This is a genomic window from Ectopseudomonas composti (assembly GCF_900115475.1).
GTDB classification, from domain to species: Bacteria; Pseudomonadota; Gammaproteobacteria; order Pseudomonadales; family Pseudomonadaceae; genus Aquipseudomonas; species Aquipseudomonas composti.
The window spans coordinates 173,015-217,535 of record NZ_FOWP01000008.1; the positions used below are offsets into that span (position 1 = coordinate 173,015).

At 62.9% G+C, this 44,521-nt stretch carries 43 protein-coding genes (1 of these 43 only partly in view); 23 read left to right on the forward strand and 20 right to left on the reverse strand.

Translation table 11 applies throughout. From position 1 onward, the window contains the following. Window positions 1-1,073, forward strand: the 3' portion of a protein-coding gene (locus BM059_RS16115) for a two-component response regulator AauR (RefSeq protein ID WP_074939996.1). It extends 250 nt beyond the left edge of the window; the window shows 1,073 of its 1,323 coding nt (coding positions 251-1,323); its start codon lies off the left edge, out of view; its stop codon occupies window positions 1,071-1,073. A gap of 160 nt (window positions 1,074-1,233) precedes the next feature. Here the strand turns inward: BM059_RS16115 and fdhA are convergent, their stop codons facing one another. From fdhA to BM059_RS16155, 9 genes are all read right to left on the reverse strand, one after another. Then, entirely contained in the window at window positions 1,234-2,433 is a 1,200-nt protein-coding gene (gene fdhA, locus BM059_RS16120) for a formaldehyde dehydrogenase, glutathione-independent (protein ID WP_074939998.1), read from the reverse strand. 262 nt (window positions 2,434-2,695) lie between these two features. Beyond that, window positions 2,696-3,559: a formyltetrahydrofolate deformylase gene (gene purU, locus BM059_RS16125; RefSeq protein WP_074940001.1), complete on the reverse strand. Its 864-nt coding sequence runs from the start codon at window positions 3,557-3,559 to the stop codon at window positions 2,696-2,698. A 134-nt stretch (window positions 3,560-3,693) separates the two neighbouring features. Next, complete coding sequence (locus BM059_RS16130) at window positions 3,694-4,323, reverse strand: sarcosine oxidase subunit gamma (protein WP_074940004.1); 630 nt, start codon at window positions 4,321-4,323, stop codon at window positions 3,694-3,696. Then, window positions 4,316-7,339 (reverse strand): sarcosine oxidase subunit alpha, encoded by a 3,024-nt coding sequence (locus BM059_RS16135; RefSeq protein WP_074940005.1) that lies wholly within the window; start codon window positions 7,337-7,339, stop codon window positions 4,316-4,318. Before BM059_RS16135 ends, BM059_RS16130 begins: the two co-directional genes overlap by 8 nt. Continuing rightward, window positions 7,336-7,662, reverse strand: a complete 327-nt coding sequence (locus tag BM059_RS16140) for a sarcosine oxidase subunit delta (protein ID WP_037003385.1) — start codon at window positions 7,660-7,662, stop codon at window positions 7,336-7,338. Before BM059_RS16140 ends, BM059_RS16135 begins: the two co-directional genes overlap by 4 nt. A gap of 188 nt (window positions 7,663-7,850) precedes the next feature. Beyond that, the gene (locus BM059_RS16145) at window positions 7,851-9,101 is read right to left on the reverse strand and encodes a sarcosine oxidase subunit beta family protein (RefSeq protein WP_037005249.1); all 1,251 of its coding nucleotides are present in this window, start codon (window positions 9,099-9,101) and stop codon (window positions 7,851-7,853) included. Window positions 9,102-9,167: 66 nt separating this feature from the next. After that, window positions 9,168-10,421 carry a serine hydroxymethyltransferase gene (gene glyA / locus BM059_RS16150; protein WP_074940007.1) on the reverse strand — a complete coding sequence of 418 codons (1,254 nt, stop codon included), beginning with the start codon at window positions 10,419-10,421 and terminating at the stop codon, window positions 9,168-9,170. Between the two features lie 91 nt (window positions 10,422-10,512). Next, window positions 10,513-10,686, reverse strand: coding sequence for a hypothetical protein (locus BM059_RS25405; protein WP_167364578.1), 174 nt, complete (start codon window positions 10,684-10,686; stop codon window positions 10,513-10,515). Window positions 10,687-11,115: 429 nt separating this feature from the next. Continuing rightward, window positions 11,116-11,415 carry a hypothetical protein gene (locus BM059_RS16155; RefSeq protein ID WP_074940009.1) on the reverse strand — a complete coding sequence of 100 codons (300 nt, stop codon included), beginning with the start codon at window positions 11,413-11,415 and terminating at the stop codon, window positions 11,116-11,118. A gap of 238 nt (window positions 11,416-11,653) precedes the next feature. Between BM059_RS16155 and BM059_RS16160 the strand changes: the two genes are divergently transcribed. Continuing rightward, a complete protein-coding gene (locus BM059_RS16160; RefSeq protein ID WP_074940010.1) occupies window positions 11,654-12,694 on the forward strand; it encodes a threonine aldolase family protein in 1,041 nt (346 codons plus the stop codon). A 112-nt stretch (window positions 12,695-12,806) separates the two neighbouring features. On the opposite strand, the gene gbcB is transcribed toward BM059_RS16160, so the two are convergent. Continuing rightward, on the reverse strand, window positions 12,807-13,910 hold the full coding sequence (gene gbcB / locus BM059_RS16165; RefSeq protein WP_074940012.1) for a glycine-betaine demethylase subunit GbcB: 1,104 nt from the start codon (window positions 13,908-13,910) through the stop codon (window positions 12,807-12,809). 314 nt (window positions 13,911-14,224) lie between these two features. Here gbcB and gbcA point away from each other — a divergent pair, with 314 nt between their 5' ends. Next, complete coding sequence (gene gbcA, locus BM059_RS16175; protein ID WP_074940014.1) at window positions 14,225-15,517, forward strand: glycine-betaine demethylase subunit GbcA; 1,293 nt, start codon at window positions 14,225-14,227, stop codon at window positions 15,515-15,517. Window positions 15,518-15,683: 166 nt separating this feature from the next. Here gbcA and typA read toward each other — a convergent pair whose 3' ends face one another. Together typA and thiI are read right to left on the reverse strand one after the other, a co-directional pair. After that, a complete protein-coding gene (gene typA / locus BM059_RS16180; RefSeq protein ID WP_037005279.1) occupies window positions 15,684-17,507 on the reverse strand; it encodes a translational GTPase TypA in 1,824 nt (607 codons plus the stop codon). Window positions 17,508-17,636: 129 nt separating this feature from the next. Then, window positions 17,637-19,091, reverse strand: coding sequence for a tRNA uracil 4-sulfurtransferase ThiI (gene thiI, locus BM059_RS16185; RefSeq protein ID WP_074940015.1), 1,455 nt, complete (start codon window positions 19,089-19,091; stop codon window positions 17,637-17,639). 329 nt (window positions 19,092-19,420) lie between these two features. Here thiI and glnA point away from each other — a divergent pair, with 329 nt between their 5' ends. From glnA to ntrC, 5 genes are all read left to right on the forward strand, one after another. Continuing rightward, entirely contained in the window at window positions 19,421-20,827 is a 1,407-nt protein-coding gene (glnA, locus tag BM059_RS16190; RefSeq protein ID WP_037005283.1) for a glutamate--ammonia ligase, read from the forward strand. A gap of 239 nt (window positions 20,828-21,066) precedes the next feature. Next, on the forward strand, window positions 21,067-21,639 hold the full coding sequence (locus BM059_RS16195) for a DUF4124 domain-containing protein (protein WP_074940017.1): 573 nt from the start codon (window positions 21,067-21,069) through the stop codon (window positions 21,637-21,639). A gap of 5 nt (window positions 21,640-21,644) precedes the next feature. Next, window positions 21,645-22,259, forward strand: coding sequence for a DUF4124 domain-containing protein (locus BM059_RS16200; protein WP_037005287.1), 615 nt, complete (start codon window positions 21,645-21,647; stop codon window positions 22,257-22,259). Window positions 22,260-22,447: 188 nt separating this feature from the next. After that, window positions 22,448-23,536: a nitrogen regulation protein NR(II) gene (gene glnL / locus BM059_RS16205; RefSeq protein WP_017675830.1), complete on the forward strand. Its 1,089-nt coding sequence runs from the start codon at window positions 22,448-22,450 to the stop codon at window positions 23,534-23,536. Continuing rightward, on the forward strand, window positions 23,533-24,966 hold the full coding sequence (ntrC, locus tag BM059_RS16210) for a nitrogen regulation protein NR(I) (protein WP_037005290.1): 1,434 nt from the start codon (window positions 23,533-23,535) through the stop codon (window positions 24,964-24,966). Before glnL ends, ntrC begins: the two co-directional genes overlap by 4 nt. 205 nt (window positions 24,967-25,171) lie before the next feature. Here the strand turns inward: ntrC and BM059_RS16215 are convergent, their stop codons facing one another. Beyond that, window positions 25,172-25,570, reverse strand: a complete 399-nt coding sequence (locus BM059_RS16215; RefSeq protein WP_037005293.1) for an NINE protein — start codon at window positions 25,568-25,570, stop codon at window positions 25,172-25,174. Between the two features lie 148 nt (window positions 25,571-25,718). Here BM059_RS16215 and BM059_RS16220 point away from each other — a divergent pair, with 148 nt between their 5' ends. Then, entirely contained in the window at window positions 25,719-26,930 is a 1,212-nt protein-coding gene (locus tag BM059_RS16220; RefSeq protein ID WP_037005297.1) for a putative DNA modification/repair radical SAM protein, read from the forward strand. Further along, a complete protein-coding gene (locus tag BM059_RS16225; RefSeq protein ID WP_074940018.1) occupies window positions 26,930-27,817 on the forward strand; it encodes a TIGR03915 family putative DNA repair protein in 888 nt (295 codons plus the stop codon). The genes BM059_RS16220 and BM059_RS16225 overlap by 1 nt, the downstream gene beginning before the upstream one ends. On the opposite strand, the gene BM059_RS16230 is transcribed toward BM059_RS16225, so the two are convergent. Both BM059_RS16230 and BM059_RS16235 read right to left on the reverse strand, forming a co-directional pair. Further along, entirely contained in the window at window positions 27,783-28,928 is a 1,146-nt protein-coding gene (locus BM059_RS16230; RefSeq protein WP_037005302.1) for a PilT/PilU family type 4a pilus ATPase, read from the reverse strand. The genes BM059_RS16225 and BM059_RS16230 overlap by 35 nt on opposite strands. A 127-nt stretch (window positions 28,929-29,055) precedes the next feature. Next, window positions 29,056-30,090 carry a type IV pilus twitching motility protein PilT gene (locus BM059_RS16235; protein WP_037005305.1) on the reverse strand — a complete coding sequence of 345 codons (1,035 nt, stop codon included), beginning with the start codon at window positions 30,088-30,090 and terminating at the stop codon, window positions 29,056-29,058. Window positions 30,091-30,307: 217 nt separating this feature from the next. Between BM059_RS16235 and BM059_RS16240 the strand changes: the two genes are divergently transcribed. The 11 genes from BM059_RS16240 (at window position 30,308) to BM059_RS16290 (ending at window position 39,343) form a co-directional block, all read left to right on the forward strand. Further along, window positions 30,308-31,000: a YggS family pyridoxal phosphate-dependent enzyme gene (locus BM059_RS16240; protein WP_074940021.1), complete on the forward strand. Its 693-nt coding sequence runs from the start codon at window positions 30,308-30,310 to the stop codon at window positions 30,998-31,000. A 17-nt stretch (window positions 31,001-31,017) separates the two neighbouring features. Then, the gene (gene proC, locus BM059_RS16245; protein ID WP_074940022.1) at window positions 31,018-31,836 is read left to right on the forward strand and encodes a pyrroline-5-carboxylate reductase; all 819 of its coding nucleotides are present in this window, start codon (window positions 31,018-31,020) and stop codon (window positions 31,834-31,836) included. A 10-nt stretch (window positions 31,837-31,846) separates the two neighbouring features. Continuing rightward, window positions 31,847-32,440 (forward strand): YggT family protein, encoded by a 594-nt coding sequence (locus BM059_RS16250; protein WP_074940024.1) that lies wholly within the window; start codon window positions 31,847-31,849, stop codon window positions 32,438-32,440. A gap of 2 nt (window positions 32,441-32,442) precedes the next feature. Next, window positions 32,443-32,733 carry a DUF167 domain-containing protein gene (locus BM059_RS16255; RefSeq protein WP_074940025.1) on the forward strand — a complete coding sequence of 97 codons (291 nt, stop codon included), beginning with the start codon at window positions 32,443-32,445 and terminating at the stop codon, window positions 32,731-32,733. Between the two features lie 180 nt (window positions 32,734-32,913). Then, a complete protein-coding gene (locus BM059_RS16260) occupies window positions 32,914-34,890 on the forward strand; it encodes a dynamin-like GTPase family protein (protein WP_074940028.1) in 1,977 nt (658 codons plus the stop codon). Window positions 34,891-34,990: 100 nt separating this feature from the next. After that, window positions 34,991-36,130, forward strand: a complete 1,140-nt coding sequence (metX, locus tag BM059_RS16265) for a homoserine O-succinyltransferase MetX (protein WP_074940031.1) — start codon at window positions 34,991-34,993, stop codon at window positions 36,128-36,130. Window positions 36,131-36,132: 2 nt separating this feature from the next. Beyond that, window positions 36,133-36,753, forward strand: coding sequence for a methionine biosynthesis protein MetW (gene metW, locus BM059_RS16270; RefSeq protein ID WP_037005320.1), 621 nt, complete (start codon window positions 36,133-36,135; stop codon window positions 36,751-36,753). Window positions 36,754-36,767: 14 nt separating this feature from the next. After that, window positions 36,768-37,184 (forward strand): DUF4426 domain-containing protein, encoded by a 417-nt coding sequence (locus tag BM059_RS16275; RefSeq protein WP_037005322.1) that lies wholly within the window; start codon window positions 36,768-36,770, stop codon window positions 37,182-37,184. Then, complete coding sequence (rdgB, locus tag BM059_RS16280; protein ID WP_037005324.1) at window positions 37,177-37,773, forward strand: RdgB/HAM1 family non-canonical purine NTP pyrophosphatase; 597 nt, start codon at window positions 37,177-37,179, stop codon at window positions 37,771-37,773. The genes BM059_RS16275 and rdgB overlap by 8 nt, the downstream gene beginning before the upstream one ends. Next, window positions 37,770-38,930 carry a radical SAM family heme chaperone HemW gene (gene hemW, locus BM059_RS16285; RefSeq protein WP_074940033.1) on the forward strand — a complete coding sequence of 387 codons (1,161 nt, stop codon included), beginning with the start codon at window positions 37,770-37,772 and terminating at the stop codon, window positions 38,928-38,930. The genes rdgB and hemW overlap by 4 nt, the downstream gene beginning before the upstream one ends. Window positions 38,931-39,019: 89 nt before the next feature. Beyond that, a complete protein-coding gene (locus BM059_RS16290; RefSeq protein WP_037005328.1) occupies window positions 39,020-39,343 on the forward strand; it encodes a DUF3392 domain-containing protein in 324 nt (107 codons plus the stop codon). Between the two features lie 57 nt (window positions 39,344-39,400). Here BM059_RS16290 and BM059_RS16295 read toward each other — a convergent pair whose 3' ends face one another. The 5 genes from BM059_RS16295 to BM059_RS16315 form a co-directional block, all read right to left on the reverse strand. Beyond that, a complete protein-coding gene (locus tag BM059_RS16295; RefSeq protein WP_074940036.1) occupies window positions 39,401-40,744 on the reverse strand; it encodes a DUF1329 domain-containing protein in 1,344 nt (447 codons plus the stop codon). 181 nt (window positions 40,745-40,925) lie between these two features. Continuing rightward, window positions 40,926-41,642: a tRNA (guanosine(46)-N7)-methyltransferase TrmB gene (trmB, locus tag BM059_RS16300; protein ID WP_074940038.1), complete on the reverse strand. Its 717-nt coding sequence runs from the start codon at window positions 41,640-41,642 to the stop codon at window positions 40,926-40,928. Between the two features lie 68 nt (window positions 41,643-41,710). Continuing rightward, complete coding sequence (locus tag BM059_RS16305) at window positions 41,711-42,505, reverse strand: thiazole synthase (RefSeq protein ID WP_037005336.1); 795 nt, start codon at window positions 42,503-42,505, stop codon at window positions 41,711-41,713. 18 nt (window positions 42,506-42,523) lie between these two features. Further along, entirely contained in the window at window positions 42,524-42,724 is a 201-nt protein-coding gene (gene thiS, locus BM059_RS16310; protein ID WP_074940041.1) for a sulfur carrier protein ThiS, read from the reverse strand. Between the two features lie 102 nt (window positions 42,725-42,826). Further along, window positions 42,827-43,198, reverse strand: a complete 372-nt coding sequence (locus BM059_RS16315) for a DUF423 domain-containing protein (RefSeq protein ID WP_074940043.1) — start codon at window positions 43,196-43,198, stop codon at window positions 42,827-42,829. 237 nt (window positions 43,199-43,435) lie between these two features. Between BM059_RS16315 and mtgA the strand changes: the two genes are divergently transcribed. After that, a complete protein-coding gene (gene mtgA, locus BM059_RS16320; RefSeq protein ID WP_074940048.1) occupies window positions 43,436-44,164 on the forward strand; it encodes a monofunctional biosynthetic peptidoglycan transglycosylase in 729 nt (242 codons plus the stop codon). Window positions 44,165-44,289: 125 nt separating this feature from the next. After that, window positions 44,290-44,521: helix-turn-helix domain-containing protein (locus BM059_RS16325; protein WP_394328010.1), on the forward strand; the 232-nt coding region annotated here is incomplete at its 3' end.

Consider the following 44,521-nt stretch of genomic DNA (forward strand, 5'->3'; position numbering starts at 1 on the left):
GTCACGGCGATATTGGCATGGCGGTCAGTGCGATGCGTGACGGTGCCTACGACTTCATGGAAAAACCTTTCTCCCCCGAACGCCTGGTGGACGTCGCCCGCCGCGCTCTGGAACAACGTAGCCTGGCCCGTGAAGTCAGCGCCCTGCGCCGCCAACTGGCCGGCCGTCAGGCGCTGGAACAACGCATCATCGGCCGCTCGCCGGCCATGCAACAGTTGAGGGAGCTGATCGCCAACGTCGCTGACACCAACGCCAACGTGTTGATCGAGGGCGAAACCGGCACCGGCAAGGAATTGATCGCGCGCTGCCTGCATGACTTCAGCCGGCGGCAGAACAAGCAGTTTGTCGCACTCAATTGCGGCGGCCTGCCGGAGAGCCTGTTCGAGAGCGAAATCTTCGGCCACGAGGCGCACGCCTTCACCGGCGCCGGCAAACGGCGCATCGGCAAGATCGAACACGCCGACGGTGGCAGCCTGTTCCTCGACGAGATCGAGAGCATGCCGCTGGGACTGCAGATCAAGCTGCTACGCGTTCTGCAGGAGCACAGCCTGGAGCGCCTGGGTTCGAACCAGTCGATCAGGGTCGACTGCCGGGTAATCGCCGCCACCAAGTCCGACCTCGACGAGTTGGGCAAGCGCGGCGAGTTTCGCAGCGACCTTTACTACCGCCTCAACGTGGTGACCCTGGAACTGCCGCCACTGCGTGAACGCCGCGAGGACATTGCCCTGCTGTTCGAACACTTCCTGCAACTCGCCGCTCTGCGCTTCGACCGCGGCGTGCCGGAACTGGATCGGCACACCCTGGCCGCGTTGATGGCGCACGACTGGCCGGGCAACGTGCGCGAACTGCGCAACGTCGCCGAGCGTTTCGCCCTGGGGCTGCCGGTGTTCAAGAAAAGCGGCCTGGCCGACAGCAACGGCCCCGGCTTCAACGAAGCGGTAGAAGCCTTCGAGCGCAACCTGCTGGCTGGCGCGCTGGAGCGCCACGACGGCAACCTCAGCCAGGCCGCGCAGGCGCTCGGCCTGGCCAAGACCACGTTGTTCGACAAGGTGAAGAAGTACGGGCTGCAATAACCGCCGCCCTGGTAGGAGCGACTTCAGCCGCGAAAAAGGCAAGGCCGCAACGGCTTCATGACAAACAAAAAGGGAGCCCGCAGGCTCCCGAAAGAAGACGCCAACAACTGCGCCTTTGCCGTGAAAGGTAGCGACCTGGGACTAAACCCAGGTCATGCCGTCACGCGGCGCTGAAGCTCTTGTGCGGATCGATGACGAATTTCTTCGGCACGCCGGCATCGAACTCGCCGTAACCACGCGGTGCCTCGTCCAGGCTGATGACCTGCACGCCGACCACTTCGGCGATGTTGATACGGTCCCACATGATCGCCTGCATCAGTGCGCGGTTGTACTTCATCACCGGGGTCTGGCCGGTATGGAAGCTGTGCGACTTGGCCCAGCCGAGGCCGAAGCGAATGCTCAAGCTACCGATCTTCGCCGCCGCATCTACCGCGCCCGGGTCTTCGGTGACGTAGAGGCCGGGAATGCCGATCTTGCCGGCTACGCGCACGACCCCCATCAGCGAGTTGAGCACCGTGGCCGGCGCTTCCTGCTGCGCACCCGCATGGCCGTGGCCACGCGCTTCGAAGCCCACCGCATCGACCGCGCAATCCACCTCCGGCTCACCCAGCAGATCGGCGATCTGCTCATGCAACGGCGTGTCCTTGGACAGGTCGGCGATTTCGAAGCCCTGAGCCTTGGCATGCGCCAGGCGCGTTGGGTTGACGTCACCGACGATTACCACCGCAGCACCGAGCAAACGCGCCGACGCAGCAGCTGCCAGACCGACCGGGCCGGCGCCAGCGACGTAAACGGTGGAGCCTGGGCCAACACCGGCAGTGACCGCACCGTGATAGCCGGTGGGCAGAATGTCGGACAGGCAGGTCAGATCGCGGATCTTCTCCATGGCCTTGTCGCGATCCGGCAGCTTGAGCAGGTTGAAGTCGGCGTAAGGCACCAGCACATACTCGGCCTGGCCGCCGGTCCAGTCGCCCATGTCGACGTAGCCGTAGGCACCGCCGGCACGCGCCGGGTTGACGGTCAGGCAGACGCCGGTGTGCTGTTCCTTACACGAACGGCAGCGGCCGCAGGCGACGTTGAACGGCACGGAAACCAGATCACCGATCTGCAGGCGCTCGACATCACGGCCCTTCTCGATCACCTCGCCGGTGATCTCGTGACCCAGCACCAGGCCGACCTGCGCGGTGGTACGGCCACGCACCATGTGCTGGTCGGAGCCGCAGATATTGGTGGAAACGACTTTGAGGATGACCCCGTGCTCGATCTTCTTGCCGCGCGGGTCCTGCATTTTCGGGTAGTCGATCTTCTGCACTTCGACCTTGCCCGTACCGAGATAAACCACACCACGATTACCAGACATGCGTAACTCTCCTTTCTTGTTGTGGACACAAGACGCGACCGATTGGCCACGCTGCCTTGCACTGGAGCTTGTTGCGTCTGTTGCCGGAAACCGCCGGTAATACCTGGCAGGGCGGGTTCCGTAGGTTGGGCCGGGCGGCGATCCGCTTCAGCCCACCAATAGAGTTCTTCGTTGCGACTGGTGGGCTAAAGCCCGCCCTACGAATAGCGTCGTTACCGTAGGGTGGGCTTTAGCCCACCAAATATTCGGGTTGGCGATGCGTTCAGGCGTTGAGCACCACCGTGCGGTTGGCGTTGAGGAACACGCGGCGCTCGATGTGGTAACCGACCGCGCGGGCCAGGGTCAGGCATTCGATGTCGCGGCCCTTGGCGATCAGGTCTTCGGGGTAGTGGGCGTGATCCACCGCCTCCACGCCCTGGGCGATGATCGGCCCCTCGTCGAGGTCGTTGTTGATGTAGTGCGCCGTGGCGCCGACCAGCTTGACGCCCTTCTGGTAGGCCTGGTGATAGGGCTTGGCGCCCTTGAAGCCGGGCAGCAGCGAGTGATGAATATTGATCGCCCAGCCGTCCAGCTTGCGGCACAGCTCCGGCGACAGCACCTGCATGTAGCGGGCGAGCACCACCAGCTCCGCGCCGGTGTCCTCGATCACCTGCAGCACCTTGCGCTCCTGCGCCGGCTTGTCGGCCGGGTCGAGCGGAAAATGGTGGTAGGGAATGCCGTGCCAGCGCGCCAGCGGCTCGAGATCGGGATGGTTGGACACCACCGCCACCACGTCCATAGCCAGTTGGCCGATGCGCTGGCGATACAGGAGGTCATGCAGGCAGTGGTCGGCCTTGGACACCATCAACACTACCTTGGCGCGATAGCCCGGCGGGGTCAGCTCGACCTGCATGTCGAAGGGCGCCAGACGCTCGGCCACGCCGGCGCGGAAGGCGGCTTCATCGAAGTCCTGCGGTTGGCGGAACTCGACGCGGATGAAGAAGCGCGAGGACAGCCGATCATCGAAGCTGTGATGCTCGGTGACGTAGCAGCGCTGCTCGAAGAGAAAGCGCGTGACCGCGTCCACGGTGCCGAGCACGCTCGGACAATGGGCGGTGAGAATCCAGGTGTCGGGGGTGCGGCTCATAACAAACTCCGATGATTTTCACCCCTCTCCCGCTTGCGGGAGAGGGGCCGGGGGAGAGGGCCGCCGGTACAACGCTATCCGCCCTTCCCCTCTCCCCAGCCCTCTCCCCAGAGGGGAGAGGGAGCCGTTCGATATCAGGCCTCAACGGCGAGACCGTACTCGGCGCTGGCATCCTGCAGCCACAACCAGAAGTAGTCGGAGAAGCTGCGGCGAATCACCAGCTCCCAGGTCTCTTCGCCGGTGTGGCGAATCACCAGCTGCGACTTGGCGAACACGGTGCCTACCGCCTTGCCGACCGGGAAGTTGCTCGGGTGCACGTCGTAGCTGCTGGACTTCATCAGCAGCTCGCGCACCTTCGGCCCGGACAGCTCCAGCAGGGTTTGCCCGCCGCTGACGTTGACCACCGAGAAATGCTGACCGTCCAGCGCTGTACGCAGCTTGCGCTCGACCTCGAACTCGCTGCCGCCAGGCACGATCAGCAGCCACTCGTCCGGGCCCAGCCACTGTAGTGAGGTGTCGCCGTCGGCTACCAGGGTCAGCGCCACCGGCAGCTCCAGGCCCAGGGCCTTGTGCACACCGCCGGAGAAGCCAGCGTCCTTGACATCCCCACGAATGACCAAGTGCCCGCGCAGTTTCTTCTCGCGCAGGGTGATGCCGGCGTTCTTGCGGCCCTTGCCAACCAGCTCATGCAGGCCGGCGTGATGCAGCGGCGACTGCCCGGCGATGTCGGCGGGACGTTGTTGGTAGACGTTGACGTTAGACATTCTGGCGATCCCCTTTCGGGTCATAGAACACGGAGCTGCAGATTTCGGCTTCGATCAGGCTGCCATCGGCCAGCGGCGCGAACACACGCTCGCCCATGCGCTTGAGACCGCCCTTGACCACCGCCATGGCGAAGCTGTAACCCATGGCCGCGCTCATGTAGCTGGAGGTGACGTGGCCGACCATCTGCATCGGGATGGAATGTTTCGGGTCGAACACCAGTTGCGCGCCTTCCGGCAGCACCTGGTTCGGGTTGACCGGTTTCAGCCCGACCAGCTGCTTGCGGTCTTCGCGCAGGCAGTCGTCGCGGTTCATACCGCGCTTGCCGATCCAGGAGAACGGCTTGGTGCGGCCGACGCACCAGCCCATGTTGAGGTCGTCCGGGGTCACCGAGGCGTCGGTGTCCTGACCAACGATGATGAAGCCCTTCTCGGCCCGCAGCACGTGCATGGTCTCGGTGCCGTAAGGGGTCAGGTCGAACTCCTTGCCGGCTTCGATGATCTGCTCCCACACGCCCAGGGCGTAGTCGGCCTGCACGTTCACTTCATAGCTCAGCTCGCCGGTGAAGGAGATGCGGAACACCCGCGCCGGCACGCCGCCGACCAGGCCTTCCTTCCAGCTCATGAAGGGGAAGGCGTCCTTGTCCAGGTCGATGTCGGTGACCTTGGCCAGCAGCTTGCGGCTGTTGGGGCCGGACAGGGTCATGGTCGCCCAGTGGTCGGTGACCGAAGTGAAATACACCTTCAGCTCCGGCCATTCGGTCTGGTGGTAGATCTCCAGCCACTCCATCACGCGGGCAGCGCCGCCGGTGGTGGTGGTCATGACGAAATGGTTGTCGGCCAGACAGGCGGTGACGCCGTCGTCGAAGACCATGCCGTCTTCCTTGCACATCAGGCCGTAGCGCGCCTTGCCCACGTCCAGCTTGGTCCAGGCGTTGGTGTAGACACGGTTGAGGAACTCACGGGCATCCGAGCCCTGGATGTCGATCTTGCCCAGGGTCGAGGCATCGAGAATACCCACGCTGTTGCGCACGGCCAGGCACTCACGGGCCACGGCGGCATGCAGGTCCTCGCCATTTTTCGGGAAGTACCAGGGGCGCTTCCACTGGCCGACGTCCTCGAACTCGGCGCCGTTCTTCACGTGCCAGGCCTGCATCGCGGTGTAGCGCTTGGCATCGAACAGGGCACCACAGTGCCGGCCAGCCACGGCGCCGAAGGTCACCGGGGTGTAGTTCGGACGGAACATGGTGGTGCCCATCTGCACGATGCTGATGCCCATCGAACGCGCGGCGATGGCCAAGCCGTTGATATTGCCCAGCTTGCCCTGGTCAGTGCCGAAACCCAGTGCGGTGTAGCGTTTGACGTGCTCGACCGACTCGAAGCCTTCACGCGTCGCCAGCTCGATACCGGCAGCGGTGACGTCGTTCTGCAGGTCGACGAACTGCTTGGGCGCACGCGCCGTGGACTTGTCGTGCGGCACCTGGAACAGCGCCAGCATCGGCTCTTCCTGGCGCGCCTCGGCCTGCGGCAGGCTGCCGCTGACGGCCTTGTAACCAGCCTCGGCAGCTGCCTTGGCGCCGGCCTCGAAACCGTTGGCGAGTACGTCGCCGAGGGCGAACACGCCATTCACCGCACCGGCGTCGATGCGCTGCTGGATACCGTTACCCGGCCCCGGCACGAAACCGAGGATGTCTTCACGCCACTCCGGGCGACCGCCCAGGTGCGAAGCCAGGTGCACTACCGGGCTATAACCGCCGGAGCTGACGATCAGGTCGCAGTCGACCACTTCGCCGGGGCTGGTGACCTTGTGTGCCTTGGTATCGATGGCGCAGATACGCGCGCCTGTCACGCGCTTGCTGCCGCGCGCCTCGACCACCGCGCTGCCGGTGAGGATGCGCACGCCACGTGCACGTGCTTCCTCGACCCAGGCGCCGCGCGGGTTGCTGCGTGCATCGGCGACAGCCACCACCTTGCGCCCGACATCGAGCCAGTCGAGCACCACGCGGTAGGCATAATCGTTGTTGGTCGACAGCACCAGTTCCTGCCCAGGTGCCACGCCATAACGGCGGACGTAGGTCGACACGGCGCCAGCCAGCATGTTGCCGGGCACATCGTTGTTGGCGTACACCAGCGGCCGCTCGTGGGCGCCACTGGCCAACACCACACGCTTGGCACGCACGCGGTGCATGCGCTGACGGGCCTGCCCCATCGGAGCGACTTCACCGAGGTGATCGGTTAGACGCTGATGGATGGTGAGGAAGTTGTGGTCGTGGTAACCGTTGACTGTGGCGCGTGGCAGCAGGGTGACTTCCGGCAGCGTCTTCAGCTCGGCGATGGCCTGCGCTACCCATTCGGCGGCAGGCTTGCCATCCAGGGTTTCACGGGTGTCGAGCAGGCTGCCACCGAACTCTTCCTGCTCATCGGCGAGGATCACTCTCGCACCGCTGCGGCCGGCCGCCAATGCGGCAGCCAGGCCGGCAGGGCCGGCGCCGACGATCAGCACGTCGCAGTGCTGGTTCATCTGGTCATAGATATCCGGGTCGACCTCGGTGGGCGAACGGCCCAGGCCTGCGGCCTTACGGATGTACTTCTCGTAGGTCATCCACAGGTTCTGCGGATACATGAAAGTCTTGTAGTAGAAACCGGGCGGCATCATGCCGCCGCCAACCTTGCCGAGGATACCCATCAGGTCGGTGTTGACGCTTGGCCAGCCGTTGGTGCTGCTGGCCACCAGACCGCTGTACAGCGCCTGCTGAGTGGCACGCACGTTGGGGATCTGCGCGGCTTCGCTAGAGCCGATCTGCAGCACGGCGTTGGGCTCTTCGGCGCCCGCCGCGACGATGCCGCGTGGCCGCGAATACTTGAAACTGCGACCGACGATGTCGACGCCGTTGGCCAGCAGCGCGGCGGCCAGGCTGTCGCCGGCGAAACCCTGGTAGGTCTGGCCGTTGAAGGTGAAGCTCAGCGGTTGGCTGCGGTCGATGCGACCGCCCTTGGCAAGACGATTGACCTGGCTCATGCCGTTACTCCTTCTGCCACGGCTTGCTTGTCGGTGGCCCCAGCCGCAGTGACCGACGGTTTCTCGCCGACCTTGTAGGTCTCGAGGATCTCGTAGGTCACGGTGTGGCGGGTGACGTTGAAATACTTGCGGCAACCGGCCGCGTGCACCCACAACTCGTGGTGAATGCCGCGCGGGTTGTCACGGAAGAACATGTACTCGCCCCACTCAGCATCGCTGCAGGCGTCAGGGTCAAGCGGGCGGGCGATATGCGCCTGGCCCTTGGCATGGAATTCCTCTTCGGAGCGCAGTTCGCCACAGTAGGGGCAGAAGATGTGCAGCATGGTGGCCTCCTGAAACACTCCCCGCTCGCAGATGCCAACGGGGTTTATCTTGTCTCCCCTCTCCCACTTGTGGGAGAGGGGTCGGGGGAGAAGGCTACGGCGTTGGCCGAACCACCCTCTCCCGCCCTTCGGGCACCCTCTCCCGCAAGCGGGAGAGGGTCATCAGATGTCGCGCTGCACGCGACCTTTTAGTGAGCCACCGCCGCAGCGCCGTGCTCGTCGATCAGTGCGCCGGTGTGGAAACGATCGATGGAGAACGGCTTGGCCAACGGGTGCATTTCGCCCTTGGCCAGGCTGGCAGCGAACACGTGACCCGAACCCGGCGTGGCCTTGAAGCCACCGGTACCCCAACCGCAGTTGAAAAACAGGTTGTCCACCGGGGTCTTGGAAATGATCGGGCAGGCGTCCGGGCAGGTGTCGACGATGCCGCCCCACTGGCGGTTCATGCGCACCCGCGAGAGCACCGGGAACATCTCGACGATGGCCTGCAGGGTGTGCTCGATGGTGTGGTAGGAACCACGCTGGCCGTAGCCGTTGTAACCGTCGATACCGGCACCGATGACCAGGTCGCCTTTGTCCGACTGGCTGATGTAGCCATGCACGGCGTTGGACATGATCACGCTGTCGATGATCGGCTTGATCGGCTCGGACACCAACGCCTGCAACGGGTGCGACTCCAGCGGCAGACGGAAGCCGGCGAGCCCCGCCATGTGCCCCGAGTTCCCGGCAGTGACCACACCGACGCGCTTGGCACCGATGAAGCCCTTGTTAGTTTCCACGCCGATCACCGCGCCGTTCTGCTTGCGGAAACCGATCACCTCGGTGTTCTGGATCAGGTCGACGCCCAACGCATCGGCGGCACGCGCATAACCCCAGGCCACGGCATCGTGACGGGCCACACCACCGCGACGCTGCACGGTGGAACCCATCACCGGGTAGCGAGTGTTCTTGCTGCAGTCGAGGTAGGGAATCTCCGCCTCGACCTGCTTGGCATCGAGCAGTTCGCCATCCACACCATTGAGGCGGTTGGCGCTGACGCGGCGCTCGGCGTCACGCATGTCTTGCAGGGTGTGGCAGAGGTTGTAGACGCCACGCTGGGAGAACATGACGTTGTAGTTGATGTCCTGCGACAGCCCTTCCCACAGTTTCATCGCGTGCTCGTAGAGCTGCGCCGACTCGTCCCACAGGTAGTTGGAACGCACGATGGTGGTGTTGCGCGCGGTGTTGCCGCCACCGAGCCAGCCCTTCTCCACCACGGCGACGTTCTTCACGCCGAATTCCTTGGCCAGGTAGTAGGCCGTGGCCAGGCCGTGACCGCCACCGCCGACGATGACCACGTCGTATACCGGCTTGGGTGTCGGGTTGCGCCACATGCGCTGCCAGTTCTCATGGTGGCTGAACGAGTGCTTGAACAGGCCGAAGCCGGAATAACGTTGCATGGGCATGCTCCAGGGTTCTACTCCCCTCTCCCGCTTGCGGGAGAGGGGCCGGGGGAGAGGGTTGGCTTAGCGATACACCGGATAATCCGCGCACAGCCCGGCCACCAGCTTGGCCACCTGCGCCTCGACATCGGCATCGCCGAGGTGATCGAGGATGTCGCAGATCCAGCCGGCCAGCGCCTGGCATTGGGCAACCTTGAAGCCACGGGTGGTGACGGCTGGCGTACCGATGCGGATGCCCGAGGTCACGAACGGCGATTGCGGGTCATTGGGCACGGCATTCTTGTTCACGGTGATGCCGGCACGGCCAAGGGCGGCGTCAGCCTCCTTGCCGGTCAGGCCTTGCTTGATCAGGCTGAGCAGGAACAGGTGGTTGTCGGTGCCACCGGAGACCACCTCGTAACCACGCTCGATGAACACCCTGGCCATCGCCTGGGCGTTGTCGATGACCTGCTGCTGGTAGGTCTTGAACTCAGGCTCCATGGCTTCCTTGAAGCACACGGCCTTGGCCGCGATCACGTGCATCAGCGGGCCACCCTGGGCACCGGGGAATACGGCGGAGTTGAGCTTCTTCTCGATCTCTTCGTTGGCCTTGGCCAGGATCAGGCCGCCGCGCGGGCCGCGCAGGGTCTTGTGGGTGGTGGTGGTGACCACATCGGCAAAGGGAATCGGGTTCGGGTACAGACCGGCGGCGACCAGACCGGCGACGTGCGCCATGTCGACGAACAGCAGCGCGCCAACCTTGTCGGCGATGGCGCGAAAGCGCGGGAAATCCAGGGTCTTGGAGTAAGCGGAGAAGCCGGCGACGATGATCTTCGGCTTGTGCTCCACGGCCAGGCGCTCGACCTCGTCGTAGTCGATCAGCCCGGTGGCGGTATCCAGCCCGTACTGCACAGCGTTGTACAGCTTGCCCGAAGACGACACCTTGGCACCGTGGGTCAGGTGACCGCCATGGGCCAGGCTCATGCCGAGGATGGTGTCGCCGGCATTGAGCAGAGCCAGGTACACGGCGCTGTTGGCCGAAGAACCGGAGTGCGGCTGGACGTTGGCGTAGTCGGCGCCGAACAGGGCCTTGGCGCGGTCGATGGCGAGCTGCTCGACCTTGTCGACGTACTCGCAGCCACCGTAGTAACGCTTGCCCGGATAGCCTTCGGCGTACTTGTTGGTCAGGCCGCTGCCTTGCGCTTCCATCACCCGCTGGCTGCAGTAGTTCTCCGAAGCGATCAGCTCGATATGCTCTTCCTGGCGGCGCTCCTCCTGATCGATCGCCGTGAGCAACTCGTCGTCGTAACCCTGAATCTGATCCTGCTTGCTGAACATCTCGACTCTCCTGCAGCGCCTGAAGGCGGCGGTCTTGGACGGGCGGGCCGGCAAGGCCCTGTGCAGCGATGGTAGGGCCGCCCCTGCCCCCTCAAATGCCTGCCAACGCCGCGAGAGCATTCGTTTGCGACATGGCCTTGTCGCAATCAGGCGTGTCGAGATCAGTTCGCTGTTTTGCGCACAAATAACGGGGATCAAGCTGTGGATAAACCGTGCACAGTGCTCCTCGCCCCAGCGCCTGCAGGCACTCCAGGGAAAAGATCATTTCCTGATCGATATCAAGCAGTTAATAACGCAGACCATGCACAGAAGCCGTGGACTAGCCTGTGGAAAAGCTGTCAACAGATGGCCAGGGGCTTGGCCAGCCGTGGCCTCGGCAGCGCTGTTCGATATCCATACACCCACGCAGACGCCCTGGCTTATCCACCAGCGACATGAGCGAAAGACGAGGATCGGTTGGGGATATGCACAGAAGATGTGGATGACACTGTGCATAGGCTGTTCGACATGGGCCAGCAGCCAGGGCTGCCGCGGCCTGCCGGGATGCGGCTAAAAATCGAACAGGATCAAAGAGATAGACCAGGCTTGTGCACAAATACTGTGGGCGCCGCTGTGCATGGCCTGTGGAAACATGGCGCCAGGCCAGAGCCCATGGGGCTCCGGCGCCAGCGCCTGCTATTTGCTCAACGACGCCTCACGGCTTGAGCTTGCCAGCACAGCTGCTGGAGGCATTCACCAGACGCTGCTGCATGGCAGGGTCAGGCGGGGATTGGCGGCTGATTTCTTGCAATTCGGCTTCGCTGAATTCCTTGCTGACATTGGTCGCAGCGCAGTCGCAATAAGCGCGCAGTTGTGGCTCCTCGTAGCCTGCCGGTGCGCCAGCGATGCACTGCTGAACGAACTCGTTCTTGGCATTATCCGACCACTCGGCGGCGGAAACGGGCAGCGCCACGGCCAGCGGCAGGGCAAAGGCGAGCAGGTGACGATAAGTCATAGGAAACTCCTTCTCTTGATTGCGGAAGACGGATCGAATGCCGCCCTCTGGTAGGTGTGAACCCCTGTAAACGCCTCAAGTTCCATTTTCGAGCCGAACGGCCGGCCACGCTTCGACTGCTGAGTACGCATCAGCGCAACAACTCGTCGCCGCGACGGACGCCTGGCAGACAGCCGCAGAGTAAAGTGAGCGCTTTGCCGGCAGCCCCGCCGGCAGGCTTTTCAGAAGGAACGCGCCAATGCCCGACAATGCCCAGCAATTCGCCAGCGACAACTACTCCGGCATCTGTCCCGAAGCCTGGGCCGCCATGGCCGAGGCCAACCAGGGCCACCAGCGCGCCTACGGCGATGACGAGTGGACGGCGCGCGCGGCTGATCACTTCCGCCGCCTGTTCGAGACCGACTGCGAAGTGTTCTTCGCCTTCAACGGCACCGCCGCCAACTCCCTGGCCCTGGCCTCGTTGTGCCAGAGCTACCACAGCGTGATCTGCTCGGAAACCGCCCACGTCGAAACCGACGAGTGTGGCGCACCGGAATTCTTCTCCAACGGCTCCAAGCTGCTGCTGGCCAAGACCGAGAACGGCAAGCTGACCCCGCAGGCGATCCGCGACATCGCCATCAAGCGCCAGGACATCCACTACCCGAAACCGCGCGTGGTCACCCTCACCCAGGCCACCGAAGTCGGCACCGTGTACCTCCCGGAAGAAGTCCGTGCCATCAGCCAGGTGTGCGAGGAACTGGGCCTGCACCTGCACATGGACGGCGCACGTTTCTCCAACGCCTGCGCCTTCCTCGACTGCAGCCCGGCCGAGCTGACCTGGAAGGCCGGCGTCGATGTGTTGTGCTTCGGCGGCACCAAGAACGGCATGGCCGTCGGTGAAGCCATCGTCTTCTTCAACAAGGCGCTGGCCGAGGACTTCGACTACCGCTGCAAGCAGGCCGGCCAGTTGGCTTCGAAGATGCGCTACCTGTCGGCGCCCTGGGTCGGCATCCTGCAGAACGATGTCTGGCTCAACTACGCCAACCATGCCAACCGCTGCGCGCAGTTGCTGGCCACCCTGGTCGAGGACATACCCGGTGTCAGCCTGATGTTCCCGGTTCAGGCCAACGGCGTATTCCTGCAACTCTCGGAGCCGGCCATCGCTGCACTCACCGCGCGCGGCTGGCGCTTCTACACCTTCATCGGTGCCGGTGGTGCGCGCTTCATGTGCAGCTGGGATACCGACGAAGCCCGTGTACGCCAACTGGCCGCCGATATCCGTGAAGTGATGAGCGCCTGAGCAGCGCACTCGCGGGAGGGGTTTCAGCCGCGACCGTAGCCCAGATGTAATCCGGGCTACGGACCCGTAGGGTGCGCTGCGCGCACCAGCCCCCTCACAGCCAACATGGCGATCAGAAGTCGATCGCCACATCCCCTTTCGGCACGCTGCAGCACGACAGGATGTAGCCCTCGGCCACGTCCTCGTCGGTGATGCCACCGTTGTGCTCCATTTCCACCTCACCAGCGGTTTTCATCACCTTGCAGGTACCGCAGATACCCATGCCGCAGGCCTTGGGGATATGCAGGCCAAGCTTGGCAGCGGCGGAGTGCACGGTTTCGCCCGGCGCCACGCGAATGCTCTTGCCGGTGCTGGTGAACTCCACCTGATTGAGCTCGCCAACCGGCACTTCTGGCGCATCGGCGGCCTCGGCAGCCAGCTCCTTGACCTCGGCACGAATCTCCGGCGGTGTCGGGCCGAAGGCTTCTTCGTGGTAGCGGCTCATGTCGTAACCGGCGGCGTCGAGCAGACGCTTGACCGCCGCCATGTAGGGCGTCGGCCCGCAGCAGAATATCTCGCGCTCAAGGAAGTCCGGCGCCATCAACTCCAGCATCGGCTTGTTCAGATAACCGCGATAACCGGCCCAGGACTCGCCCAGGCCGTGCTTCTCGCAGATCACGTGCAGGCTGAAGTTGTTGATGCGCGCCGCCATGTGTTCCAGCTCACGCTGGTAGATGATGTCCTTGGGTGAGCGGGCGCTGTGCACGAAGATCATGTCGACATTGGCATTGGTGTCGTAGAACCAGCGCGCCATCGACATCACCGGCGTGATGCCGACCCCACCAGAAAGGTACAGCACCTTGTCGGAAGGAAAGTCGATGGCGTTGAACAGCCCGACCGGCCCATGCACCGGCACCTCGTCGCCCTCCTTGAGGTTGTCGTGCAGCCAGTTCGACACCTTGCCGCCCGGCACCCGCTTGATGGTGATGGAGAAGCTATAGGGCACCGACGGCGAGCTGGAGATGGTGTAGGAACGCATGATCGGCTGGCCGTCGATCTCCAGCTCCAGGGTGACGAACTGCCCCGGTTTGAAGAAGAACAGCACGGGCTGATCAGCCATGAAGCAGAAAGTGCGCACATCCCAGGTTTCCTGGATCACCTTGACGCAACGCACCAGATGGCGGCCGTTGGTCCAGGTCTGCGTCGTAACCGGGTTGAGGAAGGCGTTGGTGCTCATGAACGGCTCTCCACGCGGCCGGATATCGGCCAATATGCGGCGGATTGTGCGAAAGGCCGCCGCTGGTCATTTATCTACTTGCGACATCCGCATGCTTATCGCGACCTGCCCGATAGCACGGGGGTTGGCGCGTCGGAAACGAATCTGGCCATGTCGCCCATGGATAAGGTTTTACCTTTTGCCGGCTCCACACTCCGCCTCACCAAGCATGTGCGCCCACTGCAGGCGGCAGCGATAGATCGAGACCTTGCGGCACATACCGTATCAGCCACTATTTCCGGCGGACGCAAAGCGTTCGTCAATGAGGAGCCACCATGGACTGCACCCAAAACCTGAGCCTGGGCGACCCGCTGGAGCCCGTCCGCAAGGCCACTGCACAGATGCTGCACGAGCGCGACCACACATTCTCCCTGCCGCAGCCGTTCTACAGCGACGAGCGCCTGTTCCAGGTCGACATGCAGGAGATTTTTCACAAGGAATGGCTGATCGCCGGCATGACCTGCGAAATCCCGGCCAAGGGCAACTTCCTCACTCTGCAGATCGGCGATAACCCGATCCTGGTCATCCGCGGCGCCGAAGGCCAGATCCATGCCTTTCACAACGTCTGCCGTCACCGCGGCTCGCGCCTGTGCGTCTCGGACAAGGGCAAGGTCGCCAAGCTGGTCTGTCCCTACCACCAGTGGACCTACGAGCTGGACGGCCGCCTGCTGTTCGCTGGTACCGAAATGGGCGCCGACTTCGACCTCAAGGACTACAGCCTGAAGCCGGTGCAGTGCAAGACTGCCGGCGGCTACATCTTCATCTCCCTGGCGGAAAACCCGCCGGCCATCGACGAGTTCCTCGCCACCCTGGCGCATTACATGGAACCCTACGACATGGAGAACGCCAAGGTGGCCGTGCAGTCCACCCTGATGGAAAAAGCCAACTGGAAGCTGGTACTCGAGAACAACCGCGAGTGCTACCACTGCAATGGTTCGCACCCGGAACTGCTCAACACCCTGCTGGAATGGGATGACGTCACCGATCCGCGCGCCAGCCAGGCATTCAAGGATCAGGTGGCCGAATGCACCACCCGCTGGGACAAGGACAAGATCCCCTACGCCCACGCCAGCTTCGGCCTACGCAACCGCATCGTGCGCATGCCGCTGCTCAAGGGCACCGTGTCGATGACCATGGACGGCAAGCAGGGCTGCAAGAAACTGATGGGCCGCATCACCGACCCGGACCTGGGCTCCATGCGCATCCTGCACCTGCCGCACTCGTGGAACCACTGCATGGGCGATCACCTGATCGTCTTCACCGTGTGGCCGATCAGCGCGCAGCAGACCATGGTCACCACTAAGTGGCTGGTGCACAAGGATGCGGTCGAGGGTGTCGACTACGACGTCGCCCGCCTGCGTCAGGTATGGGACGCCACCAACGACCAGGATCGTCGCCTGGCCGAGGAAAACCAGCGCGGCATCAACTCCAGCGCCTACCAGCCCGGCCCGTACTCGAAAACTTACGAGTTCGGCGTGATCAACTTCCTCGACTGGTACAGCGAGCGCCTGCTCAACAACCTCGGCGACACCCCGGCGCAATCGCTGCGCCAGGTGGCGGGCGAGTGATGACGCTCAGCCTGCTGCTGGTGATCGGGCTGGCAGCTTATGGGTTGCTAGCCTGTCGGCCGCAGCGCGGCTGAAGCCGCTCCTACAGCGAGCACCCACAACAAAAAGCCCCGCCAGATCGCTCTGGCGGGGCTTTTCATTTACAGCCGAGGCTAGACGCTAAGCATCAAGCCTTGTTGGCCTTCTTGGCAGCGCGGGTGCGCTCGCCTTCGTCGAGGATCTTCTTGCGCAGGCGGATCGACTTCGGCGTCACTTCGCACAATTCATCGTCCTGGATGAATTCCAGAGCCTGCTCCAGGGTGAAGCGAACCGGCGGCACCAGGGCGATGGTTTCGTCTTTACCCGAAGCACGCATGTTGTCGAGCTTCTTGCCTTTGGTGGGGTTCACGCCCAGGTCGTTATCGCGGCTGTTCAGGCCGACGATCTGACCGTTGTAGATTTCCTGGCCGTGCTCGACGAACAGCTTGCCGCGCGCCTGCAGGGTTTCCAGGGAGTAGGTCAGGGCCTTGCCGGTGTCGATCGACACCAGTACGCCGTTCTGACGGCCAGACATGGTGCCCGGCTTGACGGTGTCGTAACGGTCGAAGATCGAGGTCAGGATGCCAGCGCCGTTGGTCAGGGTCAGGAACTGGTTACGGAAACCGATCAGACCGCGAGCCGGGATGTTGTATTCCAGGCGCACACGGCCTTTGCCGTCCGGCGACATGTTGGTCAGGTCGCCCTTACGCAGGCCCATCTCTTCCATGACCTTGCCCTGGGATTCTTCAGGGATGTCGATGGTGACGTTCTCGAACGGCTCCTGCTTGACGCCGTTCACTTCACGGATGATCACTTCCGGACGGCCAACGCCCATTTCGAAGCCTTCGCGACGCATGGTTTCGATCAGTACCGAGAGGTGCAGCTCACCACGGCCGGAGACCTTGAACTTGTCGGCGCTGTCGCCTTCTTCAACGCGCAGGGCCACGTTGTACAGCAGCTCTTTGTCCAGACGCTCTTTGATGTTACGGCTGGTGACGAACTTGCCTTCTTTACCGCAGAACGGCGAATCGTTGACCTGGAAGGTCATGGAAACGGTCGGCTCATCAACGGTCAGCGGCTTCATCGCCTCGACGTTGTTGATGTCGCACAGGGTGTCGGAGATGAACAGCTGATCCATACCGCTGACGCAGACGATGTCACCAGCGGTGGCCTCTTCAACGTCGACGCGGTGCAGGCCGTGGTGGCCCATCAGCTTGAGGATACGGCCGTTACGCTTCTTGCCGTCGACGTCGATGGCAGTCACTGGGGTGTTCGGCTTGACCTTGCCACGAGCGATACGGCCAACGCCGATGATGCCGAGGAAGCTGTTGTAGTCCAGCGCGGAAATTTGCATCTGGAACGGGCCGTCGAGGTCGACTTGCGGTGCCGGTACGTGGTCAACGATGGCCTGGTACAGCGGGGTCAGGTCTTCGGCCATGTCGCTGTGGTCGAGACCGGCGATGCCGTTCAGGGCGCTGGCGTAAACGACTTGGAAGTCGAGTTGCTCGTCGGTAGCACCGAGGTTGTCGAACAGATCGAAGATCTGATCCATGACCCAATCAGGACGCGCGCCCGGGCGGTCGATCTTGTTGATCACGACAATCGGACGCAGGCCGGCTTCGAAGGCCTTCTTGGTCACGAAGCGGGTTTGCGGCATCGGGCCGTCCTGGGCGTCAACGACCAGCAGTACGGAGTCGACCATGGACATCACACGCTCTACTTCACCGCCGAAGTCGGCGTGGCCGGGGGTGTCGACGATGTTGATGCGGTAGTCGTTCCACTTGATGGCGGTGTTCTTGGCCAGAATGGTAATGCCGCGCTCTTTTTCCTGGTCGTTGCTGTCCATCACGCGCTCGTCGTTGAGCTCGTTACGCTCGAGGGTGCCGGACTGACGCAGCAGGGCGTCGACGAGGGTGGTCTTGCCATGGTCGACGTGGGCGATGATGGCGATGTTGCGTAGATTTTCGATCACTGTGTGTATCTCGATCAGAGGATGCGGTGTGTCGCCCAGCGTGGACGACGAATATGAAGAAAAGGGGATCAGCGAGCTGAACGGTCGGGAGGGCGATGGCGGATACTTCCGCCATTAAGCCCCGGCGTTCTATGCCGGACGATAAACGCGCACATTGGCATGTCCCTCGCTCAGCAGATGGTGGGCGTGCAGGCGGCTCATGACGCCCTTGTCGCAATACAGCAGGTACTGGCGGCTCTCATCCAGTTCCTTGAATTTGTTGTTCAGTGCATAGAACGGCAGCGCTTGCACCTCGATACCAGGCACGTCCAGCGGCTCGTCTTCGGCGGCGTCGGGATGGCGGATGTCGATGACGATCTGCCCAGCCAGCGCTTCACGCACTTCCTCGATCTGCACGTCCTTGCCTAACTCGTCGATGACGCGGTCGATGGGCAACTGAGTGGCGCGCTCAAGGGCGCGCTCGAGGATGGCCATGTCGAAGCGGGCCTCCTCTTTCTCCACGCGATAACCACGGGCCTTGGTGGTCGGGTTGACCGAGATCACGCCGCAATACTCGGGCATGTTCTTGGCGAACTCGGCGGTGCCGATCTGCGTGGCGGTGTCGATGATGTCCTGCTTGTGGCTGGCGATCAGCGGGCGCATCACCAGCATGTCGGTGGCCGAATCGATCACAGCAAGATTGGTCAGGGTCTGGCTGGAGACCTGGCTGATCGCCTCGCCGGTGACCAGTGCCTCGATCTGAAGCTTTTCAGCGACCCGGGTGGCCGCGCGCAGCATCATGCGCTTGAGGATCACGCCCATCTGGCTGTTGTCGACCTTGCCGAGAATCTCGCCGACCACTTCTTCGAACGGCACGCTGACGAACAGCACGCGCTGCGAGCGGCCGAACTTCTGCCATATATAGTGCGCCACTTCCATCACGCCCAACTCATGGGCACGGCCACCGAGATTGAAGAAGCAGAAGTGGCTGACCAGGCCGCGGCGCATCATCTGATAGGCCGCGACGGTGGAGTCGAAGCCGCCGCTCATCAGCACCAGGGTCTGTTCCAGCGAGCCCAGCGGGTAACCACCGAGGCCTTCGTGGCGGTTATGCACCACAAACAGGCGCTGGTCGCGAATCTCCATGCGCACTTCGACGTCCGGCTTCTTCAGGTCGATGCCGGCAGCACCGCACTCCAGACGCAGGCGCGAACCGACGTGACGCTCGACGTCGATGGAGGAAAACGCGTGCTTGCCACCGCGCTTGCAGCGCACGGCGAAGATCTTGCCCGGCAACTGGTCGGCGTAGTGGCGCTTGCAGTGCTCGGTGATCTCGTCGAGATCGCCCAGCGGGTATTCATTGACCTCGAGGAACAGGCCGATGCCCGGTGTGTTGCGCAGGCGTTCGGTCATCTCGGCGAGCAGCTTGGGATCGTCCAGATCGGTTTCGACCTCAAGGTTGTCCCAGACACCCGTCACCCGCAGTTCGGGGTCAAGATCACGCAGCACGGAGCGAATGTTCTTCCCCAACTGGCGGATGAACTGCTTGCGCACCGGGCGGCTCTTGATGGTGATTTCCGGGAAAACTTTGACGATGAGCTTCATGAATAGAGCGCACGCTCGAGACGGCGAAAAAACAGGGGCGCGGATTATAGCGGAAATTGTTCAAGCTTTGACCAAAAATACTGCACCACCCCATCAACGCACCAAAACAGGTCTTTCTCGTAATTTTAAGCACTTAAATGGTGCAAATATCTATACGAAATTGCCGCGCAGGCGGCGCAGTACCTGAGTTTCGTGGCCTCTGCCCAATAAAGGGCACTGGCATGCAATTTGCTCCCTTGTGAGGCAGGTCGCCCTGGAGGACTATCCCGCCGGGCTTCACCGCATCTTCAAGGCTTATCGATAAGAGCCTTTTCCACCTGGAGGACAACATGTCTAAGGCTGTTCAACTGATCAAAGAACACGACGTGAAGTGGGTAGACCTGCGCTTCACCGACACCAAGGGCAAGCAGCACCACGTGACCATGCCGGCCCGTGACGCCCTGGACGAAGATTTCTTCGAGCACGGCAAAATGTTTGACGGCTCGTCCATCCATGGCTGGAAAGGCATCGAAGCCTCCGACATGATCCTGATGCCGGTCGATGACACCGCTGTTCTGGACCCGTTCACCGAAGAGCCGACCCTGATCCTGGTCTGCGACATCATCGAGCCGAGCACCATGCAAGGCTACGACCGCGACCCGCGCTCCATCGCCAAGCGCGCTGAAGAGTTCCTCAAAGGCACCGGCATCGGTGACACCGTATTCGTTGGCCCGGAGCCCGAGTTCTTCATCTTCGACGAAGTGAAGTTCAAGTCCGACATCTCCGGTTCGATGTTCAAGATCTACTCCGAACAAGGCTCCTGGATGACCGACCAGGACGTGGAAGGCGGCAACAAAGGCCACCGTCCAGCCGTCAAAGGCGGTTACTTCCCGGTTCCGCCGTGCGACCACGACCACGAAATCCGTACTGCCATGTGTAATGCCATGGAAGAAATGGGCCTGGTCATCGAAGTTCACCACCACGAAGTGGCGACTGCCGGTCAGAACGAAATCGGCGTGAAGTTCAACACCCTGGTAGCCAAGGCTGACGAAGTTCAGACCCTGAAGTACTGCGTACACAACGTGGCCGATGCCTACGGCAAAACCGCGACCTTCATGCCGAAGCCACTGTACGGTGACAACGGTTCGGGTATGCACGTGCACATGTCCATCTCCAAAGATGGCAAGAACACCTTCTCCGGCGAAGGCTATGCCGGCCTGTCCGATACCGCTCTGTACTTCATCGGCGGCATCATCAAGCACGGTAAAGCACTGAACGGCTTCACCAACCCGTCGACCAACTCCTACAAGCGTCTGGTCCCAGGTTTCGAAGCCCCGGTGATGCTGGCTTACTCGGCTCGCAACCGCTCCGCCTCGATCCGTATTCCGTACGTGTCCAGCCCGAAAGCTCGCCGTATTGAAGCACGCTTCCCGGACCCGGCTGCCAACCCGTACCTGGCCTTCGCTGCTCTGCTGATGGCCGGTATCGACGGTATCCAGAACAAGATCCACCCGGGCGATGCTGCCGACAAGAACCTGTACGACCTGCCGCCGGAAGAAGGCAAGCTGATCCCGCAAGTGTGCGGCAGCCTGAAAGAAGCCCTGGAAGAGCTGGACAAGGGCCGTGCGTTCCTGACCAAGGGCGGCGTGTTCTCCGACGACTTCATCGATGCCTACATCGAGCTGAAGTCCGAAGAAGAAATCAAGGTACGCACCTTCGTACACCCGCTGGAATACGACCTGTACTACAGCGTCTAAGCCAGTCTGAGCCGCCTCGTGCGGCGCTTTCGAAAGCCCCGCCCGGCACTGCCTGGCGGGGCTTTTTCATGTTCCACCGGTAGGGTGCGCCGTGCGCACCGAGAGCCCGAGGCCCTGCGCAAGCGGCTCCCATGATCCGCGCCGATTTGTGGCCAAACATCACAGCCATAGCGCCCTGCGCTTGCCAGGAACCGATAGCAGTGCAAGGCTTAGCGCATCACCCGCGGAAGGATCGGCCCATGCGCCCGTTACTCGCCTGCCTGCTGCTCGCCCTGGCCCTACCGGCCAGTGCGCAGATCTACAAATACACCGACGCCAACGGCAACACGGTCTTCACCAATCAGCCACCCGATGGCACTGCAGCCGAAAGCGTCAATCTGCCCCCGACCAACACGGTGGAGATGCAGACGCCGAGCATTCCTGCGACCGACAACACCCCGGCGCAGAGCGAAGCGCCCTACTCGGTGCTGAGCCTGACCGGCATCCCGGATGATGAAGCCATGCGCGCCAACAACGGCACCTTCATCGTCGGCGTGAACATTCAGCCGCGCCTGCAGCCCGGCCACCAGCTACGCCTGATTCTCGATGGCAACCCCTATGGCCAGGCCAGCAACGTGCCCAGCCTACAATTGACCAACCTCGACCGCGGCGAACACAGCCTGGCGGTGGCGGTGGTAGCCGGTGAGCGCATCGTCCAGCAGAGCAACAGCGAAACTTTCACCGTGCAGCGCATCAGCGTCAACAGCCCTGCTCGCCCACCGGTCACGCCACCACGACCGACTCCGCGTCCAACCCCGAGACCGACGAACTGATCACGATGCGTGCACTGCTGCTCTGCCTGCTGTTCATCACCCAAGTGGCTTCGGCTCAGGTCTATACCTACATCGACGCCGAAGGTAACCGCGTATTCACCGACAAACCACGCAACAGCAATGCCGAGCGGGTGATGCTGGCGCCGTCCAACAGCGCGGCGCTGAATCAGCCCGCACCCACGGTGCGCGTTGCCCCGCCTGCCGTCACCAAGCCTGCCGTGCACTATCAGGTGCTGCGCATTCTCGTGCCGGAGCCGGACGCCTCGATCCATAACGGTTCCGGCGACATGATCGTCACCCTCACCAGCGAACCGGGCTTGCTGCCCGGCCATAGCTACCGACTGCTGCTCGACGGCGAACCTCAAGGCGAGATCAGCCGCAGCCCGGTGTTCTCCCTGCAGCATGTCGACCGCGGCACGCACCAACTGGTGGCAGAAATTCTCGACGCTGCCGGCCTCATCGTCGAACGCACCCCCGCGCAGCCCTTCCACATGCACCGCATGACCCTGGCGCAGAAACGCAAGGTCAATCCGTGCAAGAAAGAAGAGTACGGTGTGCGCCCCGAATGCCCGCTGAAAGACAAGCCCAAGGAAGAAGTCAGCATCCTTCCTTTCTTCTGAAACAGATTGCACCTTAACGGTGCAATCTGGCGCACCACCTCCTAAGCTCTCCCCGTTTTGGGTCGCTTTTCTCCACTCAGCCGCGCCGCAGCACCACCAAAACCTGGCAGACCGCACAAATAATGCGTCTTTTCGGGGCCTTGGTTTGCTTCTTGCATTTTCCCGCCCATTGCCGGAAAGCACTGCCTATGACCATTAATGACGCGCTGCACCGCCTGCTACTCGATAACCTGACCACCGCCACCCTGCTGCTCAACAGCCAACTGTGCCTTGAGTACATGAACCCAGCGGCGGAAATGCTCCTGGCCGTCAGCGGCCAGCGCAGCCATGGCCAGTTCATCAGTGACCTGTTCACCGAATCGCCCGAGGCACTGTCGTCACTGCGCCAGGCGGTGGAGCAGGCGCATCCGTTCAACAAGCGCGAAGCCGTGCTGACCTCGGTCACCGGCCAGACGCTGACCGTGGACTACGCGGTGACGCCGCTGTTCAGCAAGGGCGAAACCCTGCTGCTGCTGGAGGTACACCCGCGCGACCGCCTGCTGCGCATCACCAAGGAAGAGGCGCAGCTGTCCAAGCAGGAGACCACTAAACTGCTGGTGCGTGGCCTGGCTCACGAGATCAAGAATCCGCTCGGCGGCATTCGTGGCGCGGCACAACTGCTGTCGCGCGAACTGCCCAACGAAGAGCTCAAGGATTACACCAACGTCATCATCGAAGAAGCCGACCGTCTGCGTAACCTGGTCGACCGCATGCTCGGCTCGAACAAGCTGCCTTCGCTGGCGATGACCAACGTGCACGAGGTGCTGGAGCGCGTCGCCAACCTGATCGAGGCGGAAAGCCAGGGCAGCATCACTCTGGTGCGTGACTACGATCCGAGCATCCCGGACCTGCTGATCGACCGTGAGCAGATGATCCAGGCCGTGCTCAATATCGTGCGCAACGCCATGCAGGCCATCGCTGGGCAGAAGCATGACATGGGTCTCGGGCGCATCAGCCTGCGCACCCGCACCCTGCGCCAGTTCACCATCGGCCACACCCGCCATCGCCTGGTGGTCAAGGTCGAGATCATCGACAACGGTCCCGGCATCCCGCCGGAACTGCAGGAAACCATCTTCTATCCCATGGTCAGCGGGCGTGCCGACGGCACCGGCCTGGGCCTGGCCATCACCCAGAACATCATCAGCCAGCACCAGGGGCTGATCGAGTGCGAGAGCTATCCCGGCCACACCGTATTCTCGATCTTCCTGCCGCTGGAACAAGGAGCGCCCACACCATGAGCCGCAGTGAAACCGTCTGGATTGTCGACGACGATCGTTCCATCCGCTGGGTACTGGAAAAGGCCCTGCAACAGGAGGGCATGACCACCCAGAGTTTCGACAGTGCCGACGGTGTACTCGCCCGCCTGACCCGCCAACAGCCAGATGTGATCATCTCCGACATCCGCATGCCCGGTGCCAGCGGCCTCGACCTGCTGGCACGCATCCGCGAGCTGTACCCGCGCCTGCCGGTGATCATCATGACCGCGCACTCGGACCTGGACAGCGCGGTGGCCAGCTACCAGGGCGGCGCCTTCGAGTACCTGCCCAAGCCGTTCGACGTCGACGAAGCCGTATCGCTGGTCAAGCGCGCCTTCCAGCACGCGCAGGAACAACAAAGCCTGGCCGCGCCCGCCGCACAGGCCCGCACCCCGGAAATCATCGGCGAAGCGCCGGCGATGCAGGAGGTGTTCCGCGCCATCGGCCGCCTGAGCCACTCCAATATCACCGTGCTGATCAACGGCGAATCCGGTACCGGCAAGGAGCTGGTGGCGCACGCCTTGCATCGCCACAGCCCACGCGCGGCCGCTCCGTTCATCGCCCTGAACATGGCGGCGATCCCCAAGGACCTGATGGAGTCCGAGCTGTTCGGCCATGAAAAAGGCGCCTTCACCGGCGCCGCCAACCAGCGTCGCGGTCGCTTCGAGCAGGCCGATGGCGGCACCCTGTTCCTCGACGAGATCGGCGACATGCCGGCCGACACCCAGACCCGTCTGCTGCGCGTACTGGCCGATGGCGAGTTCTACCGCGTCGGCGGCCACACCCCGGTCAAGGTGGACGTGCGCATCATCGCCGCCACCCACCAGAATCTGGAAACCCTGGTGACCGCCGGCAAGTTCCGCGAAGACCTGTTCCATCGCCTCAACGTCATTCGCATCCATATCCCGCGCCTGGCCGACCGCCGCGAAGATATTCCGACCCTGGCCAACCACTTCCTCGCCCGTGCGGCGCTGGAGCTGGCGGTCGAGCCGAAGCTGCTCAAGAGCGAAACCGAGGACTATCTCAAGCACCTGCCCTGGCCGGGCAACGTGCGCCAGCTGGAAAACACCTGCCGCTGGATCACTGTCATGGCCTCGGGTCGCGAGGTGCACGTCGATGACCTGCCGCCAGAGCTGCTGACCCAACCGCAGGACGCCGCGCCGGTAACCAACTGGGAGCAGGCGCTGCGCCTGTGGGCCGACCAGGCCCTGGCCCGCGGCCAGTCCAACCTGCTCGACACTGCCGTGCCTGCGTTCGAGCGCATCATGATCGAGACCGCCCTCAAGCACACCGCCGGTCGCCGCCGTGATGCCGCCCTACTGCTCGGCTGGGGCCGCAACACCCTGACGCGCAAGATCAAGGAACTGGGCATGAAAGTCGACGGCGGGGATGACGACGACAACGACGACTGATCCCGCCAGCGTTACGAAAAAGGGCATCCCATGGGATGCCCTTTTCATTTCTCCCGGATTGCTTCCGGGCAACGGCGCTTGCCTCCCCTCTCCCGCTTGCGGGAGAGGGGCCGGGGGAGAGGGTCGATCCGGCAACACCGAACCGCCTGAACCACCCTCTCCCCAGCCCTCTCCCATAAATGGGAGAGGGGGCAGACCGTACAACTCAACCGCGCTGCGCGTTCTTGATCGATATCTGCGTATTGAGGGTCCAGAAGTCATAGAGGACACCGACCAGGAACAGGCCGCCGGTGAACAGGTAGATGATCCCGGTGATCCACTTGCCCTGATACATGCGGTGCACGCCGAACACGCCGAGGAAGGTCAGCAGAATCCACGCCACGTTGTAATCGGTTTCACCTGCGGTAAAACGCAAATCGGCCTCACGGTCCATCGCCGGGATCAGGAACAGGTCGATGATCCAGCCGATAAAGAACAGTCCCAGAGTGAAGAACCAGATGGTGCCGGTTACCGGCTTGCCGTAGTAAAAACGGTGCGAACCGAGGAAACCGAAGATCCACAGCAGGTAACCGATCAGCTTGCTGTGCGTATCCTGTCGTTGCATGGCGAACTCCTTGTGCGAGATACAGCTTCAGACGCTGCGTGCCGAGATAAGGTTTCATGCGCCCTGAGGCGACGCAACACCACGAATGGCTTGATAGCTGTACGACGCCCATATACTGTATAAAAAAACAGTATAGATGTCGCATGCCATGCAACTGATCGAAAAGCTCACTATCCTCGCCGACGCCGCCAAGTACGATGCCTCTTGCGCCAGCAGCGGCGCGCCAAAGCGCAGTTCAAAGGGCAAGGACGGTATCGGCTCGACCAACGGCATGGGCATTTGCCACAGCTACACGCCGGATGGTCGCTGCGTGGCGCTGCTGAAAATTCTGCTGACCAACTTCTGCCTGTACGACTGCCAGTACTGCATCAACCGTCGCTCCAGCGATGTGCCGCGCGCACGCTTCACCCCCGAGGAAGTGGTGACGTTGACCCTGGACTTCTACAAGCGCAACTGCATCAGCGGCCTGTTCCTCAGCTCCGGCATCATCCGCTCGGCCGACTACACCATGGAACAGCTGATCCGCGTCGCCAAGCTGCTGCGCCAGGAGCACCAGTTCCGCGGCTACATTCACCTCAAGACCATCCCCGATGCCGCACCGGAACTGATCGCCGAAGCCGGCCTGTATGCCGATCGCCTCAGCGTCAATATCGAGCTGCCCACCGAGACCAGCCTGGTGCGCCTGGCGCCGGAAAAGAACGTCGGCAGCATTCACCAGGCCATGCATAACATTCATCTCGGCGAGCGCGAGGCCAGGGAGGAACACCGCGCGCCGCGCTTCGCCCCGGCCGGGCAGAGCACGCAGATGATCGTCGGCGCCGATGCCACCGACGACAGCACCATCCTGCACAACGCCCAGAGTCTGTATCACGACTACCGCCTGCGCCGCGTCTACTACTCGGCGTTCAGCCCGATTCCGCAGAGCCCGAAGAGCGTACCCTTCGAGGCGCCGCCGCTGCTGCGCGAGCACCGTCTTTACCAGGCGGATTTTCTCATGCGCGGCTATGGCTTCAGCGCCACGGAGCTGCTGTCCGGCCCCGGCAACCTGGCGCTGGACATCGACCCCAAGCTGGCCTGGGCCCTGGCCAATCGCGAGCAGTTTCCGGTGGATCTGAACCGCGCCGACGAGTCGCTGATCGCTCGTGTGCCCGGTATCGGCGTGCTTAGCGCGCGGCGCCTGGGGGCGCTACGACGCGAACGGCGCATCCGCTACGAGGACCTGACCCGTCTGCGCTGCGTGCTGGAAAAAGCCAAGCCGTTCATCGTCACCCAGGATTACCGGCCGCCACGTGCCGAACATGAGTCCGTGGTACTGCGCCAGCAGCTGCGCGACACCCCGGCACAAATGGCGTTGTGGTGATGCACAGCCTGCGCTTCGACGGCACCTTCGCCACCTGGCGCCAGGCCGCACGCCGTGCCCTGCTGCAGGGCCTGGCACCGCACCAGTTGCAGTGGCTGGATGAAGAGGCAGCGCCCGGCCTGTTCGACCAGCCCGCCGAGCGCGCACCGGAGCCCAATGGTCGCCTGCGCGTATCCCTCGAACTGCTCGATTTGCTGGAAAGCGCCGCGCAATACCGCGGCGATGAACGCTGGAGTCTGCTCTACCGTGTGCTCTGGCGCTTCGTGCAGGGTGAACGCAGCGCCGTGCTGGCCGGCGATCCCGACGGCAGCGAGCTGCATCGTCGGCTCAAGGCGGTACGCCGCGAAGCGCATCATCTGCATGCCTTTGTGCGTTTCCAGCCATGCCAGGCAGCAGGCGCGCCGGATTTCGTCGCCTGGTTCGAACCTGCGCACGACATCCTCGCCTCGGCCAGCGGACACTTCGCCGAACGCCTGGGCAAGCACAGCTGGCTGATCGCAACGTCGCGCGATGGCGTGTTCTGGGATGGCCAGCGCCTGCAGCATGAGCGCCGCTGCCCGGCGCAATGGCAAGCCTGGGCGCAACAACCCGAGGATGACGGCCAGGCCCTGTGGCGGGCCTACTACGGCAGCACCTTCAACCCGGCACGACTCAACCGCACGGTGATGCAGCAGCATCTGCCACTGCGTTTCTGGAAGCACCTGCCGGAAGGACCACTGATTCCGCAACTGATGAGCGAGGCGCGTGCCGGCGCGCAGCGTGATGGCCAGGCATTGGTGCTGGCCGGCAGGAAGGGCAAACGCATCGCCCAGATAAACGAAGGGGACGCATCGCGTCCCCCGTCTGGCAGCGTCAGCGGAAGCGACGCCCCGGATCTTCCTCGCTGACTTCCAGTGCCAGGCCCTGAGCCATGCTGGTCAGATGATCGCCGTCGGTTTCCGAACCGAGCTTGATCATCAGGCGCAGATCGTTGGCCGAGTCGGCATAGAGCAGCGCGTCTTCGTAGGTGATCTCACCCTGGGTGTAAAGGTTGTACAGCGCCTGGTCGAAGGTCTGCATGCCCTGCTCGGTAGAGCGCTTCATCAGGCTCTTGAGCTCATGTACCTCGCCCTTGCGGATCAGGTCGGCGGCCAACGGGGTGTTGATCAGCACCTCGATCACCGCACGGCGGCCCTTGCCATCCGGGGTCGGCACCAGTTGCTGGGCGACGATGGCCTTGAGGTTGAGCGACAGGTCCATCCACACCTGGTTCTGCCGATCAGCGGGGAAGAAGTTGATGATGCGGTCCAGCGCCTGGTTGGCGTTGTTGGCGTGCAGGGTGGCCAGACACAGGTGGCCGGTTTCGGCGAAGGCCACGGCGTGGTCCATGGTTTCGCGGGTACGTACCTCACCGATGAGGATCACGTCCGGCGCCTGACGCAGCGTGTTCTTCAGCGCCACCTCGAACGACTCGGTGTCGATGCCCACCTCGCGCTGGGTGACGATGCAGCTCTGGTGCTGGTGGATGTACTCGATCGGGTCTTCGATGGAGATGATGTGGCCACTGCTGTTCTTGTTGCGGTAGCCGATCATCGCCGCCAGCGAAGTGGATTTACCGGTACCGGTAGCGCCGACGAACAGCACCAGACCGCGCTTGGTCAGCGCCAGCTTCTTGAGGATTTCCGGCAGCTTGAGTTCATCGATGGTCGGGATGGTGGTCTCGATCCGGCGCAGCACCATGCCCACCAGGTTGCGCTGGTAGAAGGCACTGACGCGGAAACGGCCGATGCCACGGGCGCTGATGGCGAAGTTGCACTCGTGGTTCTCGGCGAAGTCGCGGCGTTGCGCCTCGTTCATCACGCCCAGCACGGTCTCGCGGGTCATTTCCGGCGACATGGCGTTCTTGGTCACCGGCATGATCTTGCCATTGACCTTCATCGACGGCGGTACGCCAGCGGTGATGAACAGATCGGAGCCGCCTTTTTCGACCATCAGGCGCAATAGTTTTTCGAATTCCATCGTCGTTCTCGCCGCGTTGTATGCAATGCCGTTCGGCAACTGTCTGCCAAATCATAGGAGTGAGCTGTGCTCGCGAACAGGGTGACGCCAAAAGCTTCGCTCGCGATGCTCGCTCCTACACCAGTTCCTAGAGGCTCTCGGGGCTCTTGGCCTTTTCGCGCGCGCTGTCGCGGCTGACCAGCCCCTTGGATATCAGCGTCTTCAGGCAGGCATCCAGAGTCTGCATACCCAAAGCGCCACCGGTCTGGATCGCCGAATACATCTGCGCCACCTTGTCCTCGCGGATCAGGTTACGGATGGCCGGCGTACCGATCATGATTTCGTGCGCCGCCACGCGGCCGCCACCGATCTTCTTCAGCAGGGTCTGCGAGATTACCGCCTGCAGCGATTCGGAAAGCATCGAACGCACCATGGACTTCTCTTCGGCCGGGAACACGTCGACCACCCGGTCGATGGTCTTGGCCGCGGAGGTGGTGTGCAGGGTGCCGAACACCAGGTGACCGGTTTCCGCGGCGGTCAGCGCTAGGCGGATGGTTTCCAGGTCGCGCATCTCACCCACCAGAATGATGTCCGGGTCTTCACGCAGAGCCGAACGCAGCGCTTCGGAGAAGCCGTGGGTGTCGCGGTGCACCTCACGCTGGTTGACCAGGCACTTCTTCGATTCGTGGACGAATTCGATGGGGTCTTCGATGGTCAGGATATGGTGGTACTTGTTGCTGTTGAGGTAGTCGAGCATCGCCGCCAGGGTGGTCGACTTGCCCGAACCGGTGGGGCCGGTGACCAGTACCAGGCCGCGCGGTACGTCGGTGATCTTGCGGAACACCTCGCCCATACCCAGGTCTTCCATGGTCAGTACCTTCGACGGAATGGTACGGAACACCGCACCGGCGCCACGGTTCTGATTGAAGGCGTTGACCCGGAAGCGCGCCACACCCGGTACTTCGAAGGAGAAGTCGGTCTCGAGGAACTCTTCGAAATCCTTGCGCTGCTTGTCGTTCATGATGTCGTAGATCAGCGCATGGACCTGCTTGTGATCCAGCGGCGGCAGGTTGATGCGGCGTACATCGCCGTCAACGCGGATCATCGGCGGCAAGCCAGCCGAGAGGTGCAAATCCGACGCGCCTTGCTTGGCGCTGAAGGCGAGCAGCTCAGTGATATCCATGGGACTCCCCAATTACAAGCAAGCAGGTAGAATGCCGCGATCCCCTGGAGGCTGTTTACAAAGCGGCGAACGAAGGTCAGGCAAGACGAAGTCAGACAAAAAAGCGCAGTGTACGAGCTGTACATGAGCATTTTCAGGGTGACTTCAACGCAGCATGGCCGAGCGCAGCAATTTGTAGACGCCCTCTCTAAAGGTCGGGCTTTGTAGAGCGCAGGTAATGTCCACGATAGCAGAGAATATTGCAAAGGTCGGAGTGCGCATCCGTGAGGCGGCGCAAGCCTCGCAGCGTAATTTGGCGGATATCGGTCTGCTCGCGGTGAGCAAGACCAAACCGGCAGGCGCCATTCGCGAAGCCCATGCCGCAGGCCTGTGCGATTTCGGCGAAAACTATCTGCAGGAAGCCCTGGAAAAACAGGCAGAACTGAGCGACCTGCCCTTGATCTGGCACTTCATAGGCCCCATTCAATCGAACAAGACCCGGCCCATCGCCGAGCATTTCGACTGGGTACATTCGGTGGATCGCCTGAAAATCGCCCAACGCCTGTCCGACCAGCGCCCAGCGCACCTGCCGCCGCTGAACATCTGCCTGCAGGTCAACGTCAGCGCTGAGGACAGCAAATCCGGTTGCAGCCCCGACGAGCTGCCTGAGCTGGCCAAGGCCGTCGCCGCGCTGCCCAACCTGCGTCTGCGCGGGCTGATGGCGATCCCGGAACCCACCGACAATGTGACGGAACAACACGCAGCCTTCGCCCGCGTGCGCCAACTGCGCGATGAGCTGGCGCTGAACCTCGATACCCTGTCCATGGGCATGAGCCACGACCTGGAAGCCGCCATCGCCGAAGGCGCCACCTGGGTACGCATCGGCACCGCCCTGTTCGGCGCCCGCGATTACGGCCAGCCCACTCACTGAATGAAGGAATTTCTGCAATGAGCAACCCGATCATCGCCTTCGTCGGCGCCGGCAACATGGCTGCCAGCCTGATTGGCGGCCTGCGTGCGCAGGGCGTACCCGCTGGCGCCATCCGAGCCAGCGAGCCCGGTAGCGAACAACGTGCACGCCTGCAGCAGGAGCACGGCATCGTCACCTTCGCGGATAACGCCGAAGCGATCAAAGGCGCCGACCTGATCGTGCTGGCGGTCAAGCCGCAGATCATGAAGGCGGTATGCCTGGATCTGGCCGCGCACCTGGCGCCCAACCAGGTGATCATCTCCATCGCCGCCGGCATCAGCTGCGCCAGCCTGGAAAACTGGCTGGGCCAGCGTCCTGTGGTGCGCTGCATGCCCAACACCCCAGCGTTGCTGCGCCAGGGCGTATCCGGGCTGTTCGCCAACCCGCGCGTCAGCGCCACGCAGAAAGATCAGGCCGAGCAGGTGCTCAGCGCCGTCGGCCTGGCCCTGTGGCTGGACGAAGAAGCCCAGCTCGACGCCGTCACCGCCGTCTCCGGCAGTGGCCCGGCCTATTTCTTTCTGCTGATCGAAGCGATGACCGAGGCTGGCGAGAAACTCGGCCTGCCACGCGAAACCGCTGCGCGTCTGAGCATTCAGACCGCGCTGGGCGCCGCACGCATGGCCAGTGAAAGCGATGTCGACGCGGCCGAACTGCGTCGCCGTGTTACCTCGCCGAACGGAACCACCGAAGCGGCGATCAAAACGTTCCAGGCTGGCGGCTTCGAAGCGCTGGTACAACAAGCACTGAATGCCGCCGCCAATCGCTCGGCCGAACTAGCCGAACAACTGGGTCAATAAGGAAGCACACATGTCCGGATTCATCGAAGCCCTGATCTACATCATTCAGACCCTCGGTAGCCTGTATCTGCTGATCGTGCTGCTGCGGTTCATCCTGCAACTGGTGCGGGCCGACTTCTACAACCCGCTGAGCCAGTTCATCGTCAAGGCCACGCAACCGCTGGTGACGCCGCTACGCCGGATCATCCCCGGTTTCGCCGGCCTGGATCTGGCCTCGCTGGTCTTGGCCATTGTGGTGCAACTGCTGCTGATGATCGTCACCCTGACCCTGATGGGCTACAACGTCGGCGGCTTCATCCTGCAGTTGCTGGTGTGGTCGATGATTGGCGTGACCTCGCTGTTTCTCAAGGTGTTCTTCTTCGCCCTGATCATCAGCGTGATCCTCTCCTGGGTCGCCCCGGGCAGCTACAACCCGGGCGCCCAGTTGGTGAACCAGATCTGCGAACCGCTGCTGGCACCGTTTCGCAAGCTGCTGCCGAACCTTGGCGGCCTGGATATCTCGCCGATCTTCGCCTTCATCACCATCAACCTGATCGACCGCTTCGTGATTGGCGGCCTGGCGGCCTCCACCGGTTTGCCACCGATGCTCAGCCCCTTCCTCTGAGGGTGAGTTTCTACCGCTGGGATGGCGAGGACCTGATCCTCGACTGCCACTTGCAGCCCAAGGCGAGCAAGGACGAGTTCGCCGGACTGCAGGGTGAGCGGCTGAAGATCCGCCTCACCGCCCCGCCGGTCGACGGCAAGGCCAACGCCCACCTGCTGGCCTTTCTGGCCAAGGCTTTCGGTGTTGCCAAGAGCCAGGTGAGCCTGGAAAGCGGCGAACTCAATCGGCATAAGCGCCTGCGCATCCGCGCCCCACGCAGCCTGCCGCCGATTCCCGGCCTGCAGCGCGCCTAACGACCACTCAGCCGCCCGAGCCGACCATAAGGCGGGATGGTAGAAGTGGCCAATTGACGCCTGCCTTGTAGCTCGCATAATGCAGGCTATTCTCGCGAATGCCGTGCGTCCTGGCGGCCAAGCCAATCGAACCGTCACGCAGCCCCGCAAGTGGATGATCTTGCAGAGAGGAGAGCCAGGATGAGCATGGAACGTCTCAGCCAGCAGGTTGACGCCTACGTCGCCTGGAAACGCGAACTGATGCGCGAGATCACGCGTTATCGCAGCTGGCTGGAACACAATCGCCTCAACTCCGAGGCGGTGCAGGCCAGGCTCGAACGCGCGCTGAAGATCCTGCGTACCGATCACATCACCCTGGCCTTCGTCGGCGAGTTCTCGCGCGGCAAGACCGAACTGATCAACAGCCTGTTCTTCTCCGAGTACGGCCAGCGCATGCTGCCTTCGCATGCCGGGCGCACCACCATGTGCCCCACTGAGCTGTTCTTCGACCCGCGCTCGGAACGCCCCTACATTCGCCTGCTGCCCATCGAGACCCGCACCGCCTCGGCCAGCGTCGCGCAGTTCAAACGCATTCCTCGGCATTGGGTGAATATCCCGCTGGATACCAGCGACCCAGCCAACATGGCGCTGGCCTTCAGCCAGGTGGCCAAGACCAAGCCGATGCTTGTGGAGCAGGCGATTCAGCTCGGTTTTCACCCGGACATGCTCGAAGGTACCGGCAAGCGCGGCCAGGTGCTGGTACCGGCCTGGCGCCACGCGATGGTCAACTTCAATCACCCGCTGCTGCGCCAGGGCCTGCGCATTCTCGACACGCCCGGCCTCAACGCCCTGGGCAGCGAGCCCGAACTGACCCTGTCGATGCTGCCCAGCGCCCAGGCCATCATCTTCCTGCTGTCTGCCGATACCGGCGTCACCGCCAGTGACATGCACATCTGGCAGCAGCACATTCGCCAGCTCGACGAGGATGCGCAAACCAGCCTGTTCGCCGTGCTGAACAAGATCGACGTGCTATGGGACGACCTCGCCGGCGAGACCTTCGTGCAGAACGCCATCAGCCAGATCCAGAGCGCCACCGCCAAACAGCTGGGCATTGCCAAGCAGGACGTATTGCCACTGTCGGCCAAGCAGGCACTGCTGGCCAAGGTGCGCAAGGACGAGGCGCTGCTGACGCGCAGTCAGATGGCCAATCTGGAGAACCTGCTGTGCGAGCGTATCGTCGCGCAGAAGGAACGCCTGATCGAAGACCATGTGGTGCGTCAGGTGCTGGCGCTGCTGAACAACAGCCAACACGTGCTCAACCTGCGCCTGGAGAAAGTCAGCGAACAGCTGGCCCTGCTCGGCAACCATCAGCAGGACAACGGCCAGCTGCTGTTCGAGCTGACCGCCAAGACCAAGGAAGACCACAACCAGCACCACAAGCGCCTGCTCGGCCTGAAGACCAACCAGCGTCTGCTGCAGCGTCAGGGCCAGTTGCTGCGCCATGCCGCCCGCGCCGAGCGCCTGGAGCAGCACCTGAGCGAAGTTCGACGCAACCTCACCGGCAGCTGGACCACCCTGGGCATCAACCAGGCCATCCTGCACTTCTTCCGCGCCGTGGAGCAGGACCTGCACAACCTGCAGCACGAAGCCGACATGGCCAACAAGATGGTCGCCGCCATCTATCGCCGACACAACGAAGACAATCCGCTGGGTGGCGTCGACGCCCCGCAATTCAAGATCCAGCGCTACCTACGTGACCTGAAAAAGCTGCAGGCCAAGGGCGATCAGTTCCGCCTGCACGTCAAGACCCTGCTCACCGAGCAGCGCAGCCTGACCCGACGCTTCTTCGCCACCCTGGCCCAGGAAGTGATCGGCCTGCACCAACGCCTGCGTGTGGATGCCGAGCAATGGGCGGCCGATGCCCTGATGCCGTTGATGCAGCACACCCTGGAGCACAAGCAGATGCTGGAAACCCATATGCTGCGCCTCAAGGCCCTGGCCCAGGAAACCCAGCAGACCCGCAAGCGCAGCGTGCAACTGGCACGCTACCAGGAAGAGCTGGAGCAGCAACTGGCCCAGGCCAGCGACATGCTGCGGGTGCTGCGTCGTCCGGCACCGGTGCAGCGTCAGGGCAAGGTGGTCAGTCTGCCGCTCGTAGCGCGGCCGCGCAGCCTGTAGCACATAGCAAAGCACCGAGCGCTCGCGGGCTTGCTCGCTTGCCGCTCGGGTCGGTGCTCTTTAGACTGGCGCCCTCCTCCGATTCCTTAGCAGCGCCTCCATGCCCACTGCATTTCCCGAAGATTCCGTCGGCCTGGTCAGCCCCCAGGTATTTCGCTTCAGCGAACCCCTGGCGTTGGCCTGCGGGCGCAGCCTGGCCGAGTACGAACTGGTCGTAGAAACCTACGGCGAACTGAACGCCACACGCAGCAATGCGCTGCTGATCTGCCATGCCCTGTCCGGCCACCATCACGCCGCCGGCTACCACAGCCCGGATGATCGAAAACCCGGCTGGTGGGACAGCTGCATCGGCCCCGGCAAGCCGATCGATACCAACAAGTTCTTCGTCGTCAGCCTCAATAACCTCGGCGGTTGCAACGGTTCCACCGGCCCGAGCAGCACCAACCCGGCCACTGGCAAGCCCTACGGCGCCGATTTCCCGGTGATGACGGTTGAAGACTGGGTGCACAGCCAGGCGCGCCTGGCCGATGTGCTCGGCATCCAGCAGTGGGCAGCGGTGATCGGCGGCAGCCTGGGCGGCATGCAGGCCATACAGTGGACCATCAGCTATCCCGAGCGCGTACGCCACTGCCTGGCCATTGCCTCGGCGCCCAAACTGTCGGCACAGAACATCGCCTTCAACGAAGTGGCGCGCCAGGCGATTCTCACCGACCCGGAATTCCACGGCGGTCATTTCCAGGAACAGGGCGTGATCCCCAAGCGCGGCCTGATGCTGGCACGCATGGTTGGCCACATCACCTACCTGTCCGATGACGCCATGGGCGAGAAATTCGGCCGTGGCCTTAAGAGCGAAAAGCTCAACTACGACTTTCACAGCGTCGAGTTCCAGGTGGAAAGCTACCTGCGCTACCAGGGCGAGGAGTTCTCCGGCCGCTTCGACGCCAACACCTACCTGCTGATGACCAAAGCGCTGGACTACTTCGACCCGGCCGCCGCGAATGATGGCGACCTGGCGCAGACCCTGGCCGTGGCCAAGGCGGACTTCTGCCTGATGTCCTTCACCACCGACTGGCGTTTCTCCCCGGCCCGCTCGCGGGAGATCGTCGATGCCCTGCTGGCGGCGAAGAAGAACGTCTGTTACCTGGAGATCGACGCACCGCAGGGCCATGACGCCTTCCTCATGCCGATCCCGCGTTACCTGCAGGCATTCGGCAGCTACATGAAGCGAATCGAGGTATGAGCATGCGTGCGGATCTGGACATCATCCAGGAATGGATCGCCCCGGGCAGCCGCGTGCTCGACCTGGGCTGCGGCGACGGCGAGCTGCTCGCCTGGCTGCGCGACAACAAGCAGGTGGCCGGCTACGGCCTGGAAATCGACCCGGACAAGATCGCCCTGTGCATCGAGCGCGGCGTCAACGTCATCGAGCAGAACCTCGACCTGGGCCTGGGCAACTTCGCCAGCAACAGCTTCGATGTGGTGGTCATGACCCAGTCGCTGCAAGCGCTGCATTACCCGGACAAAGTCTTGGCCGAAATGCTGCGGGTCGGCAAGACCTGCATCATCACCTTCCCCAACTTCGGCCACTGGCGCTGCCGCTGGTACCTGACGACAAAAGGTCGCATGCCGGTGTCGGACTTCCTGCCCTATACCTGGTACAACACGCCGAACATCCACTTCTGCACCTTCGAGGACTTCGAGCGCCTCTGTCACGCCCAAGGTGCCCGCGTGGAAGAACGCCTGGCGGTCGATCACGAACACCACCACGGCCTGGCAAGCCGCATCTGGCCCAACCTGCTGGGCGAGATCGGCATCTACCGCATCAGCGCCGCTGGCCTGGCCGGCCACCGCGTCGCGGTCTGAACGAGGAGAACATCATGCGCCGCATCATCCCCTTCCTGATTGCCCTGTGCCTGGCCCTGCCGGCTGCTGCCGAGCGCAAGCAAAGCTTCGGCGATCTCGACGTGCACTACAGCGTGTTCAATTCCAGCTTCATCCAGCCTGACATCGCCACAGCCACCGGGCTGACCCGCAGCAAGACACAGGGCGTGATCAACGTCGCCGTGCTCAAGGCCGGCAAGCCCAGCATGGCGGTGGTGGGTGGCGAAGTGAAGGACCTGCTGGGCAAACGCACGCCGCTGAGCTTTCGCCAGATCACGGAAAGCGGTGCCATCTACTACCTGGCGCAGTTTCCCTTCTCCAGCCGTGAAATGCTGAGCTTTACCCTCGACGTCCGTCAGGGCGACGACGCACACCGCATCACCTTCAACCAGGAAATGTTCCCGGATGACTAATTTCACAGAGTTGGTACTGGCCAGCCATAACGCCGGCAAGCTCAAAGAGCTGCAGGCCATGCTCGGCGACGCCGTGCGCGTGCGTTCCATCGGTGAATTCAGCCAGGTCGAGCCGGAAGAGACCGGCCTGTCGTTCGTCGAGAACGCCATCCTCAAGGCGCGCAACGCTGCGCGCATCTCCGGCCTGCCGGCACTGGCCGACGACTCCGGCCTGGCTGTGGATTTCCTCGGCGGCGCGCCCGGCATCTACTCAGCGCGCTACGCCGACGGCAAGGGCGATGCGGCGAACAACGCCAAGCTGCTCGATGCCCTGAAAGAGGTGCCGGACGCCCAGCGCGGCGCCCAGTTCGTCTGCGCCCTGGCGCTGGTACGGCATGCCGACGACCCGCTGCCGATTCTCTGCGAAGGTCTGTGGCATGGCCGCATCCTGCATGAGGCACGCGGCGAACACGGCTTCGGCTACGACCCGCTGTTCTGGGTGCCGGAGAGCGAATGCTCCAGCGCCGAGCTGCCGGCCGAACAGAAGAACCGCCTCAGTCACCGCGCCCGCGCCATGGCACTGCTCAAGCAGCGCCTGGGGCTGGCATGAGCGATACCACTGGCGGGAGTTTCCTGCTCCCGCCCCTCGCGCTGTATATCCACATCCCGTGGTGCGTGCGCAAATGCCCTTACTGCGACTTCAATTCCCATGCAGCCGGGCCGACGCTGCCAGAGGATGAATACGTCGACGCACTATTGGCTGACCTTGATATCGATCTGCAGCACGCCCATAGCCGGTCACTGACCTCGATCTTCTTCGGCGGCGGCACGCCCAGCCTGTTCTCCGACCGCGCCCTGGGCCGTCTGCTGGCAGGCGTCGAACGGCGTATCGCCTTCGCGCCGGACATCGAAATCACCTTGGAGGCCAATCCCGGCACCTTCGAGCAGGCCAAATTCAAGGGTTACCGCAGCCTCGGCATCAATCGCCTGTCCATCGGCGTGCAGAGCTTCCAGGAGGCCAAGCTCAAGGCACTGGGGCGCATCCACAATGGCGACGAAGCCATCCGTGCCGCCGATATGGCCCGCGCTGCCGGCTTCGACAACTTCAACCTCGATCTGATGCACGGCCTGCCCGAACAGAGCATCGAAGACGCCCTGTTCGATCTGCGCACCGCCATCGCCCAGGCACCCACGCACCTGTCCTGGTATCAACTGACCATGGAGCCGAACACGGTGTTCTGGAGCCAGCCGCCCGAGCTGCCCGAGGATGATCTGCTGTGGGATATCCAGGAAGCCGGACAGGCCCTGCTCGCGGCCGAGGGCTACGCCCAGTACGAAGTGTCCGCCTATGCCCAGCCCGGCAAGCAGGCGCGGCACAACCTCAACTACTGGACCTTCGGGGATTTTCTCGGCATTGGTGCGGGCGCCCACGCCAAGCTGAGCACGCCGGACGGACGCATCCTGCGCACTTGGAAAACCCGCCTGCCAAAGGACTACCTCGACCCGGCCAAGGCATTTCAGGCCGGCGAGCGCCTGCTGCAAGCCGACGAACTGCCCTTCGAGTTTCTGATGAATGTACTGCGCCTGAGCGAAGGCGCGCCGGCCGAGCTATTCAGCCAGCGCACCGGCCTGCCGTTGCAGCAGCTCGAACAGGCACGCCGCGAAGCCGAACGCCTGGGCCTGTTGCAAGCCGACGACACGCGATTGGTCGCTACGGCGAAGGGTCAGCTGTTTCTCAACGACCTGCTGCAGCAGTTCCTGGCGTAGTTCACCCACAGCACGGCATGAATCCGGTAGGCTAACGCGTCTGATTCGCGCGGCCATCGCTCACGTCGCGCTGCACTGAAGGAGCCTGCATGGATCTGCTACTGGACCTGATCATCACCCTCTCGCGCTGGAGCCGCAGCCACCTCAGCGACATATCTCTGGCCATCATGGCCACCCTGCTGGTGCTGTTCGGCCCTGCCATCAACGCCTGGGTTCAGCGCACCATCGGCAACCTCAACTTCGTGCTGCGCACCCTGCTGTTCGTGGTGTTCTGCGCGGTCGGTTACGGCTTGGCAATCGTCTTCCTCACACCCTGGCTGGCCAACGGCCTGGCGCACTTCAACAACTACACCCTGGCGCCGGTGCTGATCCTGATCTTCGCGGTCATCGGCATATTGGCCGACCGCAATTAGCCATCCTGCAATGAGAAAGCCACCTCATGGGTGGCTTTCTCGGACGACACGACTGACTCAATTACCTTCGCGGCGCAGCGCCTGCGGGGTGAAGTCGCGCGGGCCCAACCTGGCGTTGAAGTCGTACATCTTCTCGTTGTTATCCAACCCGTCGGCGAAGTAGCGGCCGCCCTTGAAGTCGTAGATCGTCTCCAGGGTCGAGCCGAACATCGGCACATCGTAGTAGCTGATCGGATGGGCTTCCTGCAGGCCGATCAGGTTGCCGCTGCGGTCATACAGGTCGACGGCGAGGATCTGCCAGCTGTCCTCGTCGAGGTAGAAACGACGCTTGCCGTAGGGATGGCTGAAGCCCTTGCGCAGATCGGCCTCTACCACCCAGACGCGGTGCAGCTCGTAGCGCAGCAGCTCTGGGTTGATGTGCTTGGCCTGCAGGATATCGGCATAGGGAATGCCCTTCTGATGCACGGCGTAACTGTTGTAAGGCACCAGCATTTCGCGCTTGCCCAGCAGTTGCCACTCGTAGCGGTCCGGGGCGCCGTTGTACGAGTCGACCTGGTCGGCGGTAGCCATGCCGTTGGTATCAGGCTGCAGGGTGTCGTAGGCGAGCATCGGCAGGCGACGGACGCGACGCTCGCCACGGTTGAAGCGCCAGGCCTTGCGAATCGCCAGCACCTGATCGAGGGTTTCCTGCACCACCAGAGCCGAACCGGCCAGCTTGGCCGGTGCCACCACCTTGTACTTGTAGTAGAACAGGGTGTTGTCCAGATCCTGCGGGGCGACGCCTTCACGGCCATAGAGGAAGTAGACGTCGCGCTCGAGCTTGAGCAGGTTGTAGCTGCCGTTGGCGAGCACTGCCGCCTGGTTGGTGGCCATGCTGATCTGGTCGCCACGGTAACGCATGATGTGGTTCCAGATAGCCTCCTGGCCATTCTGCGGCAGCGGGAACGGCACGCCAGCCGCCGCGCCCTGGACGCCATTACCACCGGAAATCAGCTCGGTGTTCAGCGCGTTGAAGCGCGTCGCATCGTAGATGCGCTGCGGCGCGGCCGCACTGCGCCGGGTTGGGAATACGCGCAGGTAGAAGCTGGGGTTCTGCTGCAGCAGGGTCTTGAGGCCAACCGGCAGCTGTTGTTCATACTGCGCCAGGTTCTGGCTGTCGACCCGGTACAACAGTTTGTCGTCAGCGTAGGGATCCGGGTGATGCATGCCCGTCTGGTAGTTGGCCGGCGGCGTGGCCAGGCCGCCCGTCCAAACCGGGATGGTGCCCGCGGCATTAGCGGCGCGTTCGCCACCCAGCGGGGTCAGGTCCTGCCCCAGGCGTGCGACCTGGCTGGCATCGACCTTGGCTTGAGCCTGAAACGCCAGGGCAGTCAGCAGAAGAATGGAAACCGATCTCAACACAATGCTCTCCTCGCGGCGCCATGACAGCGGCACCGCTAATGTCTGCACGCCTTGCAGGCGCACTTATCGTTGTTGTGTCTTGCGGTGAGGTGCCGTCCTGGCCGTCGGGTTATCCCGATCTAGTGGTGCATCCTGCTGGTTCTGATTCGGGTCGATCCACCCAAGGATCGCGAAGCGATCCTCAGCTCTGGCGCTGGAACTTGAGATCCCATACACCGTGGCCAAGACGCTCACCACGGCGCTCGAACTTGGTCACCGGGCGCTCTTCAGGGCGCGGCACATAGGTGCCATCGGCCGCCAGGTTGCGGTAGCCAGGCGCCGCGTTCATCACTTCGAGCATGTGCTCAGCATAGTTCTCCCAGTCGGTAGCCATATGCAAAACACCACCCACCTTCAGCTTGCTGCGCACCAGTTCGGCGAACGCCGGCTGGACGATACGGCGCTTGTGGTGCCGCGATTTGTGCCAAGGGTCCGGGAAAAACAGCAGCACGCGATCGAGGCTGGCATCGGCTACGCAGTCGCGCAGTACTTCCAGCGCATCGCAGCTGTAGACGCGAATGTTGCTCAGATTCTGCACCATCGCGCCGCTCAGCAGCGCACCGACGCCGGGCTTGTGCACCTCGACACCGATGAAATCCTGCTCAGGCGCGGCGGCGGCCATCTCCAGAGTGGAATGCCCCATGCCGAAGCCGATCTCGAAGGTACGCGGCGCGCTACGACCGAATACCTGGTCGAAGTCACGCAGGCCATCCTCCAGCTCCAGGCCGAACAATGGCCAGCCCTTGTCCAGGCCGCGCTGCTGGCCTTCGGTCATGCGCCCGGCACGCATCACGAAACTCTTGATGGTGCGACGCTGGCGACCGTCTTCGGTCAGTTCGGGCTGTTGGGTATCGGTCATGCTGTGCTCTTGTAGAGTGCTTTACGACTTGGCGTGCCAGCGAGCCGGCACGCAGCAAATCGTCATCCTTAGTTGATCAGGCCAGTCAGCGGCGACGACGCACTGGCATAGAGTTTCTTCGGCATACGACCGGCCAGGTAAGCCAGGCGACCGGCCTCGACGGCATGCTGCATGGCGCGCGCCATCAGCACCGGATTCTGCGCTTCGGCAATGGCGCTGTTCATCAGTACCGCCTCGCAACCCAGCTCCATGGCGATGGTGGCGTCGGAGGCAGTGCCCACACCGGCATCGACCAGCACCGGCACCTTCGATTCCTCGAGGATGATGCGCAGGTTGTACGGGTTGCAGATGCCCAGGCCCGAGCCGATCAGGCCGGCCAGCGGCATCACCGCGATGCAGCCGATCTCGGCCAACTGGCGGGCGATGATGGGGTCGTCACTGGTGTACACCATCACGTCGAAACCATCCTTGACCAGCACTTCGGCGGCCTTGATGGTTTCGATGACGTTGGGGAACAGAGTCTTCTGGTCGGCCAGCACTTCCAGCTTGACCAGGTTGTGACCATCGAGCAGCTCACGGGCCAGGCGGCAGGTGCGCACGGCCTCGACGGCATCAAAACAGCCGGCGGTGTTCGGCAGGATGGTGTACTTGTCCGGGCTGATCACATCGAGCAGGTTCGGCTCACCGGGATTCTGGCCGATGTTGGTACGGCGTACCGCCACGGTGACGATCTCGGCGCCGGAAGCGGCGATGGCGTCGCGGGTCTCGTCCATATCCTTGTACTTGCCGGTACCGACCAGCAGGCGCGACTGGAACGTACGACCGGCCAGCGTGAAGGGCTTGTCGCTGCGAACTTGGCTCATGGAATACTCCTCGAGGGGTCAACCGCCGCCGATGGCGTGCACCACTTCCACTTGGTCGCCTTCGGCGAGCAAAGTGCTGTCGTGCTGGCTGCGTGGAACGATGTCCTGATTGAGCTCGACCGCCACACGGCGCCCGGTCAGATCGAGGCGAACCAACAGGTTGGCGACGCTCTGGTAATCCGGCAGTTCGAAGGGTTCACCATTCAACTGGATACGCATGACGACTCGGTCACAACTGGAAAGAGGGCCGGCATTCTAGCCCGTTAACTGGCCACGACCAAGGCTAAAAGGCGCCATTCGTCCTCATTTCTGACGCCAGGGTCAGCTCAGTTTCCAGGCGCTCAAGCCCAGGCAAACCCAGCCGAACAGGAAGGCGACGCCACCAAACGGCGTGATGATACCCAGCTTGCCGATCCCACTGAGTGTCAGCAGGTAGAGGCTGCCGGAGAACAGCAGAATGCCCAAGGCGAAGGCGCCACCGGCCAGATTGACCAGGCGACCTGGGGCATGCAGCGCCAACAGGCCAACACCGAACAGGGCCAGGGCATGGATCAACTGATAGTGCGTGCCGGTTTGGAACACCGCCAGGTACTCGGGCGTCAGGCGGCTCTTCAGACCATGAGCGGCAAAGGCGCCCAGAGCGACACCGGTGAAACCGGCGAATGCGGACAACAGTAGCCAGAGGCGGGCCATGGAAACTCCTGAACATATCGATCGGTAAGCAGTTTAACCACTGGGCCGAAAGGCGAAATGGTCGTTATTGTCACACCTGCGCCCAATCCTGCAGTGTCGCAGGAATTTACTCAGCACCTTTTATTGCCTGCCATCCATGGCGGCGACCCCAGAAGGCCGTCGGCAGAGCGGACGTCAAAAATCGCTCCCGGCGATTTTTTGCTTTAATAGCGCCTCTCCTGATCATTGCGAGCCCCCATGCTTCGAGCCCTGACCCGTCGCCTGCTGAAACTGCTGCTCTGGCTGATGCTGGCCAGCGCACTGCTGGTGCTAGCCCTGCGCTGGGTGCCGCCACCCGGCACGGCGCTGATGATCGAGCGCAAAATCGAATCCTGGAGCAGCGCACAACCCATTGAACTGAAGCGTCAGTGGCGCCCCTGGAACGAACTGCCGGATCACCTGAAGATGGCAGTGATCGCCGCCGAGGATCAGAAATTCGCCGAGCACTGGGGCTTCGACATGGGCGCCATCCAGGCCGCCCTGGCACACAACCAGAGCGGCGGGTCGCTACGCGGCGCCAGCACCTTGAGCCAGCAAGTGGCGAAGAACCTGTTCCTCTGGTCCGGCCGCAGCTGGCTGCGCAAAGGGCTGGAGGCCTGGTTTACCGCGTTGATCGAGCTGCTCTGGTCGAAAGAGCGCATCCTCGAGGTTTACCTGAATAGCGCCGAATGGGGCGATGGCATCTTCGGCGCCGAAGCCGCCGCGCAGCATCATTTTGGCGTCGGCGCACCTTACCTGAATCGTCAGCAAGCCAGTCAATTGGCAGCGGTGCTACCTAATCCACTGCGCTGGAGTGCCGGTCGCCCGAACGGCTACGTGGTGCGGCGCGCGGCCTGGATTCGTCAGCAGATGAACCAGCTGGGTGGCAGTCACTACCTCAACCAGTTCAAAGCGCAGCGCCCGGAGTGGTGGCCGCGCTGGTTGTAGGGTGCACCATGTGTTCAGCCGGGGGACATAGGTAACGGGTGTCGGGAGACATAGGTAACGCATTTAGGCTTACGGGGTTCATCGAATCGGGAGATCGAGTGATGCCGTGGCCGGAGCGCAGCACTATGTCGATAAGGCGTGAATTTGTTCTGTTGGCGGGGCAACCCGAAAGCAATGTGCGGGAGCTTTGTCGCCGGTATGGCGTCAGTCCCAGGACTGGCTACAAGTGGTTGGATCGGTACCGTGAGCAAGGTGATACGGGCCTGCAGGATCGATCTCGGCGGCCTTTGAGCAGCCCAGGGCGCAGCGATCCGGAGTTGGAGCAAGCGGTGGTGCAATTGCACCACCGCTACCCCT

What these genes read in the sequence shown, in the direction of transcription:
- gbcB (WP_074940012.1), bottom strand. Translation starts at nt 13,910, where the DNA reads ATGAGCACCAACGCCTTCCTCAACCCGGTTACGACGCAGACCTGGACC.
- ntrC (WP_037005290.1), top strand. Translation starts at nt 23,533, where the DNA reads ATGAGCCGCAGTGAAACCGTCTGGATTGTCGACGACGATCGTTCCATC.
- BM059_RS16240 (WP_074940021.1), top strand. Translation starts at nt 30,308, where the DNA reads ATGTCCACGATAGCAGAGAATATTGCAAAGGTCGGAGTGCGCATCCGT.
- proC (WP_074940022.1), top strand. Translation starts at nt 31,018, where the DNA reads ATGAGCAACCCGATCATCGCCTTCGTCGGCGCCGGCAACATGGCTGCC.
- fdhA (WP_074939998.1), bottom strand. Translation starts at nt 2,433, where the DNA reads ATGTCTGGTAATCGTGGTGTGGTTTATCTCGGTACGGGCAAGGTCGAA.
- BM059_RS16215 (WP_037005293.1), bottom strand. Translation starts at nt 25,570, where the DNA reads ATGCAACGACAGGATACGCACAGCAAGCTGATCGGTTACCTGCTGTGG.
- glyA (WP_074940007.1), bottom strand. Translation starts at nt 10,421, where the DNA reads ATGTTCAGCAAGCAGGATCAGATTCAGGGTTACGACGACGAGTTGCTC.
- BM059_RS16290 (WP_037005328.1), top strand. Translation starts at nt 39,020, where the DNA reads ATGGATCTGCTACTGGACCTGATCATCACCCTCTCGCGCTGGAGCCGC.
- BM059_RS16260 (WP_074940028.1), top strand. Translation starts at nt 32,914, where the DNA reads ATGAGCATGGAACGTCTCAGCCAGCAGGTTGACGCCTACGTCGCCTGG.
- gbcA (WP_074940014.1), top strand. Translation starts at nt 14,225, where the DNA reads ATGGACTGCACCCAAAACCTGAGCCTGGGCGACCCGCTGGAGCCCGTC.
- BM059_RS16230 (WP_037005302.1), bottom strand. Translation starts at nt 28,928, where the DNA reads ATGGAATTCGAAAAACTATTGCGCCTGATGGTCGAAAAAGGCGGCTCC.
- thiI (WP_074940015.1), bottom strand. Translation starts at nt 19,091, where the DNA reads ATGAAGCTCATCGTCAAAGTTTTCCCGGAAATCACCATCAAGAGCCGC.
- BM059_RS16225 (WP_074940018.1), top strand. Translation starts at nt 26,930, where the DNA reads ATGCACAGCCTGCGCTTCGACGGCACCTTCGCCACCTGGCGCCAGGCC.
- BM059_RS16130 (WP_074940004.1), bottom strand. Translation starts at nt 4,323, where the DNA reads ATGTCTAACGTCAACGTCTACCAACAACGTCCCGCCGACATCGCCGGG.
- BM059_RS16235 (WP_037005305.1), bottom strand. Translation starts at nt 30,090, where the DNA reads ATGGATATCACTGAGCTGCTCGCCTTCAGCGCCAAGCAAGGCGCGTCG.
- mtgA (WP_074940048.1), top strand. Translation starts at nt 43,436, where the DNA reads ATGCTTCGAGCCCTGACCCGTCGCCTGCTGAAACTGCTGCTCTGGCTG.
- rdgB (WP_037005324.1), top strand. Translation starts at nt 37,177, where the DNA reads ATGACTAATTTCACAGAGTTGGTACTGGCCAGCCATAACGCCGGCAAG.
- glnA (WP_037005283.1), top strand. Translation starts at nt 19,421, where the DNA reads ATGTCTAAGGCTGTTCAACTGATCAAAGAACACGACGTGAAGTGGGTA.
- thiS (WP_074940041.1), bottom strand. Translation starts at nt 42,724, where the DNA reads ATGCGTATCCAGTTGAATGGTGAACCCTTCGAACTGCCGGATTACCAG.
- BM059_RS16305 (WP_037005336.1), bottom strand. Translation starts at nt 42,505, where the DNA reads ATGAGCCAAGTTCGCAGCGACAAGCCCTTCACGCTGGCCGGTCGTACG.
- BM059_RS16275 (WP_037005322.1), top strand. Translation starts at nt 36,768, where the DNA reads ATGCGCCGCATCATCCCCTTCCTGATTGCCCTGTGCCTGGCCCTGCCG.
- purU (WP_074940001.1), bottom strand. Translation starts at nt 3,559, where the DNA reads ATGAGCCGCACCCCCGACACCTGGATTCTCACCGCCCATTGTCCGAGC.
- glnL (WP_017675830.1), top strand. Translation starts at nt 22,448, where the DNA reads ATGACCATTAATGACGCGCTGCACCGCCTGCTACTCGATAACCTGACC.
- BM059_RS16155 (WP_074940009.1), bottom strand. Translation starts at nt 11,415, where the DNA reads ATGACTTATCGTCACCTGCTCGCCTTTGCCCTGCCGCTGGCCGTGGCG.
- BM059_RS16140 (WP_037003385.1), bottom strand. Translation starts at nt 7,662, where the DNA reads ATGCTGCACATCTTCTGCCCCTACTGTGGCGAACTGCGCTCCGAAGAG.
- BM059_RS16195 (WP_074940017.1), top strand. Translation starts at nt 21,067, where the DNA reads ATGCGCCCGTTACTCGCCTGCCTGCTGCTCGCCCTGGCCCTACCGGCC.
- BM059_RS16160 (WP_074940010.1), top strand. Translation starts at nt 11,654, where the DNA reads ATGCCCGACAATGCCCAGCAATTCGCCAGCGACAACTACTCCGGCATC.
- BM059_RS25405 (WP_167364578.1), bottom strand. Translation starts at nt 10,686, where the DNA reads ATGATCTTTTCCCTGGAGTGCCTGCAGGCGCTGGGGCGAGGAGCACTG.
- BM059_RS16315 (WP_074940043.1), bottom strand. Translation starts at nt 43,198, where the DNA reads ATGGCCCGCCTCTGGCTACTGTTGTCCGCATTCGCCGGTTTCACCGGT.
- hemW (WP_074940033.1), top strand. Translation starts at nt 37,770, where the DNA reads ATGAGCGATACCACTGGCGGGAGTTTCCTGCTCCCGCCCCTCGCGCTG.
- BM059_RS16200 (WP_037005287.1), top strand. Translation starts at nt 21,645, where the DNA reads ATGCGTGCACTGCTGCTCTGCCTGCTGTTCATCACCCAAGTGGCTTCG.
- BM059_RS16250 (WP_074940024.1), top strand. Translation starts at nt 31,847, where the DNA reads ATGTCCGGATTCATCGAAGCCCTGATCTACATCATTCAGACCCTCGGT.
- BM059_RS16135 (WP_074940005.1), bottom strand. Translation starts at nt 7,339, where the DNA reads ATGAGCCAGGTCAATCGTCTTGCCAAGGGCGGTCGCATCGACCGCAGC.
- trmB (WP_074940038.1), bottom strand. Translation starts at nt 41,642, where the DNA reads ATGACCGATACCCAACAGCCCGAACTGACCGAAGACGGTCGCCAGCGT.
- metW (WP_037005320.1), top strand. Translation starts at nt 36,133, where the DNA reads ATGCGTGCGGATCTGGACATCATCCAGGAATGGATCGCCCCGGGCAGC.
- metX (WP_074940031.1), top strand. Translation starts at nt 34,991, where the DNA reads ATGCCCACTGCATTTCCCGAAGATTCCGTCGGCCTGGTCAGCCCCCAG.
- BM059_RS16145 (WP_037005249.1), bottom strand. Translation starts at nt 9,101, where the DNA reads ATGCAACGTTATTCCGGCTTCGGCCTGTTCAAGCACTCGTTCAGCCAC.
- BM059_RS16220 (WP_037005297.1), top strand. Translation starts at nt 25,719, where the DNA reads ATGCAACTGATCGAAAAGCTCACTATCCTCGCCGACGCCGCCAAGTAC.